Annotated in this window: 49 protein-coding genes and 1 riboswitch (2 of these 50 cut by a window edge); of the genes, 30 read left to right on the forward strand and 19 right to left on the reverse strand. The window is 57.7% G+C overall.

Annotated features, from left to right (window positions below):
• From N7578_RS20965 to N7578_RS20980, 4 genes are all read left to right on the forward strand, one after another.
• Nucleotides 1-503: the 3' portion of a TetR family transcriptional regulator gene (locus tag N7578_RS20965; RefSeq protein ID WP_311112145.1), read on the forward strand. It extends 157 nt beyond the left edge of the window; only the last 503 of its 660 coding nucleotides appear in the window; its start codon lies off the left edge, out of view; the stop codon is at nt 501-503.
• Between the two features lie 189 nt (nt 504-692).
• Complete coding sequence (locus N7578_RS20970) at nt 693-1,883, forward strand: efflux RND transporter periplasmic adaptor subunit (RefSeq protein ID WP_311112146.1); 1,191 nt, start codon at nt 693-695, stop codon at nt 1,881-1,883.
• Nucleotides 1,884-1,937: 54 nt separating this feature from the next.
• Nucleotides 1,938-5,027 (forward strand): efflux RND transporter permease subunit, encoded by a 3,090-nt coding sequence (locus N7578_RS20975; protein WP_311112147.1) that lies wholly within the window; start codon nt 1,938-1,940, stop codon nt 5,025-5,027.
• Nucleotides 5,028-5,177: 150 nt separating this feature from the next.
• Nucleotides 5,178-6,617, forward strand: a complete 1,440-nt coding sequence (locus tag N7578_RS20980) for an efflux transporter outer membrane subunit (protein ID WP_311112148.1) — start codon at nt 5,178-5,180, stop codon at nt 6,615-6,617.
• Between the two features lie 217 nt (nt 6,618-6,834).
• On the opposite strand, the gene efp is transcribed toward N7578_RS20980, so the two are convergent.
• Entirely contained in the window at nt 6,835-7,404 is a 570-nt protein-coding gene (gene efp / locus N7578_RS20985) for an elongation factor P (protein ID WP_311112149.1), read from the reverse strand.
• Between the two features lie 250 nt (nt 7,405-7,654).
• Here efp and epmA point away from each other — a divergent pair, with 250 nt between their 5' ends.
• The 3 genes from epmA to N7578_RS21000 all read left to right on the forward strand — a co-directional run bounded on the left by epmA (nt 7,655) and on the right by N7578_RS21000 (nt 10,353).
• The gene (epmA, locus tag N7578_RS20990) at nt 7,655-8,719 is read left to right on the forward strand and encodes an EF-P lysine aminoacylase EpmA (RefSeq protein ID WP_311112150.1); all 1,065 of its coding nucleotides are present in this window, start codon (nt 7,655-7,657) and stop codon (nt 8,717-8,719) included.
• On the forward strand, nt 8,716-9,780 hold the full coding sequence (locus N7578_RS20995; RefSeq protein WP_311112151.1) for a lysine-2,3-aminomutase-like protein: 1,065 nt from the start codon (nt 8,716-8,718) through the stop codon (nt 9,778-9,780). The genes epmA and N7578_RS20995 overlap by 4 nt, the downstream gene beginning before the upstream one ends.
• A gap of 381 nt (nt 9,781-10,161) precedes the next feature.
• Complete coding sequence (locus tag N7578_RS21000) at nt 10,162-10,353, forward strand: hypothetical protein (protein WP_311112152.1); 192 nt, start codon at nt 10,162-10,164, stop codon at nt 10,351-10,353.
• A gap of 102 nt (nt 10,354-10,455) precedes the next feature.
• Here N7578_RS21000 and N7578_RS21005 read toward each other — a convergent pair whose 3' ends face one another.
• Nucleotides 10,456-10,692: an Lrp/AsnC ligand binding domain-containing protein gene (locus tag N7578_RS21005; RefSeq protein ID WP_311112153.1), complete on the reverse strand. Its 237-nt coding sequence runs from the start codon at nt 10,690-10,692 to the stop codon at nt 10,456-10,458.
• A 105-nt stretch (nt 10,693-10,797) separates the two neighbouring features.
• Nucleotides 10,798-11,715, reverse strand: a complete 918-nt coding sequence (locus N7578_RS21010; RefSeq protein ID WP_311112154.1) for a LysR family transcriptional regulator — start codon at nt 11,713-11,715, stop codon at nt 10,798-10,800.
• A 130-nt stretch (nt 11,716-11,845) separates the two neighbouring features.
• Here N7578_RS21010 and N7578_RS21015 point away from each other — a divergent pair, with 130 nt between their 5' ends.
• The 4 genes from N7578_RS21015 to modC all read left to right on the forward strand — a co-directional run bounded on the left by N7578_RS21015 (nt 11,846) and on the right by modC (nt 15,891).
• Nucleotides 11,846-13,129: an FAD-binding oxidoreductase gene (locus tag N7578_RS21015; protein ID WP_311112155.1), complete on the forward strand. Its 1,284-nt coding sequence runs from the start codon at nt 11,846-11,848 to the stop codon at nt 13,127-13,129.
• A gap of 134 nt (nt 13,130-13,263) precedes the next feature.
• On the forward strand, nt 13,264-14,055 hold the full coding sequence (modA, locus tag N7578_RS21020; RefSeq protein WP_311112156.1) for a molybdate ABC transporter substrate-binding protein: 792 nt from the start codon (nt 13,264-13,266) through the stop codon (nt 14,053-14,055).
• A 61-nt stretch (nt 14,056-14,116) separates the two neighbouring features.
• On the forward strand, nt 14,117-14,818 hold the full coding sequence (gene modB / locus N7578_RS21025) for a molybdate ABC transporter permease subunit (RefSeq protein ID WP_311112157.1): 702 nt from the start codon (nt 14,117-14,119) through the stop codon (nt 14,816-14,818).
• Nucleotides 14,815-15,891, forward strand: coding sequence for a molybdenum ABC transporter ATP-binding protein (gene modC, locus N7578_RS21030; protein ID WP_311112158.1), 1,077 nt, complete (start codon nt 14,815-14,817; stop codon nt 15,889-15,891). Before modB ends, modC begins: the two co-directional genes overlap by 4 nt.
• Here the strand turns inward: modC and N7578_RS21035 are convergent.
• The 6 genes from N7578_RS21035 to thiC form a co-directional block, all read right to left on the reverse strand.
• Nucleotides 15,860-16,261: a winged helix-turn-helix domain-containing protein gene (locus N7578_RS21035; protein ID WP_311112159.1), complete on the reverse strand. Its 402-nt coding sequence runs from the start codon at nt 16,259-16,261 to the stop codon at nt 15,860-15,862. The genes modC and N7578_RS21035 overlap by 32 nt on opposite strands.
• Entirely contained in the window at nt 16,258-17,259 is a 1,002-nt protein-coding gene (locus N7578_RS21040) for a P1 family peptidase (RefSeq protein WP_311112160.1), read from the reverse strand. Before N7578_RS21040 ends, N7578_RS21035 begins: the two co-directional genes overlap by 4 nt.
• A gap of 86 nt (nt 17,260-17,345) precedes the next feature.
• Nucleotides 17,346-18,119: a thiazole synthase gene (locus N7578_RS21045; RefSeq protein WP_311112161.1), complete on the reverse strand. Its 774-nt coding sequence runs from the start codon at nt 18,117-18,119 to the stop codon at nt 17,346-17,348.
• A gap of 4 nt (nt 18,120-18,123) precedes the next feature.
• Nucleotides 18,124-18,321: a sulfur carrier protein ThiS gene (thiS, locus tag N7578_RS21050; protein ID WP_311112162.1), complete on the reverse strand. Its 198-nt coding sequence runs from the start codon at nt 18,319-18,321 to the stop codon at nt 18,124-18,126.
• Nucleotides 18,318-19,298: a glycine oxidase ThiO gene (gene thiO, locus N7578_RS21055; RefSeq protein WP_422646718.1), complete on the reverse strand. Its 981-nt coding sequence runs from the start codon at nt 19,296-19,298 to the stop codon at nt 18,318-18,320. The genes thiS and thiO overlap by 4 nt, the downstream gene beginning before the upstream one ends.
• 3 nt (nt 19,299-19,301) lie before the next feature.
• Nucleotides 19,302-21,122 carry a phosphomethylpyrimidine synthase ThiC gene (thiC, locus tag N7578_RS21060; protein ID WP_311112163.1) on the reverse strand — a complete coding sequence of 607 codons (1,821 nt, stop codon included), beginning with the start codon at nt 21,120-21,122 and terminating at the stop codon, nt 19,302-19,304.
• Nucleotides 21,123-21,216: 94 nt separating this feature from the next.
• Nucleotides 21,217-21,328, reverse strand: a riboswitch (TPP riboswitch).
• 181 nt (nt 21,329-21,509) lie between these two features.
• Here thiC and N7578_RS21065 point away from each other — a divergent pair.
• Genes N7578_RS21065 through N7578_RS21085 form a run of 5 tightly spaced genes read left to right on the forward strand, consistent with a single transcriptional unit; the run spans nt 21,510 to nt 27,299 of the window.
• Nucleotides 21,510-21,761 carry an acyl carrier protein gene (locus N7578_RS21065; RefSeq protein WP_311112164.1) on the forward strand — a complete coding sequence of 84 codons (252 nt, stop codon included), beginning with the start codon at nt 21,510-21,512 and terminating at the stop codon, nt 21,759-21,761.
• Nucleotides 21,761-22,942 carry an acyl-CoA dehydrogenase family protein gene (locus tag N7578_RS21070; RefSeq protein ID WP_311112165.1) on the forward strand — a complete coding sequence of 394 codons (1,182 nt, stop codon included), beginning with the start codon at nt 21,761-21,763 and terminating at the stop codon, nt 22,940-22,942. Before N7578_RS21065 ends, N7578_RS21070 begins: the two co-directional genes overlap by 1 nt.
• Nucleotides 22,943-22,946: 4 nt before the next feature.
• Complete coding sequence (locus tag N7578_RS21075; protein WP_311112166.1) at nt 22,947-23,855, forward strand: amino acid--[acyl-carrier-protein] ligase; 909 nt, start codon at nt 22,947-22,949, stop codon at nt 23,853-23,855.
• 7 nt (nt 23,856-23,862) lie between these two features.
• Nucleotides 23,863-24,846, forward strand: coding sequence for a DUF1839 family protein (locus N7578_RS21080; RefSeq protein ID WP_311112167.1), 984 nt, complete (start codon nt 23,863-23,865; stop codon nt 24,844-24,846).
• A complete protein-coding gene (locus N7578_RS21085) occupies nt 24,843-27,299 on the forward strand; it encodes a glycosyl hydrolase 2 galactose-binding domain-containing protein (RefSeq protein WP_311112168.1) in 2,457 nt (818 codons plus the stop codon). Before N7578_RS21080 ends, N7578_RS21085 begins: the two co-directional genes overlap by 4 nt.
• A gap of 23 nt (nt 27,300-27,322) precedes the next feature.
• Here N7578_RS21085 and N7578_RS21090 read toward each other — a convergent pair whose 3' ends face one another.
• Nucleotides 27,323-29,074 carry an alpha/beta hydrolase family protein gene (locus N7578_RS21090; RefSeq protein ID WP_311112169.1) on the reverse strand — a complete coding sequence of 584 codons (1,752 nt, stop codon included), beginning with the start codon at nt 29,072-29,074 and terminating at the stop codon, nt 27,323-27,325.
• A gap of 261 nt (nt 29,075-29,335) precedes the next feature.
• On the opposite strand from N7578_RS21090, the gene N7578_RS21095 reads away from it, so the two are divergent.
• The 4 genes from N7578_RS21095 to N7578_RS21110 all read left to right on the forward strand — a co-directional run bounded on the left by N7578_RS21095 (nt 29,336) and on the right by N7578_RS21110 (nt 35,536).
• Nucleotides 29,336-32,053, forward strand: coding sequence for an ABC transporter ATP-binding protein (locus tag N7578_RS21095; RefSeq protein WP_311112170.1), 2,718 nt, complete (start codon nt 29,336-29,338; stop codon nt 32,051-32,053).
• A gap of 44 nt (nt 32,054-32,097) precedes the next feature.
• On the forward strand, nt 32,098-32,553 hold the full coding sequence (locus tag N7578_RS21100; RefSeq protein WP_311112171.1) for a cyclic nucleotide-binding domain-containing protein: 456 nt from the start codon (nt 32,098-32,100) through the stop codon (nt 32,551-32,553).
• Between the two features lie 347 nt (nt 32,554-32,900).
• A complete protein-coding gene (locus tag N7578_RS21105) occupies nt 32,901-33,602 on the forward strand; it encodes an MBL fold metallo-hydrolase (RefSeq protein ID WP_311112578.1) in 702 nt (233 codons plus the stop codon).
• Nucleotides 33,603-33,841: 239 nt separating this feature from the next.
• A complete protein-coding gene (locus N7578_RS21110; protein WP_311112172.1) occupies nt 33,842-35,536 on the forward strand; it encodes an adenylate/guanylate cyclase domain-containing protein in 1,695 nt (564 codons plus the stop codon).
• Between the two features lie 16 nt (nt 35,537-35,552).
• Here the strand turns inward: N7578_RS21110 and N7578_RS21115 are convergent, their stop codons facing one another.
• Both N7578_RS21115 and N7578_RS21120 read right to left on the reverse strand, forming a co-directional pair.
• Complete coding sequence (locus N7578_RS21115) at nt 35,553-36,035, reverse strand: class I SAM-dependent methyltransferase (protein ID WP_311112173.1); 483 nt, start codon at nt 36,033-36,035, stop codon at nt 35,553-35,555.
• Nucleotides 36,036-36,070: 35 nt separating this feature from the next.
• Nucleotides 36,071-37,411 carry a nucleotide sugar dehydrogenase gene (locus N7578_RS21120; RefSeq protein WP_311112174.1) on the reverse strand — a complete coding sequence of 447 codons (1,341 nt, stop codon included), beginning with the start codon at nt 37,409-37,411 and terminating at the stop codon, nt 36,071-36,073.
• A 127-nt stretch (nt 37,412-37,538) separates the two neighbouring features.
• Between N7578_RS21120 and N7578_RS21125 the strand changes: the two genes are divergently transcribed.
• On the forward strand, nt 37,539-38,636 hold the full coding sequence (locus tag N7578_RS21125) for a glycosyltransferase family 4 protein (RefSeq protein ID WP_311112579.1): 1,098 nt from the start codon (nt 37,539-37,541) through the stop codon (nt 38,634-38,636).
• Nucleotides 38,633-39,376, forward strand: coding sequence for a polysaccharide deacetylase family protein (locus N7578_RS21130; protein ID WP_311112175.1), 744 nt, complete (start codon nt 38,633-38,635; stop codon nt 39,374-39,376). The genes N7578_RS21125 and N7578_RS21130 overlap by 4 nt, the downstream gene beginning before the upstream one ends.
• On the opposite strand, the gene N7578_RS21135 is transcribed toward N7578_RS21130, so the two are convergent.
• The gene (locus N7578_RS21135) at nt 39,368-40,330 is read right to left on the reverse strand and encodes a glycosyltransferase (RefSeq protein WP_311112176.1); all 963 of its coding nucleotides are present in this window, start codon (nt 40,328-40,330) and stop codon (nt 39,368-39,370) included. The genes N7578_RS21130 and N7578_RS21135 overlap by 9 nt on opposite strands.
• A 211-nt stretch (nt 40,331-40,541) precedes the next feature.
• Between N7578_RS21135 and N7578_RS21140 the strand changes: the two genes are divergently transcribed.
• The 7 genes from N7578_RS21140 to N7578_RS21170 all read left to right on the forward strand — a co-directional run bounded on the left by N7578_RS21140 (nt 40,542) and on the right by N7578_RS21170 (nt 50,232).
• Nucleotides 40,542-42,434 carry an ABC transporter ATP-binding protein gene (locus N7578_RS21140; RefSeq protein ID WP_311112177.1) on the forward strand — a complete coding sequence of 631 codons (1,893 nt, stop codon included), beginning with the start codon at nt 40,542-40,544 and terminating at the stop codon, nt 42,432-42,434.
• A complete protein-coding gene (locus N7578_RS21145) occupies nt 42,431-44,332 on the forward strand; it encodes an ABC transporter substrate-binding protein (protein WP_311112178.1) in 1,902 nt (633 codons plus the stop codon). Before N7578_RS21140 ends, N7578_RS21145 begins: the two co-directional genes overlap by 4 nt.
• A gap of 1 nt (nt 44,333) precedes the next feature.
• Entirely contained in the window at nt 44,334-45,332 is a 999-nt protein-coding gene (locus N7578_RS21150) for an ABC transporter permease (RefSeq protein ID WP_311112179.1), read from the forward strand.
• Complete coding sequence (locus N7578_RS21155; protein WP_311112180.1) at nt 45,329-46,516, forward strand: ABC transporter permease; 1,188 nt, start codon at nt 45,329-45,331, stop codon at nt 46,514-46,516. Before N7578_RS21150 ends, N7578_RS21155 begins: the two co-directional genes overlap by 4 nt.
• Before the next feature lie 72 nt (nt 46,517-46,588).
• Nucleotides 46,589-47,797 (forward strand): glycosyltransferase family protein, encoded by a 1,209-nt coding sequence (locus N7578_RS21160; protein ID WP_311112181.1) that lies wholly within the window; start codon nt 46,589-46,591, stop codon nt 47,795-47,797.
• A gap of 42 nt (nt 47,798-47,839) precedes the next feature.
• Entirely contained in the window at nt 47,840-49,087 is a 1,248-nt protein-coding gene (locus N7578_RS21165) for a glycosyltransferase (RefSeq protein ID WP_311112182.1), read from the forward strand.
• The gene (locus N7578_RS21170; RefSeq protein ID WP_311112183.1) at nt 49,084-50,232 is read left to right on the forward strand and encodes a glycosyltransferase; all 1,149 of its coding nucleotides are present in this window, start codon (nt 49,084-49,086) and stop codon (nt 50,230-50,232) included. Before N7578_RS21165 ends, N7578_RS21170 begins: the two co-directional genes overlap by 4 nt.
• On the opposite strand, the gene N7578_RS21175 is transcribed toward N7578_RS21170, so the two are convergent.
• The 6 genes from N7578_RS21175 to N7578_RS21200 all read right to left on the reverse strand — a co-directional run bounded on the left by N7578_RS21175 (nt 50,198) and on the right by N7578_RS21200 (nt 57,323).
• Nucleotides 50,198-50,938, reverse strand: a complete 741-nt coding sequence (locus tag N7578_RS21175; RefSeq protein WP_311112580.1) for a copper homeostasis protein CutC — start codon at nt 50,936-50,938, stop codon at nt 50,198-50,200. The two genes, N7578_RS21170 and N7578_RS21175, sit on opposite strands and share 35 nt — an antisense overlap.
• Before the next feature lie 26 nt (nt 50,939-50,964).
• Nucleotides 50,965-52,170: an MFS transporter gene (locus N7578_RS21180; RefSeq protein ID WP_311112184.1), complete on the reverse strand. Its 1,206-nt coding sequence runs from the start codon at nt 52,168-52,170 to the stop codon at nt 50,965-50,967.
• 64 nt (nt 52,171-52,234) lie between these two features.
• The gene (locus N7578_RS21185) at nt 52,235-53,668 is read right to left on the reverse strand and encodes a M81 family metallopeptidase (RefSeq protein WP_311112185.1); all 1,434 of its coding nucleotides are present in this window, start codon (nt 53,666-53,668) and stop codon (nt 52,235-52,237) included.
• A gap of 12 nt (nt 53,669-53,680) precedes the next feature.
• Nucleotides 53,681-55,600 (reverse strand): beta-N-acetylhexosaminidase, encoded by a 1,920-nt coding sequence (locus N7578_RS21190; RefSeq protein ID WP_311112186.1) that lies wholly within the window; start codon nt 55,598-55,600, stop codon nt 53,681-53,683.
• Nucleotides 55,601-55,644: 44 nt separating this feature from the next.
• Nucleotides 55,645-56,427, reverse strand: a complete 783-nt coding sequence (locus tag N7578_RS21195; RefSeq protein WP_311112187.1) for an SDR family oxidoreductase — start codon at nt 56,425-56,427, stop codon at nt 55,645-55,647.
• 32 nt (nt 56,428-56,459) lie between these two features.
• Nucleotides 56,460-57,323, reverse strand: coding sequence for a MurR/RpiR family transcriptional regulator (locus N7578_RS21200; RefSeq protein WP_311112188.1), 864 nt, complete (start codon nt 57,321-57,323; stop codon nt 56,460-56,462).
• A gap of 242 nt (nt 57,324-57,565) precedes the next feature.
• On the opposite strand from N7578_RS21200, the gene N7578_RS21205 reads away from it, so the two are divergent.
• A protein-coding gene (locus N7578_RS21205; RefSeq protein WP_311112189.1) for a hypothetical protein crosses the window boundary here: on the forward strand, nt 57,566-57,671 show its 5' end (the start). It continues 380 nt past the right edge of the window; only the first 106 of its 486 coding nucleotides appear in the window; the start codon lies at nt 57,566-57,568; its stop codon lies off the right edge, out of view.

A 57,671-nucleotide genomic window follows, 5' to 3' on the forward strand; every position in this document is an offset into this window, starting at 1 on the left:
CCGATATTGCCGCCGCCCTCTGCATGTCGCCCGCCAATGTCTTCAAGCATTTCAGCTCCAGGAATGCGCTGGTCGATGCGATAGCGCTGGAACAGATCGGCCTTTTCGAGCGGGAAATTCATCTGCTCGACAAGAGCTATCCGCCTGTTGAGAGGCTTCGGCACCTTGCACGGACACTGATGTCGAAACACCATCAGGATCTGAATGACAATCCCTACATACTCGAAATGATCCTGCTGACAGCCAAGCAGGATCTGAAGTGCGGCGACTACTACAAAACTGTGATTACCAGCAGGCTCGCTGAAATCATTCAAGATGGCGTGGCCGACGGCATCTACCCCATCGCAGAACTCTCGATGCAACCAGAAACGGTTCTTCACGCTCTCACGAGCGTCATCCATCCCGTGCTTATTGCGCGGGAAGATATCGACAATTTGGCAACACGTTGCGATGAACTCGTCAGATTGATTGATGCGGGTTTGCGTAATCCGCTTGCTAAGTGACGATTCTCAATTTACGTCACCTTCATCGCAATCGCTTGCGAAGCCACCAAGCCTGCGCTTCTATAAGCAAGGCGCATCGGGCGGAAACACAATAAGGTCAAGCAGCTGGTGAACCTGTTTCGTTTCCCTATCCGTATGATGGCGATGCAAGGCAGGAAATCGAGTTCGACCGACACTCGGGGAAGAAACATGAGCCGACGTACTTTACCGATTTTTGCTTCTCTGTGCATGACCGCAGTTCTTGCCGGATGCAGCGACAGCAGCCAGAGCGATCAGGCCGCAGCCACCGAACGCCCGCCGTCTCCCGTCAGCGTGGTTCCGATGAAAGTCAGCGAATACCCGCTGACGACAGTCTTGCCCGGCCGCGCCAGCGCCTTCCAGACTGCCGATATCCGTCCGCGTGTTACAGGCATCATTCGCGAAATTCCTTTCAAGGAAGGCAGCGAGGTCAAACAGGGTGATATCCTATACCAGATTGATGATGACACGTATCTGGCAGAAGTCGCGCAGGCCAAGGCAACCGTTGCAAAGGCGGAAGCCGGCGTTCCGAGCGCGCAGGCAAACCTGACGCGTTACGAGCGTCTGGTAAACAGCGGTGCGACACAGATCGAATACGAAAACGCCAAGGTAACGCTGCTTCAGGCCGAGGCGGATGTGGCGCAGGCAAAAGCTGCCCTGGAAACCGCAGAAATCAATCTCGATCTGACCAAGGTCCGCGCACCCTTCGATGGCATAACGACAGCCACGGCCTTCAGCATCGGTAATGTCGTCACGGCCAACCAGACGAGCGCACTTACCACCTTGCGCCGGATCGATCCGATCTACATCGATCTGATGGAGTCGAGCGCCAATCTTCTGCGCCTGAAAAACGCGGTCGCATCCGGCCAGTTGGGCGGCGATACAGGTGCAACCGGCATTCATCTCACGCTTGAGGACGGTACCGAGTACAAACATGGCGGCAAGATCGACATGTCCGACATGGCCGTCAGTGAAACAACGGGAACATTCTCGATTCGCGCACTTTTCGATAATCCGGACGATCTGATCCTTCCGGGCACATATGTCAGGGCAACGCTGACCATTGGCAAGGAAAAGGGTTACCTGATCCCGCAGCGCGCCGCGAACCGCAATGCCAGCGGTGAACTGACGGCAAAGTTCGTGAGCGCTGACAACAAGGTGGAAACGCGTACTTTCCCATCCAGCAGACAATCCGGCAACGCCTGGCTCGTTACGGAAAACATCAAGGACGGCGACAAGCTGATCGTCGATGGATTCCAATGGATCGCGGACGGCGCATCGGTGGCACCGGTTGAAGTAACAATCGACGACAGGGGCATTGTCGTACCGCCGGCACAGCCGGCTGCCGCTCCCTCGAAATAAGCATGAGCAGGAAACCTCTGTTCGAAGCTCGAAAAAGATAAGGCAAGGACTGCCATGGCCCACTTCTTTATCCGGCGCCCTGTTTTCGCATGGGTTATCGCCATCGTCATCATGCTTGGTGGCGTCTTGGCGATCGCGACGCTTTCGATTTCGCAATATCCCGATATTGCACCGACAACCGTTCGTGTCAGCGCCACCTATAACGGCGCGAGCGCGGAAACCGTCGAGAAATCTGTGACGACGATCATCGAGGACGGCATGACCGGGCTTGATGATCTCACCTATATGACATCGTCCTCCTCCACGGGCAGTGCGGAAGTCACGCTGACGTTTGGTAACAGCATCCTGCCGGATATCGCCCAGGTTCAGGTGCAGAACAAGCTGCAGCTCGTCCAGTCGCAATTGCCAGACACCGTACAGCAGCAGGGCATTCAGGTCAGCCGCTCCACATCGAGCATTCTGATGGTGGGTGCGCTTATCTCTACCGATGGCAAGAGAAATTCGGCCGACCTCGGCGACGTCTTTTCCTCACGCATCGAAGACCAGATCAAGCGGCTCGAAGGTGTCGGCAGCATCAATGTGTTCGGCTCAGAATATGCCATGCGCATCTGGCTGGATCCGTTCAAGCTCAACAAGTACCAGCTTACCACCGCAGACGTGACAAGCGCGATCGAGAGCCAGAACACGCAGGTTTCGGTGGGTTCGCTCGGCGCGCTGCCCGCGACCCAAGGCCAGCAGCTGAACGTTACCGTCACGGCACAGAGTCAGCTGACGACTGTGGCAGATTTCGAATCCGTCATCCTCAAAGTTGAGAAAGACGGCGCCACCGTCCGCCTCAGTGATGTGGCGCGCATCGAGATCGGCCAGGAAAGCTATGGTGGCGACTCCCGCTCCAATAGCCGTCCCGCAGCAGGTTTCGCGGTCAATCTCGCGACGGGAGCGAATGCGCTCGATACGGCAGCCCGCGTCAAGGATGCTCTGACAAGGGTCGAAGGCTCTCTTCCGGAGGGTGTCGCCATTGAATATCCCTACGACACGACGCCCTTCGTGAAGCTATCGATTGAGAAGGTGGTACACACACTGATCGAAGCGATCATTCTCGTATTCGTCGTTCTTCTCGTCTTCCTTCAGAACCTCAGGGCGACCTTTATCCCGATGATCGCGGTGCCTGTCGTTCTGCTTGGAACTTTTGGCGTCCTTGCGCTGACGGGGTATTCGATCAACACGCTCACCATGTTCGCCATGGTGCTGGCCATCGGCCTCCTCGTGGACGACGCCATCGTCGTTGTCGAGAACGTCGAACGCATCATGTCGGAAGAAGGTCTTTCACCGGTTGAGGCGACGGAAAAGTCGATGGGTGAAATTACCGGCGCCATCGTCGGTATCGCACTCGTACTGACCGCCGTCTTCATTCCGATGGCGTTTTTCGGTGGCTCGACAGGTATCATCTATCGTCAGTTTTCGGTCACCATTGTATCCGCGATGCTTCTTTCGGCCGTAGTCGCCATCGTTCTGACACCGGCGCTTTGCGCCACCATGCTGAAGCCGATCGATCATCACAAAAAGCAGCGTGGTCCCGGTGCCTGGTTCAACCGCGGCTTTGGAAAAACCACCGATGGTTACGTCTCGTCCATCGGCTACCTCCTGAAACGTCCGCTACGTGTCACGATTCTCTTCCTCGTGGTCATCGGCGGCTGCGCCTGGTTCTTCACCCGCCTGCCAAGCTCCTTCCTGCCGCAGGAAGACCAGGGCGTTCTGCTGACAATCGTGCAGACACCGACGGGTTCGAATATCGAGCGGACCAACGAGGTGGTTAAGCAGGTGGAAGCCTACTTCCGTGAAAAGGAAGGCAACAACGTCGAATCCGTTTTCGGCGTGCTGGGCTTCAGCTTCACGGGCTCCGGCCAGAACAACGCCATGGTCTTCACCAAGCTCAAGGACTTCTCGGAGCGTACGGCACCTGACCAGCATGCCGCCGCGATCGTTCAGCGGGCGATGGGAACGTTCTTCACGTTCCGCGACGCGCAGGTGTTCCCGCTTCTGCCCCCTGCCATTCAGGGCATGGGCACATCCAGCGGCTTTTCGATGTATCTCGTCGATAGCGGACGCAACGGAACCGATGCCCTTACGGCAGCCTCGAAGGAACTTATTCAGCTGACAAACGGCAATCCCAACGTCAGTTCGCTTCGAAGCAACAGCCGTGACAACGAATCGCAGATGAAGATCATTCTCGATCAGGAAAAAATGGGAGCCATGGGCGTCGATCTTGCGTCTGTGAACCTCATGCTGTCGACGATCTTCGCCGGACGCGACGTCAACGATTTCACGCTGAACGGGGAGTTGAAGCCTGTCTACGTCCAGGGCGACGCACCCTATCGCATGCAACCGGACGACCTGAAATACTGGTATGCCCGCAACACGAACGGCGAGATGGTACCGTTCTCCTCCTTCAGCGAAGTCACCTGGATCAATGCGCCGCCCACACTCGCGCGTTTCAACGGCACGGGCGCCATCTCTCTCGAAGGTACGGCCGGTCCCGGCGTCGCCTCCGGTGACGCGATGAACGAAATGGAGCGTCTCACGGCAAGTCTGCCGGGTGGATACACCGTCGCATGGCAGGGCATCTCCTATCAGGAACGCCTTTCAGGCTCGCAGGCTCCGATGCTATACGCGCTGTCGGTCTTGATCGTCTTCCTTTGCCTTGCAGCTCTTTATGAAAGCTGGTCGATTCCGTTCTCGGTCATCATGGCTGTGCCGGTCGGCGTGCTGGGCGCATTGGCAGCCGCACATTTCTTCGCGCAATCGAACGACGTTTACTTCAAGGTCGGTCTGCTGACGACGATCGGTCTCGCGGCGAAAAACGCGATCCTGATCGTGGAGTTTGCGAAGGAGAGGCAGGAGCACGGGCTCAGTCTGCTGGAAGCAACTCTGGAGGCCGCAAAGCTTCGCCTGCGTCCGATTATCATGACCTCACTGGCATTCATCCTCGGAGTTGTGCCCCTTGCGATTGCAACCGGAGCGGGATCATCCGCACAAAATGCAATCGGTATCGGGGTTCTGGGTGGTATGCTTTCTGCAACACTCCTCGGAATTTTCTTCGTCCCGTCGTTTTTCGTCATCATTCGTCGCCTTTCAAGGCGTTAACAAACCAAAAATGGGCTGTGCCAATCGTAAATACGCTGCTAGAAATGTTGCTGATTTGGCAGATGCGCATTTCTGCGGCATTTCGGCGGCCTGGTCCGCCTGGTCGTGAAGTTGCGTTCGGTGGGCCAACCGGAGAATTGGGAAAATTATATGCTGTCTATTCGTGCTACCATTCCTCTGACAATGCTCTTGCTGTCTGGCTGCGTTGTCGGCCCAGACCACAAGACCCCGGAAATTCAGCTTCCCGGCAAATATGCGGAAGGCGGAAAAACAAGTAACGGCGATATCAGCAGCGTAGCCTGGTGGACAGCTTTCAATGACAGCCGTCTGAATGGTTACGTTTCAACCGGCCTCGCACAGAACCTCACCGTCCTTCAGGCGCTCGAACGCATCAACCAGGCAGAGGCGAATGTCGTTGCTGCCGGAGCGGGTTCGCTTCCGAGCCTGACGGCAAGCGGTCAGCACACGACGAGCCAGACAAAGGGCAGCTATCGGGATGTACCTGTCACGAACGCATCTTCGGGCGGCCTGAGCGTTTCCTGGCTGCTCGACCTCTTCGGTCAGTACCGCCGCGCCAAGGAAAGCGCCAACGCCTCGCTCGACGCCGCCTATTCCAACGTCGATACGCAGCGCCTGACGCTGATTTCTGCCGTCGCAGCAGCCTATATCGATGCGCGCTACTATCAGGAGCGTATCGCAATCGCCAAGCAGAACCTCGGTTCTCGCCGTGAAACGCTTGACCTCACCAAGCTGCAGCTCGAAGCAGGCGCCGCGTCGCGCCTCGACGTCGTGCAGTCCGAAGGTCTCGTCAACTCGACGCTGTCCGAAATTCCGGGACTTGAGACGAACTTCCGTCGCTCGGCTCACCGCATCGCCACCCTGCTAGGCCTGCCTGCCTCGTCGCTGCTGTCTGAACTTCAGAAGGGTTCCCGCCAGCCGGTCGCTCGTAGCATTCCGCGCACTGGCATTCCGGCCGACCTCATTCGTAACCGTCCGGACATCCGTGCGGCCGAACGCGAACTCGCTGCTGCGGTTGCCACCATCGGCGTTGCTGAATCCCGCCTTTACCCGAGCATCGAGCTCGGCGGCGCGATCACCCCAAGCTATAACTTCATCAGCGGCGGCGGCAGGGGATCGGCAAACAGCTGGTCGTTCGGCCCGAGCATCGTTCTGCCGATTCTCGATGGCGGAACAATTCGCTCCAACATCGACCTCGCGAATTCCCAGGCACGCGAACAGTACCTCGTCTGGAAGGCGACGGTTCTGAACGCTGTCGAAGAAGTGGAAAACGCACTGGCTGCCATCAACCGCGACCAGCGGACGGCGGATGCGCTGCGCAAGACGGTTGCCTCCTATCAGGAGGCCCTGCAGCTCTCCACCGCAAGCTATCGTGACGGTGCATCTTCGCTGCTCGACGTTCTCGACGCTCAGCGTCAGGTTTCCACTGCGCAGGCAAGCCTTGCACAGGCCGTTCAGCAGACCGCGCAGGACTACGTGTCCCTCAGCGTTGCTCTCGGCGGTGGCTATGCCTACGGCCAGACGGCACCAAAGAAGGCGACCGAAACGCAGACTGTTGCGAAGGGCATGTAACAGCCCTTGAGCATGAAATGATAAAGCCCGCGCTGAGCGCGGGCTTTTTTTATGCCGTGGCGTAAATCCAGTCAAAGCGCGCTGCGAGACTACCCGCGAAAATGCAGTAGACCGCCTGATGGTCCCGGAGGAGCCGGACGCGGTGCGAGACCGCAAACACAGCCATAAAAAAGCACCGGTCACCCGGTGCTTTTTGCTTTTCGGATCATCGATCCGATCAGTTCTTGGCGCGCTCGACGTAGGAATTGTCTTCCGTCGCGATCACGACGCGGATGCCGGCATCGATATGCGGCGGGACCATCGTACGGATGCCGTTCGAAAGAATGGCCGGCTTGTACGAGGAAGAAGCCGTCTGGCCCTTAACGACCGGCTCGGTTTCCATGATTTCGAGCGTGACGTGGCGCGGCAGTTCGACAGCCAGCGGAATGCCTTCATGGATGGAAAGCACGCAGGTCATACCTTCCTGAAGGTAGGCCTTCTGGTCGCCCATCGTGTCTACGTCCACAACCACCTGATCGTAGTTTTCCGGGTTCATGAAGTGGAAGCCTTCGCCGTCTTCATAAAGGAACTGGAAGTTCAGGTCTTCAACGAAGGCGCGCTCGACCTGCTCGGTGGTGCGCCAGCGCTCGGAAACCTTCACGCCGTCAACGATGCGGCGCATGTCGACCTGCGTAACAGGCGTGCCCTTGCCGGGGTGGAAGTTATTGGCAGTGAGAACGACGTAGAGCTTGCCCTCCACTTCAAGAACATTGCCCTTGCGGACGGATGAGGCGATAACCTTGACCATATGACTTCCTTGTAACTCGATGAAATGCGTCGTAAAGGACTGCGCGGCTGCACCGACCCGGTAGACGTTTTGTCTTTTTTCTGGGGCGCAACTACCTTAAATCCGTGCGAATTGCCAGCCTTCTACAGCAATTCCGGGAAGAGTGCCTAGCGCTTTTCCGTCCGGACCTGTTTTAAATGGCAAGATTGGATGCTTTCCGGAGGTAAACTCCGTAACACCGCCGCTGGAAAGACGGAAAGAAGACGAAACCATGGGTTCAAGCAACGAGAAAGTATCGTCCTGGTGGAGGCCCGATGTGCATGCGGACCGCCGCCCTTTCCTTATAGGGCGAAACGCGATCCAGTCTGCATTCCGTAGTTATTTTTCCAGCCACGACTTCCTCGAGGTCGACACCGCAACCCTGCAGATTTCACCGGGCAACGAAGCACATCTTCATGCCTTCGCAACCCGCGGCATCACAACGGCTGGCGATGAGGCGACGCTTTATCTGCACACCTCGCCGGAATTTGCCTGCAAGAAACTGCTGGCAGCTGGCGAAAAACGCATCTCCTGCTTTGCACATGTTTATCGAAACCGCGAACGCGGCCCGCTCCACCACCCGGAATTCACCATGCTGGAGTGGTATCGGTCCGGAGAGACATATGAAACGCTGATGAAGGACAGTGCAGAGCTTCTGGCGATCGCCGCAGAGACTGCAAAGACGAAAACCTTCACCTATCGCGGCCGCAGCGTCGATCCGTTCCTTGCGCCGGAACGTCTGAGTGTGGCCGAAGCCTTCGGACGATATGCGGGCATCGACTTGCTTTCGACCATCAGCAGGAATGGCGAAACCGACGCCCGGCATCTGTCGGCAAGCCTCACCAACGCCGGAATCCGCGTCGCTGACGATGACACATGGGCGGATATGTTCAGCCGGGTGATTGTCGAACGGGTGGAGCCGGAACTCGGCTTCGGTCGCGCCACTATTCTGGATGAATATCCGACGAGCGAAGCGGCTCTGGCACGCAAGTCGCCAGCCGATACCCGCGTTGCAGAACGCTTCGAGCTTTATGCCTGCGGTGTTGAACTTGCCAACGCCTTCGGGGAACTGACGGATGCGGATGAGCAGCGACGCCGGTTCGAGACGGAGATGAAGGAAAAGCAGCGGGTGTATGGTGAAACCTATCCACTGGACGAGGATTTTCTGGCCGCACTGGAAATCATGCCACCAGCAAGCGGCATAGCGCTCGGCTTCGACCGGCTCGTCATGCTGGCGACGGGGGCTCCTCGTATCGATCTCGTCATGTGGGCACCCGTTGCGGAATACGGGCGATGACCAGGGCCGAAACGATAAAGACACCCGAAGCCCTTCTCGAAGCTGGACTGATCGACGCCGGCGCGCTTGAACGCCTGCGTGCCGTTACCGAGCGTTATGCGCTGGCGATCACACCGACTATCGCGCAACTTGCGAACCCGCATGATCCGGCCGATCCGATTGCCCTGCAGTTTGTCCCAACCGAAGCCGAGCTTTTGCAGCTGCCGGAAGAACGGAACGATCCGATTGGTGACAGGACCCACAGCCCTGTCCACGGTATCGTCCATCGATATCCTGATCGGGTGTTGCTGAAGGCCGTCCACGTCTGCCCCGTCTATTGCCGCTTCTGCTTCCGCCGCGAAGCCGTTGGTCCACAGGGCGAAGGAACGATGAGCGCGGACGAACTAGATGCCGCGTTCGACTACATCAAATCGCATCCGGAAATATGGGAAGTCATCCTGACGGGCGGTGATCCGCTCGTCTTATCGCCACGCAGGCTCGCCAGCCTAATGCAGCGGCTGCGTGAAATTCCGCATGTCAAAATCGTCCGCTTCCACACACGCGTACCCGTGGTCGACCCGGATCGCATTGATGCCGCACTGATCGATGCGCTGAAAGCCAGTAGCAAAACCACCTATGTCGCCCTTCACGCCAACCACTCGCGTGAATTGACGGATACGGCCCGCGCAGCCTGCGCTCGTCTAATCGATGCCGGAATAGCCATGGTGAGCCAGACGGTATTGCTGCGGGGCATCAACGACGATCCTGCCGTACTCGCAGACCTTATGCGCGCCTTTGTCGAAAACCGCATCAAGCCCTATTATCTCCACCATCCGGATCTCGCACCCGGCACAAGCCACTTCCGGCTGGAGATCGACGAAGGACAGCGAATCGTTTCGGCGCTGCGCGGACGAATCTCCGGGCTCTGCCAGCCGACCTATGTTCTGGATATCCCAGGGGGATACGGCAAAGCCGTTATCGGCGAGAATGCGGCACGGAAAACGTCCGAGGGTTGCTACTCCGTTTCAGATTTCAACGGAAACGTTCATATTTACCCGCCCCGGGATATACAGAACGATTAAAAAGCCTGTCAAAAGCCCATAATCCGGGGCTTTTGAAACAGCGCACATGCGGAAACAAAAATTTCACATTTCCGCCCCCATCCTGTCATCATACAGAAAAATATTCTACCTATAACAATATGTATTGATTCTAACGCTGATCCGGACTATTTGTCTTTTGAACTGGAGAACGAGTCTCCTGATATTCCGGGTCAACACCAACACAGGGAGTGTGTCATGTCGAAATATCCGCGCATCGTCGCAATCCTTGGTCTTGAATCCCGGGATGGTGGATTTAAATCCACATGTTCCCGCTGCTGTCGAATGTGACGTAACCGTCTCAATTATCTGAAATTCAGTTCGACAACATGCTGTGAGTCATAGCCACAGCGGGAGTGTATTATGGAGAAGCAAGTTATTGAATTCGCTGGCGAACCCGTCGGCATCGTTATTCCGGACAACAACCGGCTGAAGTTTATCGCGGTCAAGTTCCACGTCCACGATCTGGACGAGCAGAAGTTCGACAGCGCCGACGACGTGCGGATTGCAATCCGTAATCTCGTCCGTGACCGGAACCTCGCCGCAGTCGCTTGATGGGAAGCATTTTCCCGGAACCTGAAAGCGATCACGAAAACAAAAGCGCGCCCGATAGTGATATCGAAGGCGCGCTTTTCAATTCATGAGTGTGGCTCAACTTCAGAACGCGGTAAACGTCAGGGTGGTCAAGGAGCGCACGATACCCGGAATATTGATGATGTTCTGGTTGATGAACTTGCCGACATCCTCTTCCGGACCCAGATAGATTTTCAGCAACAGATCGTACTCGCCGCTCGTCGAATAGAGCTCGGACACGAGTTCCGTTTTGTAGATGGCATCGGCGACATCATAGGTCTTGCCGGGTTCACATTGAAGCTGAACGAAAATGGGCTTCACGAACGTCTCCCGCGGTTGGATTCGCAATAATATGGCTTGGCACCATAGGCATGCCGCACTATTGGCGCACCCGCATTCGTCTTGCAAGACCCATTACCTTTCGGGCTACCCGGTGGCGTTGCCTCGCCTGCCCTTGCCTGCCTCCGTCACAATCCACTGGCGGAAACTTTCCAGCGGCGGATAACCCGCACGCTCCGACATACAGGCGAGATAATAGGCTTCGTCGCTCTCCAGCGCGCCCGAAACCGCGCTGACGAGTTTTCCCGTTCTTAGCTCCTCCTCGATCATGAACGAAGGAATGAGCGCTGCGCCGACGCCGACGCAGGCCGCCTCCGCAATCGTCGTAAACTGATCGAAAAGCATGCCGTGCAGATTATCAAACATAACCGCACGGCTTCGGAACCATTTTTCCCATGCATCCGGCCGGGTGGTCATATGCAGCAGCGGTACGTTCAAAACGTCGGCGGGATGCACAAGCTGATGCCTTGCCTTGAAATCGGGACTGCACACCGGGACGACCGTTTCGTGCATGAGCAACACCAGTTCCGCGCCCGGCCAATGCGGCAGGCCGAAATGAATGGCTGCATCGACCGTTTCGGTCCGGAAGTCGAAGAGGGAGGATCGCGTCAGCAGATTGACCGATATGCCGGGATAGGCTGCAATGAAATCGGGAAGACGCGGCACCAGCCAGCGCGTGCCGAAACTGGGCAGAACCGCCAGATTAAGCGTACCGCCATCCGGATTGGCACGCAGATTGAGCGATGCGGTGGAAACACGGCGCAACGCTTCGCGGATTTCGCGCGCATATCCCTCGCCTGCCCGTGTCAGCCGGATCGTCTGCCGTTCCCGCACAAAAAGCGCGACGCCCAGCTGCTCTTCCAGCGCCAGGATCTGACGGCTGACGGCGCCCTGGGTCAATCCAAGCTCCCGCGCCGCAGCCGAAACGCTGCCGATGCGCGATGCGGCTTCAAATGCCGCCAGAAGCGACAGGGATGGTAAGAATCGGCGCGGCGGAAGAACCATATTCCCTCAAGGAATGAACTCTTGACGATATGTTGATATTCACCATGCAGAGGCGACTGTAAAGTCTGCGTAACAAGGGCTTATCACTCATATGCAATAAACATGAACAGCCCGGAAAAATGGTGGAACGATGTATGATGACCCACGCTCGCACGGTCTATGGGAAAAGACCGCGCCGCAGCCTCCGGCAACCACAGCCCTGACGGACGAGATACAGGCCGATGTTGTGATCGTCGGCGGTGGCTTTACGGGCCAATCGGCAGCGCTTCACCTGGCCGAAAAAGGCGTGAACGTCGTTCTTCTCGAAGCCAGACAGATCGGCTTTGGCGGGGCTGGCCGAAATGTCGGCCTGATAAACGGCGGCATGTGGGTGATGCCAAAGGAATTACCGGTCGTGCTGGGATCTGTTTACGGGGAACGCCTCCTCAACCTGCTGGGAGATGCGCCACTGGTCGTTCGCGACCTTATTGAAAAACACGGCATCCCCTGCGAAATGGAGAAGAACGGTACATTGCACTGCGCGGTCGGTGAAAAAGGGCTGGCTGAAATTCAGGCACGATGCGAACAATGGGCTGCACGCGGCGCGCCCGTCAGAGTTCTGGATGCTGCGGAAACAGCGAAACGGATCGGCAGCACCGCCTATTCCGGCGCACTTCTCGACACTCGCGCCGGTACGCTCCAGCCGCTGGCCTATGTTCGCGGTCTGGCAGATGCCGCCACGAAGGCGGGCGCGAGGCTCTTCACCGATAGCCCGGTTGTTGCGGCCGATCGGAATGGAAGCGGATGGACGGTGAAAACACCGCAAGGCTCTGTATCCGCCGAGTGGATCATCGTCGCGACCGAAGCATACAGCATCGGGCCATGGAAGATCGTTCGTGAAGAGCAGGTCTATCTGCCATACTTCAACTTCGCCACCAGACCGCTGAGCGACAATCTGCAAAAGAGCATCCTGCCGAACAGGCAAGGCTGCTGGGATACGAAAGAAATTCTATCGTCATTCCGCATGGACAAGGCTGGCAGGCTGGTGTTCGGCAGTGTCGGCGCCTTGCGCGGCACCGGCGCGACCGTTCACAGGAACTGGGCGAGACGATCGCTGAAACGGCTTTTCCCGCAACTCGGTGACGTCGAATTCGAATGCGAGTGGTACGGGCAGATCGGCATGACGGACGATGCGCTACCGCGCTTCCACAAGTTCGCGGAAAAGGTCGTCGGTTTTTCGGGCTATAACGGCAGGGGTATCGCGCCCGGCACAGTCTTCGGTAAGACCATCGCCCGCCACGTTCTGGGTGAAGTTTCCGAAGACCAACTGCCGCTTCCGGTAACCGACCCCAAAGCCCAATCATTCCGTACGCTGAAGGAAAGCTATTACGAAGCAGGCGCGCAACTCGCCCATTTCGCGGGCGAGCGTTTCTGAAAAGCTTCCTGCGACAAGCTGCCGCCTTTACGGCGGCTTTTTCTCGACGCATCGATATATTCTTGAAAATATAATGATGGCGATGTACCGCTAGCGTTATATTCGCAAAAACATCTCGATACCGGGGAATGATCATGAAGCTTCCGCGCCGTAATTTCTTGAGAAGCGTTGCTGCTGCCACATCCATATTCGTGGCTGCATCTTTTGCGGCTCTGCCTGTCCATGCCTCGGAAAAAGTCACGGTTTTTGCCGCTGCGAGCATGAAAAACGCCCTCGACGCCATCAATGCCGAATGGGCGAAGGAAAGCGGCAACGAGGCGACCGTTTCCTATGCGGCAAGCTCCGCACTTGCCAAGCAGATCGAGACAGGCGCGCCTGCCGATGTCTTCATTTCCGCCGACCTGGCATGGATGGATTACGTTGCCGACAAGAAGCTGATCGACACCGCGACCCGCTCCAATCTTCTCGGCAACCGCATCGTGCTGGTCGCCCCGGCAGACAAGGCCAAGCCGGTTGAAATCGGTCAGGGCTTCGATCTCGCCGGTCTGGTGGGCGATGGCCGTCTGGCCATGGGCGCCGTCGATTCCGTTCCCGCCGGCAAATACGGCAAGGCCGCGCTGGAAAAACTCGGCATCTGGGCCTCGGTGGAAAATAAGGTCGCGGGGGCAGAGAGCGTACGCGCCGCGTTGCTGCTCGTTTCGCGTGGTGAAGCGCCCTATGGCATCGTCTATGCAACCGACGCCGCAGCCGATCCGGGTGTTGAGATCGTCGGCACCTTCCCGGAAGACAGCCATCCCCCGATCATCTACCCGGTCGCCATCCTGTCGGAAGCAAGGTCACCGGCAGCGAAATCCTATCTGGAATTCCTGAAGTCCGCCAAAGCCACGCCCTTCTTCGAAAAGCAAGGCTTTACCGTTCTGAAGTAAGATTCATCATCGTGGCCTTCGGCAGGGAGGCCACAGACATGCATGATGACAGGATACGCATTTGAATTGGTGGACGCTCAGCCCGGAAGAATGGACCGCGATCAGGCTCAGCCTGAAGGTGTCGGTCGTTGCCATGTTCGCCAGCCTGCCGCCTGGAATTCTGATCGCGTTGGCCCTTGCGCGCGGACGCTTCTGGGGAAAGTCCATCCTGAACGGCATCGTCCACCTGCCACTTATTCTTCCTCCCGTTGTTACCGGCTTTCTGCTTCTCATCCTCTTCGGTCGCAGGGGAGCAATCGGCCAGTTTCTCGATGAGTACTTCGGGATCGTTTTTTCGTTTCGCTGGACTGGGGCAGCACTTGCTTGCGCCGTCATGGGGTTTCCCCTGCTGGTACGCTCCATCAGACTGTCCATCGAGGCGGTGGACGGAAAACTGGAAGAAGCGGCTGCGACACTTGGCGCCAGCCCGTTACGCGTGTTTCTGACAGTCACCTTGCCGCTTATTCTGCCCGGCATTATCGCAGGCATGATCCTCGCCTTTGCCAAGGCGATGGGTGAATTCGGTGCAACGATCACCTTCGTTTCGAACATTCCCGGAGAAACACAAACGCTCTCCGCCGCCATCTATACGTTCACGCAGGTACCGGGTGGAGATACCGGTGCGTTGCGGCTCACCATCGTCTCTGTCGTCATTTCCATGCTGGCATTGCTCGTTTCCGAGTTTCTGGCCCGCATCATTGGAAAAAAGGTGAGCGTGGAATGACACTCGCTGTTTCGGTTCGCCACCGCCTCGGCACCTTCGCACTCGATGCATCCTTCACATCACAGAGCCGCGTCACCGCCCTTTTCGGACGCTCCGGCTCCGGAAAAACCTCGATGATCCGTATTATCGCGGGCCTTATGCGACCAGAGGAAGGACAGGTTTCGCTGGATGGCGAAGTACTGACAAACAGTGAAAAAGGGGTGTTCGTGCCGGTCCACAAGCGCCGGTTCGGATATGTGTTTCAGGAGGCCCGGCTGTTCCCTCACCTGAGCGTCTCGCAGAACCTGAATTATGGAAAGCGGTTATCAACCGACAGCCTGACAGGAAAGGATGATAACCACATCCTCGAGATGCTCGGCATCGGCCACCTTTTAAAGCGCCAGCCGAACAAACTTTCCGGTGGCGAGAAACAAAGGGTCGCCATCGGACGCGCACTTCTGTCTTCGCCGCGCCTGCTGCTGATGGATGAGCCGCTGGCCTCGCTGGACGAAGCCCGCAAAGCAGAGATCATTCCCTACCTCGAGAGACTGCGCGACGAGATGAAAATCCCGATCGTCTATGTCAGCCATTCCATTCAGGAAGTCGCGCGCCTCTCAGACACCATCGTGGTGATAAAGGACGGGAAAGTCGAAACGCAGGGCAAAGCCGCTGACGTCCTCTCGCGCCCCGCACTCAGCGTTCACCTTGAAAAACGAGAAGCGGGGAGCATCGTCTCCGGCCACCTGGAGAGCTTTGACGAACGCCACAGCCTCGCCGCCGTGCGCCTGTCCGGCTTACTGATTCACGTCCCGGCAAGAAGGGTGACGGCAGGAACGCCTGTACGCGTTCTGATTCCGGCACGTGACGTCATGCTGGCAACCGTGAAACCGGAAGGCCTGAGTGCGCTTAACATTCTGGAAGGCACGGTCGCGGAGATATCGCCGTCGGCAGATGGCATGGTAACGGTTCAGGTGGATTGTGGTGGTAACATCATCCAGTCACGCATCACCGACCTGTCCCGTGAGCGACTGCATCTTGAACCGGGAAAACCGGTCCACGCCATCATAAAGTCGGCGGCTCTCGATCCTTATTGACGGCATGCCACACTTCCGGGCTTCGGTTTGCTTCCAGCCAGTCGAGATCAACACGCAAGGCGTCGTTCATGCGTGCCTCCATCCTGCGATATCGTTCCAGCAACTCGACACCGAAGGGTGTCAGCGCCGCGCCACCGCCCTGCTTGCCGCCGCGCTGCGATTCGATCACGGGTTCGCGGAACATATGGTTGAGGGCATCCACCAGAAGCCAGGCACGGCGGTAGGACATATCCATCGCCCGCCCGGCAGCAGAGATCGAACCCGTCTCGACGATCAGTTCCATCAGCTCGATCCGTCCATGCCCAAGCCGCTCGCCGGGCGGAAAATCTATACGAAGAACTGGCTTTAATGGTTCTGCCGGACCGGTCATCGAACGCCACTCCCAACATGAGTGTCGCGGAACGCTCTCTGGGCACCCTCCACGGGCAAGGCAGTCGCTTCGTAAACACCCCGCGCCACAGCACGCGCCATGGTTATCGTCGCAAGATGGCAGAGTTCAGCAAAATGAACACCGGCTTCCAGCGGTTTTTCGCCTGTTGCCGCAGCAAACATCGTATCCCCATCGCTCGGCAGATGAGCCGGCAGAACCGCCCTGGCCAGACCGTCATGCGCCATGATCGACAGGCGATGCGCCTGCGCCTTCGTCAGCACCGCATCTGTCACAACGGCACCGATCGTCGTTGCTGTCAGGTTCACGCCCTTCAAACGCAGCGCGGTATCTTGAGCGGTGAATTGCGAAGGATATCCGAAATCCCCGAATTCACCTGCCGTCTCGAATGGTGCAGACCAGAAATGACGGCTCTCGCCAACAGTCACCGAACCGAGCGCATTGACCACAACGATGGCCGCGACCCTGTAACCGCCGGAACTGATGGCACTGGCCGAGCCCAGACCACCCTTGAACGTCGCGGTCGTCGCACCTGTACCGGCACCCACCGTTCCAAGCTCGAAAGGTCCGGCCGCCGCCGCCTTGAAAGCTGCATAGCCCATGTCACGATAGGGCGAATGCAGCCCCCAGTCCTTGTTCCCGCCATTCAACAGGTCCATGAGGATCGCCTGCGGCACGATCGGCACCAGCGTCGTTCCAACCTGCAGGCCGCGCCCGATTTCGCGTAGGCCCGCCTGAACGCCACCTGCCGCATCCAGTCCGAACGCAGAGCCGCCGGAAAGCACCAACGCATCGACGGTTTCCACCGTCATGGCGGGATCGAGCAAGGCCGTGTCCCGGCCACCGGGCGCACCACCCAGAACGCTTCCCGACGCAACGACAGCTTTGTTGAAAACGATGGCGGTAACGCCGGAGCCGAGTTGAAGATCCGTGACGTTTCCAACCGAAACTCCACCGATGTCCGTCAGAAGATTGTGCATACCGCCTCGTTGCCCCTCTTTTCTGTCGGTATCCCGCCGCATCGATACGGTGTCAACGCTAAACGCGGCGACACAGGAGAGCAACTTCAGGAAAAGACCGCCGTACCGATCACAGGCGTCGAAGGCACCGCCATATCCCGTGGTTCGAGCGGCCCGGCGCGAAAGGCGTCATGACCGGCGGCAATGCCGTTTGCAAAGGCCCGCGCCATGAGTACCGGGTCGCCCGCACACGCCACCGCCGTATTCAGTAGCACGGCGTCATAACCAAGTTCCATCACGGTCATTGCATGCGATGGACGCCCTATGCCAGCATCGACGATCAGCGGAACATCGGGAAAGCGTGCCCGCATCGATTTTAGTGCCGTGATATTGAGTGGCCCCATGGCGCTACCGATCGGCGCGCACCATGGCATCAAGACCTTGCAGCCAGCATCCAGCAGTTTTTCGGCCACAACCAGATCATCGGTCGTATAGGGAAAAACCTCAAAACCTTCATCGCTGAGAAGCCTCGCAGCCTCCACCAGCCCAAATACGTCTGGCTGCAAGGTGTCGTGATGGCCGATGACCTCCAGCTTGATCCAGTTGGTTCGGAACACCTCACGCGCCATCTTCGCGGTCAGAACCGCCTCTTTGGCGCTATGGCAACCAGCCGTATTGGGCAGAATGTGACAGCCGAGGCCATGCAGCAGCTCGAAAAACTGGCCACCTTTTTTCCCACCTGCCGTTTCCCGGCGCAACGAAACCGTCAGTATTTCCGTGCCGCTTGCCCGCATGGCGTCTTCCAGCACGGCGGGAGACGGATATCGTGCCGTACCGAGCAACAGGCGGGAACTGACCGCGCGATCATAAAGCGTCAGCATGTTATCAACCTCCCTGCATAGGGGAAAGAATTTCGATACGATCGGAATCCTTCAATTGAAAACCGGCGCGATCCTCCACATGCACCAGATCGCCATTGACCGCCGTTGCGAGCCATTCCCCCTCATAATCGAGGCTGGCAAGCAGTGCGGCCAGCGTATCAGCAACGAAATCAAGCTCGTCGCCATTCACTAGAAGTTTCATGATCCATGTCCTTTTTCAGATGCGTTGTTGAAGACGATCCGCGCTGCTTCCTGCGCCATCGCCGGTGAGAGAAGAAAGCCGTGCCGATGCGCGCCATTCATGAAGACGGTCCTACTGTCCTCGATCACTCTTGGCAGATTGTCTGGAAACGCAGGGCGAACGCCTGTTCCTATTTCAAGGATCTGCGCCTCTCCAAAGGCCGGATGGATGGAATATGCGGCGTTCAGGAACTCCATCATCGAGCGCGCCGAGATCGGCCCGGCATCGTCCGATTCGATCATCGTCGCACCGAGCATGAAGCGGCCCGGTTCCCGCGGCACGATGTAGAGCGGTATGCGCGGATGCAGCAGACGAACCGGCCGGGAAAGTGAAACCTCGGGCATTGAAAGATAAAGCATCTCACCACGCACGCCGCGCAGCCGGGAAAGCGCCCCGATCCTGGCATGACCGGCGCAATCGATCACCCGGTCGAACACGTTTTCATCCACCGCAAGACCATCATGATGAAAAACAACGCCGATTGCCTGAAGACGCGCGTAAAGCGCCTTCAATGCACGCCGGGGATCGAGATGACCTTCATCCGGGAAATAAAGCCCGGAACGGAATCGTCCCGCGAGATCGGGTTCAAGAGCCGCGATCCCATCCTCGTCCACCCACCTGTAACCGCTCGTTCTCGATGCAAAACGCGAAAGCTCGGCCCTGTCGCGGCCAGGTGCGACGACCAGAGTACCTTGCCTGACGACAAGCCCCGGCGTCGCCTGTTCCCACCAGTCGAGTGCGGATTGGCCGAGCGTCAGCACGGCTTCCTCCGCGCTCTCGCGTTCGCACCAGGGTGCCAGCATTCCGCCCGCAAACCAGGAAGCACCGCGAAACGGTTCGGCGGCGAGGTCCACAACCTCCACCACCGCACCGCCGCGGCAAAATTCGAGCGCCACCGTCAAACCAACGACGCCCGTTCCTCTGACCAGAACACGCATCCCCTATTCTCCGGCTGGTTGGCTGAGAGGCAGATACAGTTCGCCACCCTCCTGAAACTTGGCGGCCATGGCCTCCAACCCCTCTTTCTGCGCCTCGGAGCGGATATCGTGTGAAATCCGCATCGAGCAGAATTTCGGCCCGCACATCGAGCAGAAATGCGCGACCTTGTGCGCCTCCTTCGGCAATGTCTGGTCATGAAACGAACGGGCCGTATCGGGATCGAGCGAGAGATTGAACTGATCTTCCCATCGGAATTCGAAGCGGGCGCGGGACAGCGCATCATCCCGTACCTGTGCCGCCGGATGTCCCTTTGCGAGATCCGCAGCATGGGCGGCGATCTTATAGGTGATGACGCCGGTTTTCACGTCATCGCGATCCGGCAGGCCAAGATGCTCCTTCGGCGTGACGTAGCAGAGCATTGCCGTGCCAAACCAGCCGATCATGGCCGCACCGATGCCGGAGGTAATGTGATCGTAACCTGGCGCGATATCCGTGGTCAGCGGCCCGAGCGTATAGAATGGCGCCTCACCGCAGACGGCAAGCTGCTTGTCCATGTTTTCCTTGATCTTGTGCATCGGCACATGCCCCGGGCCTTCGATCATGACCTGGCAATCCTTGGCCCAGGCGATCTGCGTCAGCTCACCCAGCGTTTCCAGCTCCGCGAACTGCGCCGCGTCATTGGCATCGGCTATCGAGCCGGGACGCAGGCCATCCCCCAGCGAAAACGAAACGTCATAGGCCCGGCAGATATCGCAGATCTCCTCGAAATGCTCGTAGAGGAAGCTCTCCTTGTGATGATGCAGACACCACTTGGCCATGATCGAACCACCGCGCGAGACGATACCCGTCACGCGGTTGACGGTGAGTGGTATGTAGTGAAGCCGCACGCCAGCGTGGATTGTGAAATAATCGACACCCTGCTCCGCCTGCTCGATCAACGTATCGCGGAAAACTTCCCAGGTGAGATCCTCGGCAATGCCGTTGACCTTCTCGAGTGCCTGATAGAGCGGCACAGTACCGATCGGCACCGGCGAATTACGGATGATCCACTCGCGGATATTATGAATGTTGCGCCCGGTCGAAAGGTCCATGACGGTATCGGCGCCCCAGCGGATCGCCCATACCATCTTCTCGACCTCCTCGGCCATGGACGACGTTACCGCCGAGTTGCCGATATTGGCATTGATCTTCACCAGAAAATTCCGGCCGATGATCATCGGCTCCAGTTCCGGATGATTGATGTTGGCGGGAATGATCGCCCTGCCAGCCGCAACTTCCTGACGAACGAACTCGGCCGTAACGTGATCGGGAATATGCGCGCCAAAACTTTCGCCATCACGGACGAGCTTTTCCTTCGCCGCCTCGCGCCCGAGATTTTCGCGAATGGCGATGAACTCCATTTCCGGCGTGATGATGCCGGCGCGTGCATAGGCAAGTTGCGTCACCGCCTTGCCTTGCTTTGCACGAAGCGGTTGGTGACGCACCGGAAACTCGGGAGTCAGGCGCTCGCCGGTCGCAAAGCCGTTATCTTCCGGCCTGACGTGACGGCCTTCGTAAACATCGGCATCGCCACGCACCAGAATCCAGTCGCGCCGCTGGCGCGGAAGTCCGAGTTCTATTCCGACTACATGTGCGGGATCGGTGTAGAGTCCGGAAGAATCGTAGACCGTCACCGGCGGCTCGCCCGCGGTTGGATGAACGGCGATGTCCCGCATCGGAACGCGGATATCCGGGTGCAATATGCCGTGCCTGTAGATTTTCGTGGAGGCTGGCAACGGTCCTGTTGTGACGGTCGGGGGAATTGTCTTGGCAACGATATTCATCATGAGGCTCCAAAGTTTGACAGTGGAGACCCAGTTCGAGCCGGAATGATGGAAAATACCGCAGGGCAATGCATGAACGTCAGACGTCAGCATACCTGCGGTCTTTGCACCGTCCCTACGCCAGTATGAACTGGATCAGGTTCAACGGGTCACTGCGCGTTACAGCAGAATCTCAGCCCCTTGACGGGACACCCCTGGTGAATGGTCGAAGGAAAAGGCACATCCCTCCTTTTGTCAAGGAGCGATATCAGCGCTTGGCAGCATCGATGGATTGTCGCATGCTGCTGTTAGTTGCAGTTAACCTAACGGTTTAGTTGAATGTTATCGTTTGGAATGTAACCATAACATTCAAAGCCTCTAATATGACCTCATGGGAGACACGTCCAGATGAACGCGACTATTCGTGAAATACTGGCCAAGTTTGGCCAGCTGCCCACCCCTGTCGACACGATTGCCGATGACGCGGATCTTTATGCGGCAGGGCTATCATCCTTCGCATCGGTGCAGCTGATGCTCGGCATTGAAGAAGCCTTCGACATCGAGTTTCCGGACAACCTGCTGAACCGCAAATCTTTCGCCAGCATCAGGGCGATCGAAGATACTGTGAAACTCATTCTCGACGGGAAAGAGGCCGCCTGATGAACGTGACCGTCGCGCCGATAGATGAAGCTCTGTCCGCGCGTGCGGGCCGGGTGGCGGCAATTGCCGCAAAACATGCCGATGACGTGGACAACGCCGGGCGGTTTCCCCATGAGGCCGTCGGCGCACTGCGGCAGGAGCGACTTTTAGGGGTTCAGGTGCCTGAACCCCTCGGCGGCGAAAGCGCCTCCCTTCTGGAGATCGCCGATATCTGCGTTCGTCTTGGTCAGGCCTGCTCCGCAACGGCGATGATTTTCGCCATGCATCACATCAAGCTGTCCAGCCTCGTGGAGCATGGTGAGGAAAGCGCCTGGCACGCGGCTTTCATGCGCCGCGTCGCGGGTGAACAGCTTCTTCTCGGATCTGCAACGACAGAAGGTGGCATTGGCGGCAATCTCCGCAACTCCATCTGCGCCATCGATATCCAGGGCGATATCTGCCAGCTGGAAAAGGATGCAACCGTAATTTCCTACGGTAGCGACGCCGACGCCATTCTCATTACCTCGCGGTCGCATGCGGACGCAGTTCCCACCGATCAGGTCATGACGGTGTTCCTGAAAGACCAGTACACGCTTGAGAAAACCCATGTCTGGGATACGCTCGGCATGCGCGGCACCTGCTCGGATGGTTTCCTTTTCCGCGGCAAGGCGCCATCGGCCCAGGTGTTTCCGAAACCCTTCGCCGAGATCGCGGCACAGTCCATGCTGGCAACATCGCATCTGCTGTGGAGCGCGGTTTGGTACGGGATTGCTTCGGACGCGGTTCTGCGCGCCCAGTCCTTCGTTCGCGCCGCAGCTCGCAAATCACCGGGTACCGCCCCGCCCGGCGCAATCCGCCTTGCAGAAGTCTCCACCAAACTGCAGGTGGTGAAATCCAACATCATCGCCGGCATCAAGGCCTACAACGACACGAAGAGCGATCCGGAGAAGCTTATGTCCATGGCCTTTGCCGTCGCCATGAACAATGTGAAGATCTGCTCATCGGAATCAATTCTCGAAATCATCGATCATGCGATGCTGATCTGCGGCATCATGGGTTACAAGAACGGTACGCCCTATAGCCTCGGGCGGCACCTGCGTGACGCGCATTCCGCACGCCTGATGATTTCCAACGACCGAATTCTCGGCAATTCCGCCAATCTCCTGCTGGTTCACAGGCAGGACACCAGCCTCTTGGGATAACATCATGGATATGCAGACATCCTTTATTGATCGACTGTTCGAAGAGGGCTTGCTGATCGAAACGGGCGTGGACGGCCTCTATGGGCGTAGCGGCCAGTTCGAGGATGTCATTGCGGCATTCGAGCGGTTGATCGATCGCACCGGCGGCCCCGATGGCGCCGAAGCCATCCGCTTCCCGCCCGGCATCAACCGCGCATATTTCGAAAAAAGCGCTTACATGAAGAGCTTTCCGCAGCTTGCAGGCACGGTTCACTCCTTCTGCGGCTGTGAACTTGATCATGTCAGCCTGCTGAAGACCATGGATGAAGGCGGCGACTGGACGACCGAGCAGAGGGCGACCGATATCGTGCTAACGCCTGCGGCCTGCTATCCGCTTTACCCGACGATTGCGAAGCGTGGCAACCTGCCGCCGGGCGGCGGTCTTTACGATATTCAGTCCTACTGCTTCCGCCATGAACCATCGAAGGATCCGGCCCGCCAGCAGCTGTTCCGCATGCGGGAATATGTTTGCATGGGCACCGAGACGAACGTGACCGAGTTCCGACAGACATGGATGGATCGCGGCGTGAAGATGATGGAAGCCGTCGGCCTTGATGTGACCATCGACGTGGCAAACGATCCGTTCTTTGGCCGTGCGGGCAAGATGCTTGCCAACAATCAGCGCGACCAGAACCTGAAATTCGAGCTTCTGATCCCGGTGACATCCAGCACCAATCCGACGGCGTGCATGAGCTTCAACTATCACCAAGACGCCTTCGGCCAGAAATGGGGTCTGAACCTCGACAATGGCGATGTGGCCCATACGGCATGCGTCGGCTTCGGCCTTGAGCGTATTGCACTTGCGTTGTTCGCACACCACGGCCTCGACGTGAAGAAATGGCCTGAAAAGGTCGTCAAAACACTTTGGGGCTGACCTGTCCATGACGCAGATTTTTCCGGGCCTCGACCCACGTAATCATACGCAGCACCCGCTGCATTCTTCCGAGAGAATGTGGCCGGAAACCAACTGCTACGTCGATCTGTGGATCGAGGTTCTGGCCGCCCGAGGCCTGCCGCCGGAAGCCATGCTTGGCTTCACGCTGAGCCAGGATTTCGAGGGCGATCAGTTCACCTTTTTCAAAGTGCCTCTGGAAGACCTGGAAACGCTTTACGATATCCGCGTCACGGAACTGGCGATCTTCGATCAGGTGGAAAACCACATCGAGGTGCAACTCGAACGTGGACGTATCTGCCTCATCGAGATGGACAGTTTCTACATGCCTGATACCCACGGCGTGGGCTATCGCAAGGAGCATGGCAAGACGACCGTTGCAGTGAACAGGCTGGACAGGGAAAAGCGCGAGCTGGACTATTTCCACAATGCCGGCTTTTTCCATCTCGAAGGCGAGGATTTCGATGGGTTGTTCCAGCACCATCTGCAAGAAACGGACACGCCTTTCCTGCCCTATACAGAGTTCGCGAAGTTTCCGGATGGCAACAATTCCGAAGCGCATCTTCGCAAGACGGCAGGGCGCCTGCTGAAGCAGCATTTCTCTCGCCGGCCATCTGCAAATCCCATCCGTGCGTTTTCAGCCGTCTTTCCGGCGCAGGTGGAGAAAGTCGCCGACCGGCCATTTGGCTTCTTTCACAAATACGCCTTCAACACGCTGCGCCAGCTCGGCGCCAATTTCGAACTGGCAGCAAGTCACCTCGACTGGCTCGACAAAAGCGGTTTTCACGAGGCTTCCCAACACGCGTTGCGTATTTCGGAAGTCGCCAAAACCGTTCAGTTCCAGCTTGCAAGGGCAGTCACACGCCGCAAGTTCGATACGCTCGCAACCGTCCTAGATCCGGCCGCAGGTGCGTGGGATCAGTTGATGGACGCGCTGGGCAGAAAACTGTCTGACGCCAGCGAGGCCGCGTGAGAGTGAACATCCTGGGCGAGACGGCGGACCTGCTGAGCGAAGGCTGGACGCTTACGCTGACACCGGCCGATGCCTGCGACCTGCCCTCGGATATTCCCGCAAATCTCGAAACCGTCCCGGCCGACGTGCCCGGCACTGTGGCACAGGCTCTTGAAACGGTGGGCCAGTTCGATCGTTTTGCGCCTCATGCCCTGAACGACAGGGATGCATGGTATCGCCTGACCCTGATTTCAGACACGAAAGGACGCGCGACGCTGCACTTCGGCGGCCTGGCGACAATAGCCGAGATTTTCCTGAACGGTGAACTGGTTGCCGCATCACAAAGCATGTTCGAAACACTCGACATTCCGGTAGAACTCACCGGTGCGGACGAGCTGGCGATATGCTTCCGAGCGCTTGCGCCGAGGTTGGAAAAAACCGGCCCTCGGGCCCGTTGGCGACCGCAGATGATGAACACGCAAGGTCTTCGGCTGATCCGAACCACCGCATTGGGATACATGCCGGGCTGGTGCCCGGAAATACATGCAACGGGACCATGGCGTCCCATCAGCATCGTCCGGCACACTGAGGGCCGCGGCTCCCTCCGGTGTTCGCTGGACGACAGAGGAACAGGAACGATTGCCATCGCACTGGAAAGCGATAGCCACGTTGAAACTGCGCGACTGATATGTGGCGAACATGCCACCGACCTCACGGTCTACGAGGCTGGCAGTCTTTCAGGAGAACTGGCACTCCCGGACGTTGCGCCATGGTGGCCGCATACTCACGGTAAGCCGGTCCTTCATGAAGTTTTTCTGGAGCTGGACGGCAAGCGGCTCAACCTTGGGAAGACGGGCTTCCGCAGGATCGACATCGACCGGGGCGCGGATGGAAACGGCTTCGGGCTGCGGGTCAACGGCGAAACCATCTTCTGTCGTGGAGCAGCCTGGACGACAGCCGATATCGTTCGGTTGCCGGGCACGCGAGCCGAGTATGAACCCTGGCTGAGACAGGCGGCCGATGCAGGCATGAACATGATTCGTGTCGGCGGCACGATGGCCTATGAAACGCCCGAGTTCTTCACCCTCTGCGACGAGCTCGGCATCATGGTCTGGCAGGACGCCATGCTTGCGAATTTCGATTACCCGGCAAAGGACGAAGCGTTTCGCGAACATCTGACGACCGAGATATCGCAGTTTCTCGAGGCCAATGCGCTCTCTCCTTCGCTTGCCGTATTTTGCGGCGGCAGCGAGATGTATCAGCAAGGTGCCATGCTGGGTCTGCCCGAACAGATATGGAAAGGACCGCTGACGGAGGAAATTCTTCCGGAACTGGTGAAGACCAAGCGACCCGATGTTGCCTATGTGGCAAACTCGCCATCGGGCGGGGCATTGCCATTTTTCCCGAATGCGGGTGTCGGACACTACTACGGCGTGGGCGCCTATTGCCGACCTCTTGAGGATGCCCGCCGGGCAGACGTACGCTTCGCTGCTGAATGTCTGGCTTTTGCAAACATTCCCGAACAGGAAACGCTGGATCATCATCTGTCTGTGCAGCCGGTCCATGATCCGCGATGGAAAACCCGAACCCCACGTGACCGCGGTGCTTCGTGGGATTTCGAAGACGTACGCGATCATTATCTCAAGCTTCTCTATGAGGTCGAACCCGATGTTTTGCGGCGCGAAGACGGCGGTCGTTATCTGGACATGTCGCGCGCGGCCGTAGCGGAAGTCATGGAAGCAACCTTCGCGGAATGGCGCCGCCATGGCTCGTCCTGCCAGGGAGCGCTTGTCTGGACCTTGCAGGATATCGTACCCGGTGCAGGCTGGGGCGTGATCGACGCCACCGGCAGACCGAAATCCGTCTGGCATGCACTGAAACGGGCTTTCCGCCCCGTTCAGGTGACCCTTTCCGATGAAGGCACGAACGGTCTTGATGTGCATGTCATCAACGAAACTGCCAAACCCCAAAATGTCGTCCTGGAACTGACATGCCTGCGTGACGGTCTGCAACCGGTCGTTCATGCCAAACGTGCAGTCGATTTGATACCCCGCCAAAGTCTCGTCATTGCGGCAACCGACCTGTTTGGCGCGTTTTTCGATACGACCTATGCCTATCGTTTCGGGCCGCCTTCGCATGACGCAACGATTGCCCGGATCCGCGATGCCGCGACCGGAGCTGTAATCGCAGATGCCTTCCATTTCCCGGTCGGACGCAAAAAAGCGTTGCACGCGGCTTCGTTGCGGATCGTCAAAAACCATGAGGATGGCCTCTGGTTTCTGGAAATCGAGACGGATCGTCTGGCGCAGTCAGTGCATGTTGAAGCCGATGGCTATCGTGTTTCAGAAAACTGGTTTCACCTCGCCGCCGGCGAAGCGAAAAAGATTCAGCTATTGCCGGAAACCGACGCCCCCGCAAACGAACCATCCGGCGAGGTTATGTCGCTCGGCTCGAACCGCCGCTTTTCGTTCTAGAGAGTCTCCGGCAAGACAGCCGTTCAAGGTTGTGAAGCGAGACGCCTGACAGTGTCCAGATAGACCGCACGGGCTTGTGGCGTCGACAGATTGTGATCGGCATCGGGAATGATCGTCACGGACGCATTGGGATAGGACGACAGCCCGCGGCCATCGGAATCGAAATAATATCTGAAGTGTTCGAGACCGTCGTCGTTGTCGCTGTAGAGAAGACTGACGACCGTACCGCTGGCCCGAAGCCTGTCAAAAGCAGAGTAGACGGCGCGTCCCTCTTCGCTGTTCCTGCGGAAAAGCCGTGCCGTCTTCGTGGACACCTTCTTTGCTGTCGCCTTGATGATGTTCAGTACCGCGCTAAACACATCCACATCGCCGCTGAACAGGCGCTTGAACGTCGATCCTTGCAGAAAGCGCTGTCTGTACTCGCCGAAGGAGCGTGGCCGCTTGTGCAGTGCCTCATCGACAGAGCGACCTTTCAGCCAATGAAAAACGACCGGGTTGACCGCGACAACGGAGCGGATGCGATCGTCGGCAATTGCGCCGTTGAAAGCGAGATAGGCTCCACTGCAACGTCCAGCCGCCACAATCGCTCCACCTGCTTGCGCAGACAGGAAGTCGACGGCTGCAACGACATCATCGTTCTGGGCAACATCGTAAAGCACCTGTTCGGGAACACCAGCCACCGGTGGACTATCCGCAACATTCGCTACATCGAAGCGCAGGGATGCAATTCCGCCTCTGGCAAGTTCGCGTGCCATCTTTACCGAAAGCCTGCCCCATCCGGCATGCCTGTCGTAGGCGGCACCGAGAAAGAGGACGGAAGAAGATGCAGCGTCATCGGAAGGCTGGCATAGAACGCCGAACAGGCGACCGTTATCGCCGAATTGAACGGGCTGCTCGAAGAAACCGCGACCAGCCTGCCCAACGCTGATAATGCGATCATCCACCGGTTCTGCGCCATCGGAGACGTTTGCCTGAGATGTCGCCCAATCCACGATATGGCTCACGACGTGTTCAGGCATCTTCGACAACGTCGGGCTGGAAACCAGATCGTCGTAACCAGAAAATGCAGCCACGTCGACATCACCGCCAAGCGATTGCAGATGGCGTGCAAAATCATCCTCCGCCACACGTCCTGGCCTGGTCAGCACAAGCAGCCGTTCAGCCGGAAGAACAGACGGGTTCGAGAGGTTGGCCTTCTTGATTTTTTCTGCAATGCCAGCGGGCATTTCCATGCCGGCGATTGAGCCGGATGTCGACAATCTTTGCTCTGCACGAAGACCCAGACCGTCATCGATCATCGATGACCACATTGCCAGCTCGCGCAGATAGCCGCGACCAGAGACAACGGGAGCCAGTAAAGCCATTCCGCTGATGGTGGCCTCGCCCGCAAAAGCCTGCAAGGCAATCAGACAGCCAAGACCTTGCGCCACGACGACGATTCGTGACGCACCCGAAAGCCGGTGAAGAGATCTCAGAGCGGATTGAGCACTCCAGGACCAGTCAGCATCCTCGCCCGTGTCATCCGGATCGAGTGCATCTCCTGTCCCGTGATAATCGAAACGCAGGCTTGCTATGCCCGCAGCCCCCAGACGCTCGGCAACGAGCCTGTAGAACTTGCGGCTGCACAGTTCCTCCATACCCCATGGGCTCATGAAAAGAACTGCCGTGTCCTGTCGGGTGTCACCCTGTGCAGGATGAAAAATGCCGACACAACCATCAAAGGAAACCGGCTGTGCTCTCTTGCCGCCTGTTTGTCCTGCAATATTTATCGTCATCGTCCCTGCCGTTATTTACGCGGGTGCTTTGGCTCAATCATACCTGTTTGTAGATACATCAAACGTCTTAACGCCAGTTCTACGACAATAATATGCCTCACAGAGAGAGGGGCGCTATTTTGCTCGAAACGTCCTGAAGATGCTGATAAATAGCAAGCAGCGCACTATCTGTAGGAGGGATCTGCGTTATCCGGCGCCCCACGCCGGAACATTGCAGGAATCAAACGACGGGTATTGCCCGAAAAATCATAGAAGTCTTTTATGGAACAAAGCCTTACGCGTTACATCTGGACGCATACCAAGCGGCATCAGCTCTTTATTCTGATGATCGTCGCTCTGTCGATGATTCCCTATTTCCTTGCCTTTGACCTTCCCAAACAGATCGTCAACGGACCAATTCAGGGCGATGGCTTTGAGGGCGCGAATGCGACACAGCCGTTCATGCACCTCACCCTGGACATTCCATATTGGGGAACCGTGGAGCTGTTCCCGGGGCTTGAGCTCGACCGCATGTCGATGCTGATGGCGTTGAGCCTGACGTTTCTTGCACTCGTCGTCATCAACGGCCTCTTCAAATATTACATCAATACCTACAAGGGCCGCCTCGGCGAGCGCCTTCTGCGCCGTATCCGCTTTGAACTGATCGACAAGATACTGCGTTTTCCGCCCAGCCATTTCAAACGTGTGAAGGGCGCTGAAATCTCCAGCATGGTGAAGGATGAAGTGGAGCCGCTGGGCGGCTTCACAGGCGATGCCTTCGTCCAGCCTGCCCTGCTTGGCGGTCAGGCGCTTTCGGCGCTTTTCTTCATTCTTGTCCAGAATTTCTGGCTCGGCCTGATCGCCGCCTTCATGGCCGCCATTCAGGTTGGCATCATTCCGAAGATGCGGCGCAGGCTTATCGAACTGGGACGCCAGCGCCAGCTCAGCGCCCGCCAGCTTGCCGGACGCATCGGCGAAATGGTCGACGGCATCGGCACGATCCACGCTTATGATACATCCAACTACGAAAGAGCCGACGCATCGCATCGGCTTGGCGATATTTTCAAGATCCGTTACGACCTCTACCAGTGGAAGTTTCTGGTCAAATTCATCAATAATTTCCTCGCACAACTCACACCCTTCTTCTTTTATGCCTTGGGCGGATATCTGACCCTCAAGGGCAGCCTCGACGTCGGCCAGCTCGTCGCCGTCATCAACGCCTACAAGGAACTGCCCGGCCCGCTGAAGGAACTCATCGACTGGGATCAGTCACGGCAGGACGTTCAGGTCAAATACGAACAGGTATTCGAACAGTTCAACGCGCCGAACATGATTGATAAAAAGGTGCAGGAACTCTCCGCAGCGTCGAGCACAGCAATCACAGCCCCGATCGTCATCAGCAATCTTACGCTTGAAGATGACAGCGGCAGCAGACTGCTCGAACAGGCATCCTTGAAAATTGAACCCGGCGAAGTGATCGCAATTGTAGGCGGCTCCGGTGCAGAAGCGCTTGCCGATGCGGTGGGACGAACCCTGTGGCCTGCAAGCGGCAAGATCACGATCAACGACGTCGACATTCTGGAATTGCCGGAATCCGTGACAGGAAGACGTATTTCCTATGTTTCTTCCGATAGTTACTTCTTCCACGCCAGCCTTGAAGACAACCTTCTCTATGGTTTGAAGCATGCGTTGCTTGCGGAAAAGCTGTATCAGGGCACAGAACTGGAGCACAGAAAATGGGAAGTCCGGGAAGCCAGGATGGCCGGCAATCCGGAAGTCGACATTAACGGAAACTGGATCGATTACGCATCCAGCCCGGCTGGTGACGAAAAGCCGGAAAATATCGCAAAGGCGGTTCTAGCCGTCCTTGATACGGTCGACCTGTCGCAGGATGTTCTCGAATTTGCCTTGCGCTCGTCCATCGACCCGTTGAGCGACCTTCATCTGGCAGCCCGCATCGTCGAGTTGCGCAATGTCCTACGCTCGGAGCTGGAAAAGGAAAATCTGAGCGGCCTTATCGCTCCCTTCGAACTCAACAGCTACAACAGCGAGGCGACGGTCGGCGAAAACCTCCTGTTCGGCACGATGCGGGATCAGACGCAAACCATCAAGACAATCATTGAAAGCGATTATTTCCGCTCCCTGATGCATGAGACGGGACTTGTCGAAACCCTGTTCGACATGGGTCACACGATTGCTGAAAACATCGTTGAAATCTTCGCCGATCTGCCGGGCGACCACCCGTTCTTCCAGCAGCTTACCTTCATGACGCCGGATGATATCCCGGTCTATCAGCAGATGTTGCAACGCCTTCAGGGCAAACATTACGCGGACGCCAACGAGGCGGAGAAACGCGCGATGCTGCGCCTGAGTTTCTTCTACATCGAACCCAGACAGCGCTTCGGCCTGCTGACGCAGGACATCATGGATCGGATCATCGAGGTCAGGCACATGTTCCATGCCAACCTGCCCGATAACCTGAAAAACATGATCGAGATCTACGATCCAACCAAGTACATGAGCGCCACCAGCCTTCTGGACAACATTCTGTTCGGCAAGATCAGTTATCGATATACTGACGCATCACGGCGCATCACAAAGATCGTGGCCGATGTCATGCGCAAGCGTGGCGTGTACGAACGGGTTCTGGCAGTCGGTCTGGATTTCAATCTCGGTGCCGGCGGTAAGCGGCTGGGACCGCTGCAGAGACAGAAGCTCAACCTTGCGCGCGCGCTGATGCGCAAGTCGGACTATTATATTTTCAATCGCCCGCTCCCGGGTCTGGACCACCGGCTTCAGGAGGAAATCGTTGAAAGAGTCATTACATTCCTGAAACAGAACAACAGTAACCCCTCCATCGTCTGGGTGTTGTCTAACGCGACACTGTCGCGAATGTTCGATCGCGTCATCGTTGTGCATCAGGGTTCGATAACCGCCGATGGAAGTTACGAGACTCTTGCGCAAGAAAACGGTACATTCCAGGAAATGGTCGCAACATAATGTCAATAGACGTGACCGAGGTGGAACGAGATCAGGGTAAAACGATGCTGTTTAAAGACGAAATACAAATGCTGAAACGAGTGCCCTTCTTTTCGGAGATGGAACCGGCCAAGCTTAAACTTCTTGCTTTTGCATCCGATCGCGTATCCTACCACAGTGGCGACGTGCTTTTCAGACAGGGCGATGTCGGAGACGCCGCCTATGTACTTCTCACAGGAAAAGTCGATGTTCTCATCGATTCACCGGCAGGCCAGATCAAGCTCACGGAAATGACCGGCAACGCCATCGTCGGCGAGATTGCCATTCTCTGTGACAGCGTGAGAACGGCCACCGTGCGTGCTTCGACGAATGTAGAGGCACTTCGTATCGGCAAGGAACAGTTCTTTAAGCTGATGTCAGATTTCCCGGATGTCACCATCAAGGTCATGCGTGTTCTTGCCGAACGGCTCACGCAGACAACGGCCGAACTCAGCAAGGCGCGCACGGCCGTAAAATCATAATTAGCAATTCCTTGCTACCAGGGCGCGTGAACTTGAAAAAACAGACGTGGCGCCATTGCAATATAAATGAAATGCTGAATGAATAATCAGGTCAGGTGTCTGTCGAGGGGGACAGACACGGGAATGCGTTTACGACGGCCCTCATGGGAGGAAAGGCTTGCAAGGGTCGTTGTGGTTTGGGGTGTGTCATGGTGTTGGGTTCCGACTTAGCGGGTCGGGAAAGTGATGAAAATTTTCGGATAAAGATCTGGGGAGCGCGAGGAACACTCCCCGTCTCAGGTGAAAACTTCCGGAAATATGGAGGAAATACCATCTGCATCGAAGTCCGATGCGGAAATCATGTCCTTTTGTTCGACGCAGGCTCCGGGTTGTTACCGGCTGGCGTTGCGCTACGCGCGGAAGGCATAACGGACGTCGACTTGTTTTTCTCTCACTGTCACTATGACCACATCGTCGGCTTTCCCTACTTCAAGCCATTCTACAACAATTCAAATGATGTAAAGATCTGGTCCGGTCATCTGGTCGGCGTAAAAACCACGCGCGAGATGCTCAAGGAATTCATGAGCCCGCCGTGGTTTCCGGTTCCTCTCGAAATCTGTTGCGCGAGAATAGCGACGCGGGACTTTCTTCCGGGTGATACGCTGTATGTACGCCCCGGACTTTCCATCCGCACCGGAATGCTCAACCATCCCGGAAACGCGGTGGGTTATCGCATCGATTGGGCCGGAAAATCTTTTGCCATCATAACTGACACGGAGCACGAACCGGGGGTTAACGACGAGACGGTTCTCGATCTGATCAAGGACGTCGATCTGTTTCTTTACGACGCCATGTTCACTGACGACGAGATGAGCCTTTACAAAGGTTATGGCCACTCCTCGTGGCAACAGGCAATCCGCCTTGCCAAGCTTGCCAATGCCAAAAGCGTGGGATTTATCCATCATTCTCCGAACCGCACTGACGCAGAACTCGATGATATCGAAAAGCAGGCAAAAGAGCTGTTTGGTGGTGCTTTCGCGGCGATGGATCATCAGATCATCGATCTGTGATGGCCAACGATGCGGCCGCCGGTGCTTTGGCCGCGAAGCGCGATAAACACGTACAAGTGACAATAAGTTTATGTTGTATTCCACGATGTTGCCACGGGACATTGCGCAATAGGGCGCAACAAAGGTGAGGCATCCCGGCTTGTCGGGAGGTTGGAAGCGGGCGGTGACGCGGTGAATGACAGGAACGGCAAGATCGGAACAGGCGGCGTTGCCTCGGTCTGTGGCATGAAGGCATCAATATGATCCGCCTGATGTCCGATACCGCGCTAAGACGTGCCCGGATCATCTCCGGCCTCGTGATGTTTGCCTTTGTCTGCAGCCATTTCTCCAACCATGCCCTTGCACTGATTTCACTCGAAACCGCTGAAAAAGGCCGCAAATGGTTTAGCCTCATATGGCTCAATCCTGTCAGCAGCACTCTGGTTTACGGCTCTGTTTTCGTCCATTTTCTACTTGCCCTCCGCTCAATATACCAACGCCGCACACTGCGCATGCCTGTGCGCGAGGCTCTTCAAACCACGCTCGGACTGCTGATACCGTTCCTTATCATCGGCCATGCCGTGAATATCCGCTTTTCACGCATGCTGTACGAGGTCGACCTCGGCTACCCGGATATCATTCGCAGACTGTGGGTCGACAATCCCGGCGCCGGCGCGTGGCAGAGTTTTGCGCTGGTGGTGATCTGGACACATGGTTGTATCGGTGTGTTTTTCTGGTTGCGCTACCGGGATTGGTATCCGCGTTTTTCCAGCATCTTCCTGACATTTGCCGTCATGCTTCCCATCTTGGCTCTTCTGGGTTTCGCAGATGCAGGGAGGCTGCTTGAAGAGGAAAGCGCCAGACAGGCCTTGCCGCCGGGGCTTGAGGAGTACAGCAGACATCCAGAATACCAGCGTGCGCCGAGCCAGATGGAAACCAATATCAAAGCCATCACAACAACGGTACAGACGCTGTTTCTATCCGCGATCGGACTTGTCATCGCAATGCGCGGTGTGCGCAACTGGCGGCAGCGATCCAGCGCCATCGCAATTCGTTACGAACATGGCACCGAGGTCCGTGTCCCGGCTGGGCTGAGCGTTCTGGAAGCAAGCCGGATAGACGGCATCCAGCATTATTCGGTTTGCGGAGGCAAGGGACGCTGCTCCACCTGCCGTGTCAGGATCCTCAACAGTAAGGGGCCTCTGCCGCCCCCGGGCGACATCGAGCAGACGACCCTTCGGCGCATTCACGCCGATTCCGATGTAAGATTGGGCTGCCAGCTGCGCCCGATGCATGATCTGACCGTGGCACTTCTCGTCTCGTCCACCCAGCAGAGCGATCTTCCACCCGATGCACAACCCACCCGACCCGGCCGGGAAGAGGAAATCGCGGTCCTCTTTTGCGATATCCGCAACTTCACCTCTCTGTCGGAAGCAAAACTGCCTTACGATGTGGTGTTCCTGCTCAACCGCTATTTCACGATTGTCGGCCAGGCCGTCGAGCAGGCGGGCGGACGTCTGGACAAGTTCATCGGTGACGGCGCCATGGCGCTGTTCGGGGTCGAAGGCGATCCCGAAAACGCCTGTCGCAATGCCATGAAGGCCGCAGCCACCATCCTCCGCGAACTATCGCTTCTGAATGAAGGGCTTGAGCGGCAGTTTGCTGTCCGGCTGGAAGTCGTGATCGGAATACATTCCGGCCCGACAATCGTCGGTGTCATGGGTTATGGTCCGGCTAAAACACTGACCGCCATCGGCGATACCGTGAATGTGGCAAGCAGACTGGAAACGATAGCCAAGGAACTCGGTGCAGCTATTGTCGTTTCCGAACCGACAATCGTCCAGGCAGGGCAGGATATCGCCGATCTGCGCAATGAAAAGATCGCCATTCGCGGTAGGAATTCAAAGCTTAAAGTCTTTCTTCTGTCCAAGGAAGAAAGCGAACGGTTCCTGTGACGCAGACAGTTCCGCCTCAAACTTTCCGGTAGAGAAAATAGCGGTCGGTCGGTACGGTATCCGGCACCGACAGCGGCTCAAGGGCTGCATGTTCAAGCGGAAGACCGCTGATCGCGATACCGCCCGCACCCAGCATGCCCGCCGTCAGCTGCGGCAACCAGGTCAACGTCAGCGCATCTTTTTCAGGATATCCGGTGCCGATATCGGCATGCACCAGCGCTGCCTCGAAGCCGACATAAGCAGGAGCGGTTTCCGATATTTCACCGATGACCAGATCCTCGGCGGCAGGAACAGACGAGGCATGCGCACCCATTGCCCTGTCGAAGGCGATGATCCGCCGCTCGGGAAAAAGCTCGCGCAGATGATTGAACGTCCGTCCATTGCCAAGACCGACCTCCATGATCGCACCGTCTGAAGGCAATTCGAGATCACGGTGCACGTGGTTGAGGATATCCCGCTGCGCGGTCAATCGGCGAATGAAACTGTCGAGTCTGCTCATGGGAAATCCGATCCAAACGAAAAAGGCAAGGGCGATCAGGCCTTGAGGATATGTTTTTCAGCAATGCCCCGACGCGCAAAGACGTTTCTGGTATCGATGATGAGCGGCGACCACTCCGCAAGCGTCGCGTAATCGACGTTGTCGTGATCCGTGGCGATGAGGACGGCATCGAAGGCACCGATGGCTTCCCTGCTCCACTCGACGGATTTCATGCCCATCAGGCCGCTGTACTCACGCGTTCTGGGAATCTCGGCAACATAAGGATCGTGGTAGAATGGCTCACCGCCACGTTCGTGGATCAGTTCGATGAGCTTCAAAGATGGGCTTTCCCGAATGTCCGGCACATTCTTCTTGTAGGCCAGTCCCAGCACCAGCACTTTCGACCGGCTCAGTGCCTTGCCTGCATGGATATCGAGTGCCTCGGCAAGTCGTCCGATCACATGACGCGGCATGCCGGTATTGATCTCCCCAGCCAGTTCGATGAACCGTGTTGGCAATTCATACTCACGTGACTTCCAGGTGAGATAGAAGGGATCGATGGGAATGCAGTGACCGCCCAGACCGGGGCCAGGATAAAACGGCATGTAACCGAAAGGCTTGGTCTTGGCCGCATCGATCACCTCCCATATGTCGATACCCATCGCCTCGTAAACGACCTTCAATTCGTTGACGAGCGCGATATTGACCGCCCGGAAGACGTTCTCGGTGATTTTTACCGCTTCGGCGGTCGCCGTGGTCGACACCGGAACCACCGTCTTCACAACGGCGCCGTAGAAAGCCGTCATCAGCGTTCCAGCCGGCTCGCCGTCACCGGCCACGACCTTCGGGATGGTCGAGGTTTCGAAATCGCGATTGCCGGGATCTTCGCGTTCAGGCGAGAATCCGATGAAGAAATCGGCACCGGCCTTCAACCCCGATCCTTCCAGTATCGTCTTGACCACGCCATCGGTCGTACCGGGATAGGTGGTCGACTCCAGAACGATGAGCTGGCCCTCACGAAGATGCGCCGCGATATCCCGACAGGTCTTTTCGACATAGGAAAGATCCGGCTCGCGATATTTCGTCAGCGGCGTCGGCACGCAGATTGCAATGACATCGCACGTGGCCAGCTGCGAAAAATCGGACGTCGCGACAAACGTGCCGTCTCGCCGCACGCTTCCCAGAACCTCGTCGGACACCGCCTCTATGTAGCTGCGGCCCGCATCGATCGAGACGATCTTACCGGGATCGATATCGAAACCCGTAACGTTGAAACCCGACTTGGCTATCGTCATAGCCAATGGCAGACCGACGTAACCCAGCCCGATAACACCCGCTCGGACGGTCTTGTTTTCGATACTGGCGAGCAAGTTCTGGAAGGAGACTGATGAAGTCAAAGCGTGTCACGCTCCGCGCATTACAAAAAGATGCCTTTCAGTTGGGCAAGAATGAAGAAGCTGTCAAGGCTCGGCATCCTCAAATTACGGTTGACGCGACAACCGCGCCCGAAGCAAAACCATGCGGATGAAGATTGCTTTTTATTCGCCGCTGAAATCGCCCAATCACCCCGTCCCCTCCGGCGACAGGCTGATGGCGCGCCTGTTGATGAAGGCCATGGCGATGGGCGGCCACGATGTCTCAGTGGTTTCGGAGCTACGCAGCTTCACGAAACAACCCGACGATCCGAACCAGGACGCAATCGTCGAGGCGGCGCGGCAGGAATCGGAAGCCCTTGCAACACAATGGTGCCGGGACGGAAAACCCGATTTGTGGTTTTGTTATCATCCATATTACAAAGCCCCGGACCTTCTGGGACCGAAACTGTGTGAAGAATTCGGCATCCCCTACGTAACAGTGGAGGCCTCCTACGCTCCCAAACGCAACGCGATGGGCTGGCAGGCCGTGCAGGACGAGCTTCTGACGACGTTGGAAATGGCTGTCGTCAACATATGCTTTACGGAACGGGACCGGGACGGGTTGGCGGACGCCTCGTCCAGCATCCACACGACAATGTTGCCCCCTTTCATCGAGGCTGATCCCTTTCTGGAAAACGCGCCTGCACCCACGACAGGCAAGATGATTACCGTGGCGATGATGCGGGCGGGTGACAAGCTCGGCAGCTACCAGGCATTGGCCAACGCGCTGGCTCTGTTGCCGAACAATCTGCACTGGACACTGGATATCGTTGGAGACGGCCCCGAACGCGCGACAGTCGAGGCGATGTTCAGCCGTTTCGACAGGGGGCGGCTTGTGTGGCACGGCCAAAAGACCGCCTCAGAGATAGCCCTACTCCACTCGAGAGCCGCCCTCTATGTCTGGCCCGGTCATGGAGAGGCTTACGGCCTCGCCTATCTGGAAGCACAGGCAGCCGGTCTTCCCGTTGTGGCGGAACGGATAGCCGGTGTGCCTGAGGTCGTGAAATCCGGTTCCACCGGCATATTGACCCCGGCAGGCGCTACGACCGCTTATGCGCAAGCCATCGAGTCATTGCTCACCGACGAAAGCCAACGTCGCCAACTGTCGGCATCCGCTCGCCGCTTCGTCATGGAGGAACGCACTCTGGCGACGGCGGCAGAAAGGCTGAACCATATTCTTTTGCAGGTGAAGGCACCGGAATCATGAGCGTCGAGAAACTTGTTGCTGCACTGGATGAATGTACGCGGCGTGGTTTCACGGCCGATCTCTGGCTTCGCGACGATGACGCGGTGGAGCCAACGGAAGCACTCGACAGATTGCTCGACCTCTCCAGTCGATTTTCCGTTCCCCTGACCCTTGCCGTCATCCCTTCAACCACGACACAGAAACTGGCAAGCCATCTCCACGAAGCGCCCCTTGTCACGGTCGCGGTCCACGGATGGTCGCACGCCAACCACGCCGGCGAAGGTGAGAAGAAACAGGAACTTGGCCGTCACCGCCACCCCTCCATCGTGGTTGGCGAACTGCATGAAGGTCTGGAGAAGCTGCGCGATCTGCATGGGGCGCGGTTTGTTCCCATGCTCGTGCCGCCGTGGAACCGCATAGACGCCAGCATCGTGCAGTTGTTGCCGGAACTGGGGTTTCATGCGCTTTCCGTGTTCGGGCCGGAGAAAACCACGACACCACCTTCCCTGAACACACATGTCGACGTGATGGACTGGCATGGCAGCCGTGGAGGACGTGACCACGATATCCTGTTTGCCGAAACGGCTGATCGCATAGCACGAACGATGGCGAGCGGCGGCACGACGGGCATTCTCACCCACCACCTTGTCCATGATGAAAGCGTCTGGCAGTTTCTGACGAAGCTTTTCGAGATTACGGCAAACCACCCGGCCTGCCGCTGGCGTTCCTCCGACGAACTTGTCGAAGCGCCATCACCATGATTTCCAGGCAATCAGCAGACCGCCCGTTTCGGCGCGAAGGCCGTTCCGGATAGCTTCCACCTCCTCAAAGGGAGCGCGATCAGCAAGGGATGCCGCTACGAAATCAGCGGGTGCAAGGCTGACGCTGCCCGACCGCGCAATCACGGTAAAGATCAACGGTCCCGTCGCCCACCATGCGGGTGCACGCGGCATTTCCCTGATGATCGTCGGAAAGCAATCCAGCATCCTACGAAAAACCGGATGACCGGCAGGGGCAGCGATAAACGAGTTGGCCAGCAGCACGCTGCCCTTTCCAGTCTCGCGCGGTGTATTTTCATCGAAGACAGTTAAACCGGCCATCGGCAGCAAAGCATCGAAACTCATATCGTCCCTGGCCGGATACCAGTCACAGTCGAGATAGATGCCACCGAAGCGTTCCAGCAGCACATAGCGGGCGACATCGACGGCACCGGGATAATCCTTTTTGTCCAGCATGGTTCTGAAGGTCGGGTCTGCAAACACGCCCTCCCGCTCCAGCCCGTCTTCCCGCCAGAGCCGATACTCATAACCATTGGCATGCGCGTGCGCGGCCCACGCATCGGTGGAAACCGGCGGCGGTTTGTCGCCGATCCATATCTGATGAATGATTTTCGGCACCTGCTGACGGCTTTTTTCTGCAATCTCGCGACGCTCCTCGACGGAAAACTCCGCATATTTTGCGAAAGCAGCGGGCGGTGGGACAAGCGTATACTGATAACCGATCTTCGCGATGACATCTCCCTCGGACTTGGCAAGGCGCAACCGGGCGGCATGCAACCGGCGCGGCAGACCAAGCACCGTTGGCTCGCCCATAAGGTGGCTATCGCCCACTGCAACCAGAGAGGACAGGATGGCATGCGCTTCGACATATTTTCCGTCGTTTTGCAACTGTCGGGCTTTATCCAGTAGCGCGTCGTAATATTTCTTGTCAGACATGAAACCTCATCCAGAAACGCTTCCCAACATATCCCCGACCAGAAGCCTGCGGGCAAGCCGCGAGTTTATGAAGCCGGCTGTGAATTCGCAGCATATACAGGCGTTTCAAGAGCATAGACAGACACAATGCCCTACGATAACGTGAGCCAAAGCCTAGGACGAGTTTTGTTACAGGGCCACACTCACGACGACGGCAGGGAACCTTTTTGGCATGAGCGCAGGCGCGGATTTGCTCCGCATCGAAAACTTGCAGGTCTCGTTTTCCCTTATGGGAGGGACCATCGATGCGGTGAGAGGTGCCAGCCTCCGCATTTTGCCCGGCAAGGTGACGGCGCTGGTGGGAGAATCCGGCTCCGGAAAATCCGTCATCGGCCAGACCATCATGGGTATTCAGGCCAAAACGGCGCGCGTTCAGGGCCGCGTCCTGTTCTCGGATCCGGCACTGCCTGCACAGGCTCCCGTCGATCTTCTCCAGCTTCCGAAGGACGGCAAGGAAATCCGCGCCATACGCGGAAACCGTGTCGGCCTGATCTTTCAGGAACCGATGACGTCGTTCTCGGCGCTGCATACGATCGGCAACCAGATCGATGAAGCCCTGCGCATCCACAGTGTGCTGACGCCGACGCATCGTCTGGAAAAAATGCATGAGACGCTTGATCTCGTGGGGTTCTCCAACCCTGCGAAGATCTGCAACATGTATCCGTTCGAACTTTCAGGCGGCATGCGCCAGCGCGCCATGATTGCGATGGCGCTGATCTGCCGTCCCTCGTTGCTCATTGCCGACGAACCGACCACCGCACTGGACGTCACCATTCAGGCACAGATTCTGAAGCTGCTGCGCGACCTCCAGAGCCGTCTGAACATGGGCATGCTGCTCATCACCCATGATCTCGGCGTCGTGGCGAACATCGCTGACGAGGTTGCCGTGATCTACCAGGGCGAGATCATGGAAGCGGGGCCCGTCGATGAAATCTTCAGGGCTCCCAGCCACCCTTACCTGAAAGGACTGATGGCTGCCGTCCCGCACTTTGATATGAAACCCGGTCAAAGGCTGAAGGCGCTGCGCGAAATCAATGTCGACCATGAAAGCCTCGTCGGCAAGAAGCCTGTGCAGACAGGTAAGGCGCCGGAAAAAATCCTGATCGTCGACAACATCAGCAAGACCTTCACGACACGCAAATCGAGCTGGTTCAGCAGCGGCAAGGCAAACGCAACAAAGGCCGTCAACAGCGTCAGTTTCGACATACGCCGGGGAGAGTGTCTGGGACTTGTCGGGGAAAGCGGTAGCGGCAAAACCACAGTCAGCAAAATCCTCATGCGTGCCGTCCGCCCCGACGAAGGCGCGGTCACATTCCGCAGCCGGGATGGAGATATCGACGTCCTGAACGCCAAGGACGACGATCTCAAGCAGTTGCGCGCCAAGATCCAGATGGTGTTTCAGGATCCGATCTCCTCGCTTTCGCCACGCATGACGGTGGGGAATATCCTCAGCGAGCCCATGGAAATTCACGGGCGCGGCGATGCAAAATACCGTGCGGAAAAGGTTCGCAATCTGCTGAAGGCCATTGGCCTTGGAGAGAGCGCGCTCAACCGCTATCCGCACAGCTTCTCGGGCGGGCAAAGACAACGCATCGGCATTGCCAGAGCTTTGACGCTTGGCCCGGAACTGCTCATCTGCGACGAACCCGTTTCCGCGCTGGATGTTTCGGTACAGGCACAGATTCTCAATCTGCTGAAGGATCTGCAGAAGGATCTCGGCCTGACCTACCTCTTCATCTCGCATAATCTGGCGGTGGTGGATTATATGGCTGACCGGGTTGCCGTCATGTGCGAAGGCCGTATCGTCGAACTTGCACCGCGTGAAATCCTGATGCGGTCGCCGGTTCATCCCTACACGAAATCCCTGCTGGCCGCAGTTCCCTTCCCGGATCTGGATCGACCACTGGACTTTAGTACGATCGGCAAAATCAGCGCGACGGGTAAGATTGACTGGGGCAAACAATTCCGTGACGAGGGTGAAGGGAATATGATCTCGGCAGATCTCGGCGAAGGGCATTTCGTTCTCGCAAACGGCAGCACCGATATCCGGGAGCTGCGCCCTTGATTACCCGCCGCACGACACTGGGCCTGCTCGCCTCCGTTTTCCTGCCGTTCGCCGCACAGGCAGCTTACGTCGACCCTTCTTTCTTCAAGGATAAAAAGGAAAAGGGCGAACTGCCGGATGTTTCGGCGCGTCTGCCGAAAAATCCCCGTGTGATCAACATGAAGGCGCTGGGGCGGGAACCGGGCAAACATGGTGGATCGGCACGCATGCTGATCGGCGGTCAGCGCGATATTCGCCTGATGCCCATCAACAGCTACGCCCGCCTCGTCGGTTACGACGAGAACTTCAAATTCCAGCCGGATATTCTGGAAAGCTACGACATTCAGGAAGAGCGTATCTTTACCCTAAAACTGCGCGAGGGTCACAAATGGTCCGATGGCAGCGATTTCACGACCGAAGATTTTCGCTATTTCTGGGAGGACGTCGCCCTCAACCGCGAGATCCACAAGGGCGGCCCGCCGATCGAGCTTCTTGTCCATGAAAAGCCACCGATCATCGAAATCATCGACCACCTGACGGTGCGTTATACATGGGAAGGGCCGAATCCCGATTTTCTGGCAAAACTTGCCGCAGCTTCGCCTGCACGGCTGTTTCTGCCGGCTGCCTATATGAAGCAGTTCCACGTCAAATATCAGACGGCAGAAAACCTCGCCAAACTCATGAAGAAAAACAAGGCGGATGACTGGAGCGGGCTGCACATCAAGATGTCGCGGCAGGTCCGCCCGGAAAACCCGGATCTTCCGACACTGGACGCGTGGCGAAACATAACCGCTCCGCCCGCCGAGCAGTTCATTTTCGAACGCAACCCGTATTATCACCGCGTCGATGAAAACGGCCTGCAACTGCCTTATCTCGACCGCTTCCTTCTGAACGTCACATCATCCGATATCATCGCGGCAAAAACCGCATCTGGTGACAGTGACATTCAGTTCCTCGGCCTGGATTTTTCCGATTATACGTTTCTGAAAGACGCGGAGAAACGCTTCCCCCTGAAAGTCGATCTCTACAAGCGGTCACAGGGCTCGCGTATGGCGCTGTTGCCGAATCTCACCTGCGCCGATGCCGTGTGGCGAGAAGCCTTCCGGGACGTGCGCGTACGCCGCGCCCTATCGCTGGCCATCAACCGGCATGAAATCAATATGGTCTGCTTTTACGGCCTGGCGACCGAGAGCGCCGATACAGTTCTGCCGGAAAGCCCGCTCTATCGCCCGGAATTTGCGAAAGCCTGGAGCGAGTTCGATCCGGCACTCGCAAACAGCCTGCTCGACGAAGCCGGGCTGGACAAGCGCGACAGCAAAAACATGCGCCTGCTTCCCGATGGTCGTCCCGCTCACCTCATCATCGAAACCGCCGGTGAAAGCACACTCGAAACCGATGTGATGGAACTTGTTACCGACCATTGGAGACAGATAGGCCTTTCGCTTTCGGTTCGACCCACGCAGCGAGATGTCTTCCGCAAGCGCGCCATGGGCGGCGAAGTCATGATGTCAGTCTGGATGGGGATGGACAACGGCGTGCCGAATGCGGACATGTTGCCCTCCGGGCTTGCGCCGACCGGCGACGACCAGCTGCAATGGCCAGTCTGGGGTGTGCATTATCTGTCTGGCGGACGCGAGGGCAAGGCGCCTGACCTACCGGCGGCAGCAGAGTTGCTGGCCTTGCTGAAGGAATGGCGACGATCGATATCCGAGGAGGACCGCACGCGCATATGGCTTGAAATGCTGGAGCTGTATTCGCAGCAGGTGTTTTCGATCGGCATCGTCAACGGCGCACTTCAGCCGGTCGTTCGCGCCGCGCGCATGCGCAACGTGCCAGAGAAGGCGCTTTTCGGCTACGAACCCACCGCCTATCTCGGTGTCTATATGCCGGATGCCTTCTGGTACGACGGAGAAGCCTGATATGCTGCGGTATATTCTGAAGCGCATTCTCGTCATGATACCCACGCTGATCCTGATCTCGATGCTGGTCTTCACCATCATCGAACTGCCGCCGGGGGACTACTTCGAGAGCTATGTCGCCGAAATGCGCGCCATGGGCGAGACGGCGAATATGGCGGAAATCGAGGAACTGCGCGTGCGCTACGGCTTCGACCTGCCCGCGCCGATCCGCTATTTCCGTTGGGTCAGCGGTATGCTGGTCGGCGATTTCGGTTACTCCTTCGAGTATCAGCTCCCCGTCAACGAAGTTGTGGGCGACCGTCTTTGGCTGACGGTGCTCGTATCCTTCGTGACCATCATCGTCACCTGGCTGATTGCTTTTCCGATCGGCATCTATTCCGCCACCCACAAATACAGCTGGGGTGATTACGGGCTGACATTCGTCGGACTGCTGGGTATCGCCATTCCCAATTTCATGCTCGCCCTCATCCTGATGTATTTCGCCAACATCTGGTTCGGTATTTCCATCGGTCACCTGATGGATCGCGAATATCTCAATCAGGCGATGAGCTGGGCGAAATTCAAATCGATCCTCGAGCATCTCTGGATACCGGTCCTCATCATCGGAACGGCCGGGACTGCGGGCATGATCCGACGTCTGCGCGCCAACCTGTTGGACGAGTTACAGAAACAATATGTCGTCACGGCCCGCGCCAAGGGGCTCCATCCTTTCAAGGTACTGATGAAGTACCCTCTTCGCATGGCGCTGAATTTCTTCATCTCCGACATCGGCTCGATCCTGCCCGCGATCATTTCCGGCGCGGAAATCACCGCCGTTGTCCTTTCGCTGGAAACCACCGGCCCGATGCTCATCAGAGCCCTGCAGAGCCAGGACATGTATCTTGCCGGCTCGTTCCTGATGTTCCTCGCGTTCCTGACGGTGATCGGCGTCCTCGTTTCCGACATCGCACTTGCCATACTCGATCCGAGAATCCGCTTCGGAGGCGATAACGTCAAATGACTTCACCCGCTCCGACGTCCATTCCAGCCCCCGGCGAACCGCTACCGCATTATGTATCGACGGCGCCTTTCGATCCTTATCGCATCGAACCCAACACCACGGGTCTGGCAGCCTTCGAAAGGGCATCGCAACTGCGCCTGATGTGGTGGCAATTCCGCCAGCACAAGATCGCCGTCTGGTCAGGCGCGTTTCTCGCTGTCCTTTACCTGTCGATCCTGATCTGCGAGTTTCTGGCGCCCTACAACCTGCATTCGCGCAACATCGACAATATCTACGCCCCGCCGCAACGCATCCATTTATTCGATGATGGCAAGTTCGTCGGCCCGTTCGTTTATGGTCGGAAGATGACGCTGGACATGGAGAACCTGCGCCGCGTCTATCGCGACGTACCGACGGATGTTCAACCGCTCCGTTTCTTCTGCAAGGGCGACAGCTATCGTTTCTGGGGCCTGTTCGACGGCAATACCCACCTGGTCTGCCCGGCTGAAGGCGGGGAGATGTTCCTGCTCGGCACGGACCGTCTGGGCCGCGACGTGCTGTCCCGCATCATTTACGGCGCGCGAATTTCGCTGACAATCGGCCTGCTGGGCGTCGCAATGAGCTTCGTTCTCGGTATTGTGATCGGCGGGCTGGCCGGTTATCGCGGCGGCACCTTCGATCTCATCGTGCAGCGTATCATCGAAGTGCTGCAATCGATCCCCAGCATTCCGCTATGGCTGGCATTGGCAGCGATCATGCCCGTGACCTGGAGCCCCATTCTCGTCTACCTCGGCATCACCATCATTCTCGGCATGCTGGACTGGACAGGACTGGCGCGCGCCGTGCGTTCCAAACTGCTGGCGCTTCGCGAAGAAGACTATGTTCTTGCAGCACAATTGATGGGTGCCGGAACCACGCGCATCATCGGGCGGCACCTCATTCCGGGCTTCATGTCTCACCTCATTGCATCGGCGACATTGACGATACCCGGCATGATCCTTGGCGAAACCGCACTCAGCTTCCTTGGACTTGGCCTGCGCCCACCGATCACAAGTTGGGGAATTCTTCTCACGGAGGCGCGCAGTGTCAGCGTCATTGCGCTATATCCATGGCTTCTCATTCCGACGATCCCGGTCGTTCTCGTCATTCTGGCCTTTAATTTCTTCGGCGACGGATTACGTGATGCTGCGGACCCTTTCAGATAAAATGGAACACACCTTGATACACTGCACTTCCTTCATTGCCTTTTCCGTGAAAGGGACCAAGAGGTGTGGCCCATGACCTCCCGGCTGAACGATGCCCGCATCCTCATGTACAGCCACGATTCCTTTGGTTTGGGGCACCTGCGGCGCTGCCGGACGATTGCGCATGCGCTGGTGGAAGACTATCGCGGCCTCAATGTTCTCATCATTTCGGGTGCGACGATCGCAGGCGCCTTCGATTATCGCACCCGCGTCGACTTCGTGAAAATCCCAAGCGTCATAAAGCTGCGCAACGGCGAATATACATCCATGGATCGCCACATCGATCTTCAGGAAACCCTGAAGATGCGCCGCTCGATCATCTATCACACCGCCGAAAGCTTTAAGCCGGATATCTTCATCGTCGACAAAGAGCCTATGGGCCTTCGCGGAGAGGTGGAGGAAACGCTGTCCTATCTAAAAACGCAGGGAACCAAGCTCGTCATCGGCCTGCGTGACGTTATGGATGCCCCGCAACTTCTCGAAGCTGAGTGGAAGCGCAACGACGTGATGAACAAGATCGGCCGTTTGTACGATCACGTCTGGATTTACGGTCCGCCCGATTTTCACGATCCGCTTACGGGGCTGGACGTTCCACAGACCGTACGCAGCAAGATGGACTTCATCGGGTTCCTGCAGCGCTCCAGAAGTCATGCAGAAACTGCCCCACACAAACCGGATGGCGATTATCTTCTCGTCACAACCGGCGGCGGTGGTGATGGCAGTGAACTGATCGATGACGTGATCAACGCCTATCGCCATGATAGCAGCCTGACACACAAGGCGCTCGTGGTGCTTGGACCCTATATGCCTGCAGATGATCGACAGCGCTTCGTCAGTCTCGTCGCGGACATTCCCCACATCGAGATCATCGAGTTCGACAACCGCATGGAAGATCTGGTTGCGGGCGCGCAGGCGGTCGTGTCGATGGGCGGCTACAACACCGTATGTGAAATTCTGTCTTTCGACAAACCCGCGCTTGTCGTGCCGCGTACCATACCGCGCGAGGAACAGCTGATCCGCGCCAGCCGCGCTTCCGAACTCGGCCTTTTCGACATGCTGTTGCCGGAAGACGCCGAAAACCCGGAAAAAATGGCCGCGGCGTTGAAAGCACTCCCCCGTCGCGCTCCGCCCTCTGTCAACTCCCGGGATCTCAAACTCGACGGTCTTGAAAACATTTCGAGGCGCATTGCCGAATGGCTGCAACCCGAAAATGACAGGACCCCTGTTACGCTTACTGCCTGACCTATCGGCAAAGCGCGTCGACTTGAAAGAGACACGATCAACGTGACCAGAAAAGAAAAAATTGTCGTGCTGCTCAAGGGTTACCCGCGGCTGTCCGAGACATTTATTGCGCAGGAGCTTCTAGGCCTGGAAAAGGCCGGGCTTGAGCTGGAACTCGTTTCCATGCGCCGCCCGACCGACAAGAAGCGCCATCCGGTGCATGATGAGATCCGCGCACCCGTTACCTACCTGCCGGAATATCTGCACGAAGAACCCCTGCGTGTTCTTAAAGCGCTCTTGGCGTGCCGCAGGAAAGACGGTTTCGGCGAGGCACTTCGCCGGTTCTGGCAAGACCTGCGCCATGACGTCAGCCGCAACCGGTTCCGGCGCTTCGGACAGGCAGCGGTGCTGGCGCACGAATGGCCTGCCGATGCCGGATGGCTGCACGTGCATTTCATTCATACCCCCGCATCGGTTGCCGCTTACACTCACCTCATCACCGGCACGCCGTGGACCATCTCCGCCCACGCCAAGGACATCTGGACGTCGACGGACCGCGACCTGTCCATCAAGCTCGGCAGCGCCCGTTGGTGTGTCACCTGCACCGCCAGCGGCCATCAGCACCTTCTTGGCCTTTCAGGACCGAAGCAGAACGTATATCTGAGCTATCACGGGCTTGATCTCACCCGCTTTCCGCATTTCGACACACCACGCCCGCCAAGGGACGGATCGGACGGAAACGACCCGGTTCGTATCCTGAGCGTCGGGCGCGCTGTGCCCAAAAAGGGCATCGATGTGCTGCTGCGGGCGCTTGCCTCACTGCCGCCAGGCCTCCACTGGCATTTCACCCATATCGGTGGCGGCGATGAACTTGCCAAACTCAAGGCACTGGCGGACGAACTGCGCCTGTCAGACCGGATCGTCTGGACGGGTGCCATGGACCAGAAACAGGTACTGGAAAACTATCGGCAGGCCGACATTTTCGCGCTTGCATGCCGCATCACCAGCGACGGCGACCGCGACGGACTTCCCAATGTTCTGGTCGAGGCGGCCAGCCAGTCGTTGACCTGCATTTCCACCAACATCTCCGGCATTCCGGAATTCTTCGTTGATGGCGAAAATGGCCTGCTGACAGAGCCGGAAAACTCCGCCGCTTTTGCGGAAGCTCTGAAGGCAGCAATTACCGAGCCGCAGCTGCGTCAGAGGCTGGGAGAAGCGGCAGAAGACCGGGTTCGTACCGCTTTTGACCACCGCACCAGCATCACTGACCTGAAAAACCTGTTCGAGACGGAATGGGAGAAGACACCATGACAGAACGACAGGCTCCCCGCGTCTTTTTTTACGTCCAGCATCTTCTCGGCATCGGCCACATCGCACGGGCCAGCCGCGTCGCCAATGCCCTTCAGGCAGACGGCTTCGATGTCACCCTGATCACCGGTGGAATGCCGGTTCCGGGCTTTCCAGGCGAAGGCATACGCCATGTCGAACTGCCCTCGATCGCCGTCAGCGATGGCAGCTTTTCGGGGCTTGTCGACGCAAATGGAAAGCCGGTGGACGACATCTTCAAGAAAAACCGTACGGATATGCTGATCGGCGCATATCACGGTGCGAAGCCGGATATCGTCATTATCGAGGCATTTCCTTTTGGTCGCCGTCAGGTTCGTTTCGAGCTTCTGCCGCTGCTGGACGAAATCGAGGACAGTGAACCCCGCCCGCTTGTGATGACGTCGCTACGCGATATCCTTCAGGAGCGAGCCAAACCCGGCAGGGACGAAGAAACCGTATCTCTGCTGAAGAAACATTTCGACGCCGTTCTTGTACATGGCGACCCGCGGTTTGTCCGGCTAGAAGACACCTTTCCGCTTGCGGACCAGATCAGTCAGCGTGTGGCCTATACCGGCCTAGTCGCACCCGTCCCGCCCTCCCCGCCATCGGAGCAGTTCGATATCGTCGTTTCGGCGGGCGGTGGTGCCGTCGGCGCAGCACTCATCCATGCGGCTCTCGAAGCCGCTCCCATGGTGGATGAAGTTCGAAACTGGTGCCTCATTACCGGTCCGAATATGCCCCAGGCCGATTTCGAAGCCATCAGTGCAAAGGCAGGTGATACCGTTTCCGTTTTCCGGTTCCGCAAGGACTTCGCGAACCTGCTTTCCGGTGCCCGGCTTTCCATCTCGCAGGCGGGTTACAACACGGTCTGCGACGTGCTTCAGGCAAAATGCCGCTCCCTGCTCATCCCGTTCGCCGCCAGTGGAGAGACGGAACAGGGCGCACGCGCGGAACGTCTGGAAAAACTTGGTCTTGCCCACGTCTTGCAAGAAGCAGAGATATCCGGGCAATCGATGGCCGACGCCATAAACAAGGCGCTTGCCCTGCCCGCACCCGACCAGATCGCGCTCGATCTCGATGGCGCAGCCGGAACCGCTAAGGTGTTACGTCGTCTCTATGATGAGCGTTGAGGATATCCCTCAACGCGCGAACGGTTGCCTCGTCGGTTTGCTTGCGTTCCGGCCCAGTAAAGCCAAGCCTCGCGACCGGGCTATCGGGATCGAAATCCAAGGCCGCCGAGCAGGACGCATGAATGTCGGTCACCGGCAGCCGGTCCAGCAATGCCTGAGCGGTCTGCGGACGCACACCCGCACCCGGCATGATACCGATCCGGCCATCGGCCCGCTCGCATAGCTGCGCCAGCCTGTCGATACCTTCCAGCGCCGATCTTGCGCCGCCGGATGTCAGTATTCTCGAAAATCCCAGGGCAACAGCGACCTCAAGCGCCTCGTTCACATCGGGTACGACATCGAACGCCCGATGAAGCGTCAGGTCCAGCCCCTCTGCATGGCGGCACAGGTCTTCGATCAGGGGAATATCGAGCGCACCGCTTCCAAGCGATGCGCCGAGAACGACACCGGAAAGACCGGCACGTCGCACCGCATCGATATCGTCCTTCATCTGGTCGGCTTCTTCGACGGAAAAAACGAAATCTCCCGCACGCGGCCGTATCATCACACTGACCGGCAGATCGTATCGGGCAGCACACCGCATGAAACCCCATGACGGCGTGACACCACCGCCCGAAAGGGCAGCGCATAGTTCGATACGGTCAGCGCCTCCCCTGACGGCGGCAGCCAGACCATCGGCATCGTCGACGCAAATCTCGAGAATCATCGTAACCTCTTTCATTCGCACCGCCGTTACCGGCGGCGGCCCCTCCCATCAAGCCCGTAGAGCATGTAAATGCCACCCAGACCGAAGACCGCACCAAGAATGGATGTCCCTGCATAGCTGGAAAGCGACGTGCCAATCGCAAAAATCAGCGCCCCCACACCGGCGCCTAGGAAGATGTTGACGGCAATCAGCGAGCTTCCCAATCCCGGCCGGTCGGCGATCAACTCCTGAAGGTAGGTGATCGGTATGCTGATGATGGCCGCTGCCCCGAACGCGCTGATCAGGGTCTGCGCATAGATATGCCAGGGTGCCGTGGCCAGTCCCTGCAGAACGAGATAGACGGCGTAAAGACTGGCTCCCGTGGCAAGGGCAACGGTCTGTGGCACCTTTTTCTCGATCCATCCCCAGAACAGGATGAAGACGATTTCCAGTGCGGCGACGATGCCCGCGACGATGCCGATATCGGCAACCGTTCCCCCCGCCTGGCCCGTTATGATGAGTGACCGGATGGAATCGTTCAGATGCAGCATCGAGCAGATCAGTGCGATGGCAATGACGCGCAATAACACCCGGCGTGAGCCAATCTCCGCAAGCGAAGCGCCAAGCCCCAACCGCGCTTCATCCGTCACCACAGCGGGCGTGGAGGTGCGCGGCAGATAAAACGCCACAAGCATGAAGCAGATGCTGGCGCATATGCCGGAAAACAGAAACGCCGACAGCATGTTCCCGGTGTTGATGAGAAAGATGCCGACGATGCCGGGAACAAGCACCCACGAGAGCGAGATCGTCGCACGCATGATGGAATTGACGGCGATCATGTCATTCATCGAAAGATCGCGTGCATCGGCCCGCACATGTGCAAATATCAACGAGTTCATCGCACCGAAAATCGGTAGAAGAACGAGCTTGGCCGCCACGAATGCCGAGGCATTGGCGGCAAGGTAGACAAGAAAATAACCGCTGACGCCAAACAGCGCAATGAACAGCATCGGCTTGCGGTATTCACCAAGCCTGTCTGCCAATATCCCCATAAGGACACTGGCGCTGACATTGATGATGGCGGCAAACAGCATCAGCAGCGAATAGACGGTATTGCTGAGCCCGATTTCACGAATGCCGATGACGGCCTGATAAGGCGCGGTGGCGGCATTCGAAAAACCGAAGAACAGAATGGCAAGCGCCCCGATCCGGATCGACGGATTGTTGATGACGATGGAAAGAGCGGAGCGCATGGATATTTACCAAAGATGATCCGGAACAACCGGATCGGGACGGGGAACTGCTTTCAGGCGGCTGTCATCGCCAGCGCGCCGAAAGAACCGGCTCCGGGCTATAATCGAAATGTATCGACCATGGGAAGATGGCACCCTGCCTGCGCCGGTTGGGAAGACCTCCGATATCCTGATTGATGACGCCATCGGTCAGCGCCATCAGGTTCGGGTTGGCGATCGGCGCAAGCTCGGGCGAAAGATAGCCGGACTTCACCACAAGCAGCCTTTCCTCTTTCGGATCAAAGCCAAGGCGGGTGAAATCCGAAGTCAGATGATACGGCCTGCGTCGCGCGGCGAGAATGACGGTGATGCCGCCAATGGCGACAACCGCCTGCCGCTGATCGGCACCGGCCGGATCGTCGAGCTTCAGAACCTTCGCATCGACAGTCACGGACGGGCTTTGCGGATCGAGGCTGCCGCCGATCCTGAGCGCCAGGGTCGCCCCCTCACCAGCGGCAAAACACGCTTCGACAGCCGGTCTGTCGGTAATGCCGCCCATCAACGCGCCCTGCCAGTTGCGGGCAATCAGCGCCGCCAGCACGTCGGCACGATCGCCCACGCCTCCACCGGTCGGATTATCGCCGGAATCGGCAAGAATGATCGGCGTTGTCGTGGTGTTTTCGGCGATATCCAGAATCGCGTCCAGAGGTTCGGTCACGGGCCCGAACCGGAAATCCTGTCGCGCGTCCCAATAGGCCTGGGCAATCTCGCTGGCGACGGCCTGCGCCTCCTGCCTGTCCGTGCCGGTCACGACGGCACAGGCCGTTGCTCGCGGTTCATCGGCCCAGACATAACCGATCATGAAATTCGCATCCCAGATTCCGGGCCGCGCATCATGCCTCGGCAGGGCTGCGTAAAGACTTTTTGCGGGTTCATCCTCGGTCGAGGTCTTTTCGCCGGGCAGCAGAACCGGAATTTTCGCCCATGCCACACCGGGCCGCTCACCAGTATCAAGGGCTTTGAGCAGCATCGACCATGCGCGCACCATCGTTTCGCGCACATCGATATGCGGCGCGGTTCGGTAGCCGGCAAAAATGTCGAGCTGATCGATGATCCTCTGGCTGACATTGCCGTGCAGATCGTAACTCGCGGAGATGACAACATGCGGACCGACGACGGCACGGGCGCTGGAAATCCAGTCGCCCTCGGCATCGTCCATTCCCTCGACATTCATCGCACCATGCATGGCAAGATAAAGCCCGTCCAGAGGCAGAGACGCTTGAAGCCCTTCGAGAAACTCTTGCTTGAAAGCCTCATAGGCCGCTCGCGACACAGGACCACCCGGCACCGCACGCGCATGGAGAAGCGGCAGAACCTCTGCCCCGCCATCGGCGAGAAAATTGAAGTACTCAGCCTCGATCAGTTCCCGACCACGGAAGACCCGAAAATCCTCTTGGGCCATCAGCACCGGCGAATAGGTGCTGCATTCGGTATGGATACCGCCAACGGCAATACGCATGGCGCTCCCTCCTTAATAGACCGGGCTGAGCGGAGCGATGGCGGCGAAGCGCAACCAGTCCTTCTGCGCCTTGGGTGTCCACGCCGCCTCAGCAATCGCTGGCAGGCGCGGGAAAACCAGATGGTTGAAATAGGCGCGGTTGAGGAAATGCTCGGACCAGATGCAGGCCTGCACACCCTTCATGCGGTCTTTCAACTCATCGGGAAAATCTCCGACCGCCTCATAGGCGTAGGTATGCGACGGCGGAACGGTTCCGGCCCAGCTCGCACCCGGCTCCTGCCACGCCGTATCCTGAACCATGTCGAGATAATAGGCTTGCCCCGGCGTCATCACCACGTCGTAGCCCTGGCGCGCAAGCTCAAGGCCGACCTCCGGTTTCTGCCAGGCCATCAGCAGCGTGCCTTGCGGATCGACGCCACCACCGTGGGAAACTTCGTCCCACCCTGCAAGCTGACGGCCACGCTCGTGGAGCATGCCCTGAATGCGCTTCATGAAGTAGGACTGGATGCCGAAAGTACCATCAAGCCCTTCTTTCTCCATCAGCGACCTCGCAAGCGGAGAGGCAAGCCATGAACCGTTCGCCACCTCATCGCCACCGATATGGATGAGACGCGACGGGAACAGCTCGACCATCTCGTCGAAAATCTTGCCAAGGAATTCATAGGTCAGCTCGATGGCCGGGTTCAGCGCATTGTTGGGATATCCCTGCACGGAACGATAGCTGTCCGGCGCTTCCTGCCCGTCCGTCAATTCCGGATAAGCCACGAGCGCCGCCGTGCTGTGACCGGGTATATCGACTTCCGGGATGACCTCGATGTTCAGTCTCCCGGCGTGCGCAACAACTTGCCGTACATCATCCTGGGTATAGAAGCCTGAAACCGGCTCCGCGCTGTTGCCGAGCTGCGGCAGAAGCGGCTCATCCGGCCCGCGCGTCGCCCCCACCGTCGTCAAAAGCGGATAGGCCTTGATTTCGAGCCGCCAGGCTTCGTCATCCGTCAGGTGCCAATGGAACCTGTTCATGCGCAGCCACGCGAGGATATCGATCAGCCGCAGCACATCGTCCGTCGGATAGAACTGCCGCGACACATCCAGATGGCACCCACGCCAGCTGTAACGCGGCGCATCGCTGATGGTACCGGAAGCGGGAAAACGGAACTTGGCATCGCTGCGTGCGCCATGCAGCAATTGCGCCAGCACCGTCAGCGCGTATTGCAGACCGGCAGCGGCCGAATATTCGACCGTAACGCCATCATCTGCAAAGGAAAGCCGATAGCCTTCCGCCTCAAGGCCGCTGTGCTGCCTGAAATGCAGCGGCTTGCCCTCATATACGGGCGCAAGACTGAAAGGCACATGGCCCACGGCAAAAAGCCGGCGATACAGGGAAAGTACACTTTCGACGGCAAGTACTTCTTCAGCCTTGGCATCGTCTGCAGGAAAAAGCGCGACGGGGAAAGCCTCGCCAGGTTCCACCTCGATGTCAGCCGGCCACGGCTGTATGGAAAACGGAAGATCGAGTTTTCCTTCAGGCAGCAGCGCAGGCGCCGGTTCGCTGTGGCGGCCATCCAGCATCAGGTCGGCAACCTCGACGGCGCGGTGTGTCCCGTCTACAAGGCTGACATAAGCGGACTTTGCCCCATCCGAGCGATGCTGCGCCGGACGCAACAGACCGTCGACGGTAAATTTCCATGATTTTCCCGGTTCGAGAACGAAGCCGGCGGGCGGTGCGAACTCATGGAAATTCGCGACCCGGCGCAGGAAGACGGCGTTATCGCAGACGGGGTTGTCTTTCGTCCGCATCAGAGCCGTGTAGACAATCCGGAAGTCGCTCAACGGCTCGGACGAGAAATTGAACAGAGTGAAAGTGAAACCACCGGAAGCGTCATCCTTCAGCGGATGCCAGGAATTTTCGAGACGGTAACGTGCGAGCGTCATGAGGCTCCCCTTATTATTGCACAATGGCCGGTGTCAGGCCCGGATCAGTAATGTTCGGATTGCGAGAAGGTGCGGGCGAGCGGTGCCTGTCCTGCGGTGAGGCCGCAATCGACCGGCAGGCAGACGCCGCTGATGGCCGCCGCCTGCGGACTGGCCAGAAAGGCAACCGCATTGGCCACGTCCTCCGGCTTGACGATACGGCGCAGGGGATACCAGTGCTTCGCTTCCTCGAAGACCTGCGGATTGGCGCTCGCACGCGCTTCCCACGCCTGCGTACGGACAGTGCCCGGCGCCACGGCATTCGAACGGATGCCGAATTTGCCGTATTCCACGGCGATCAGCTTTGTCAGGTGGATCAGTCCAGCCTTCGCAGCGCTATAGGCAGGGTGCCCGAAAACGGACATGCCGTTCACCGAAGCGACGTTGACGACCGACCCTTGCGTTCGTTTCAGAGGCTCCTCGAAAGCCCTGAAGCATAAAAACGGCGCTTCAAGATTGAGCGTATTGTCCTTGCGCCAGATTTCCGCCGTCGTGTCATGCAGGCTGACCGCCCGCGCCGCGCCGGCATTGTTGACGAGGGTTGCTACGTCCCCCAAACCGGCAAGCGCCGCGGCAAGACGAGCAAGATCTTCAGGATCGGTTACATCGCAGGTTCTGGCGATGAAACCGGGGCCGGAGAGCGTTGAGAGCGCCTTTTCCAGTGCGCCGCCATCGATATCAACCAGCACGACCTTGGCGTGGCTTGCTGCCAGTTGCGTGGCGATTGCGCGGCCGATATCACCCGCGGCGCCGGTCACCACGGCAATATGATCGTTCCTGTCTGCCATTTCCTGAACTCCTCTGGCGTTTACCGCCCCTCTCAGTCGCCGAGCAATTGCCGGTCGTCCTTGTCACGATGTTCCACAAGCTGCTGCTTGATATGACGCAGCGTCACCATCGACCGTTGTTGGTTGTGATAGGCCGCAAGCGTTGCAAGCACGTCGACGGCAGCCAGATAGGCGTAACGCGACGACGTGGGACGGAAGATGTTGTTTCCTTCCGGCACATTGACCGCCACAACGAGATCGGCAGCCTCGGCGACGGGACTGTCGCTCTGCGTCAGAGCAATGGTGGCAACGCCCATCTCACGCGCCAGCCTGAAACACTTCACCAGCTCCATGTTCCGGCCGGAAAACGATGAGCCGATGATGACATCATCCTTGCGTGCGGCGGCTGTCATCATCAGCTGCATGCCATGGTCGGTACTGGTCGCGACACGAAATCCGAGGCGAAACAGACGGTTCTGAATCTCGCTCGAAATCATCGACGAATTGCCGCCCGAACCGAAGGCGTAAATCATACCGCTGTTGGCGATTTTCGCGGCAGCCTGGTCGGCGACCGCAGGATCAAGCGTTTTATGCAGCAGAAAGAGCGCGTCCTGAGCTTTCGCAAGAACCTCTTCCGTTACCTCGGACGGGCCGGTGCTGGTTGCCTCCGATGTCAGATAACGGATGCCGACATAGGCAGTCTTGGCGAGGCTGACCTTGAAGTCGGAAAAACTCTGACACCCCAGACGACGGCAGAATCGCGTCACAGTGGGCGGAGAAACCTCTGCGCGTGCGGCAAGCTCGATGATCGAGGCGTTGACCGCGAATTCGAAATCAGAAATCAGAATATCGGCAATGCGCCGTTCCGATTGCGAGAACTGCGCTTTGTCTTCCTGAATCTTCGCGAAAATATCCATGTTCATCGGTCCCCGTTGTGCCAAAATCAGGCTTTGGCCTCGTTTCCGATGCAGCGCAAATCGGCCCGCCAGTCAACCGGGCATCCATCAGATGCAAAAACCGCGCGACCAACTGACAGCACGACTCGACCTCCCGTAACGCAAATTATTTTCTTTATTGATTGCAAAAAGAGCATATGCGAACAATATTCACCAGGTAAATCTACCAAGAATGAAAATAATTTAAACAACGGACCCCTACCATGCGCGATCCCTTCAAAAATCCATTCCCTGAAACAGATATCGCCCGTTACTCGATCTGGGAGATGCTGGTCACGCGGGATATCGACGCTTTTCTTGCTGCCGACT

The organism is Agrobacterium tumefaciens (assembly GCF_031801495.1).
In the GTDB taxonomy this organism is placed as follows: Bacteria; Pseudomonadota; Alphaproteobacteria; order Rhizobiales; family Rhizobiaceae; genus Agrobacterium; species Agrobacterium tumefaciens_K.

Excerpts from the sequence above, each read along its gene's own strand:
- N7578_RS20970 (WP_311112146.1), top strand. The coding sequence starts at position 693 with ATGAGCCGACGTACTTTACCGATTTTTGCTTCTCTGTGCATGACCGCA.
- N7578_RS20975 (WP_311112147.1), top strand. The coding sequence starts at position 1,938 with ATGGCCCACTTCTTTATCCGGCGCCCTGTTTTCGCATGGGTTATCGCC.
- N7578_RS20980 (WP_311112148.1), top strand. The coding sequence starts at position 5,178 with ATGCTGTCTATTCGTGCTACCATTCCTCTGACAATGCTCTTGCTGTCT.
- efp (WP_311112149.1), bottom strand. The coding sequence starts at position 7,404 with ATGGTCAAGGTTATCGCCTCATCCGTCCGCAAGGGCAATGTTCTTGAA.
- epmA (WP_311112150.1), top strand. The coding sequence starts at position 7,655 with ATGGGTTCAAGCAACGAGAAAGTATCGTCCTGGTGGAGGCCCGATGTG.
- N7578_RS20995 (WP_311112151.1), top strand. The coding sequence starts at position 8,716 with ATGACCAGGGCCGAAACGATAAAGACACCCGAAGCCCTTCTCGAAGCT.
- N7578_RS21000 (WP_311112152.1), top strand. The coding sequence starts at position 10,162 with ATGGAGAAGCAAGTTATTGAATTCGCTGGCGAACCCGTCGGCATCGTT.
- N7578_RS21010 (WP_311112154.1), bottom strand. The coding sequence starts at position 11,715 with ATGGTTCTTCCGCCGCGCCGATTCTTACCATCCCTGTCGCTTCTGGCG.
- N7578_RS21015 (WP_311112155.1), top strand. The coding sequence starts at position 11,846 with ATGTATGATGACCCACGCTCGCACGGTCTATGGGAAAAGACCGCGCCG.
- modA (WP_311112156.1), top strand. The coding sequence starts at position 13,264 with ATGAAGCTTCCGCGCCGTAATTTCTTGAGAAGCGTTGCTGCTGCCACA.
- modC (WP_311112158.1), top strand. The coding sequence starts at position 14,815 with ATGACACTCGCTGTTTCGGTTCGCCACCGCCTCGGCACCTTCGCACTC.
- N7578_RS21035 (WP_311112159.1), bottom strand. The coding sequence starts at position 16,261 with ATGACCGGTCCGGCAGAACCATTAAAGCCAGTTCTTCGTATAGATTTT.
- N7578_RS21040 (WP_311112160.1), bottom strand. The coding sequence starts at position 17,259 with ATGCACAATCTTCTGACGGACATCGGTGGAGTTTCGGTTGGAAACGTC.
- N7578_RS21045 (WP_311112161.1), bottom strand. The coding sequence starts at position 18,119 with ATGCTGACGCTTTATGATCGCGCGGTCAGTTCCCGCCTGTTGCTCGGT.
- thiS (WP_311112162.1), bottom strand. The coding sequence starts at position 18,321 with ATGAAACTTCTAGTGAATGGCGACGAGCTTGATTTCGTTGCTGATACG.
- thiO (WP_422646718.1), bottom strand. The coding sequence starts at position 19,298 with ATGCGTGTTCTGGTCAGAGGAACGGGCGTCGTTGGTTTGACGGTGGCG.
- thiC (WP_311112163.1), bottom strand. The coding sequence starts at position 21,122 with ATGAATATCGTTGCCAAGACAATTCCCCCGACCGTCACAACAGGACCG.
- N7578_RS21065 (WP_311112164.1), top strand. The coding sequence starts at position 21,510 with ATGAACGCGACTATTCGTGAAATACTGGCCAAGTTTGGCCAGCTGCCC.
- N7578_RS21070 (WP_311112165.1), top strand. The coding sequence starts at position 21,761 with ATGAACGTGACCGTCGCGCCGATAGATGAAGCTCTGTCCGCGCGTGCG.
- N7578_RS21075 (WP_311112166.1), top strand. The coding sequence starts at position 22,947 with ATGGATATGCAGACATCCTTTATTGATCGACTGTTCGAAGAGGGCTTG.
- N7578_RS21080 (WP_311112167.1), top strand. The coding sequence starts at position 23,863 with ATGACGCAGATTTTTCCGGGCCTCGACCCACGTAATCATACGCAGCAC.
- N7578_RS21090 (WP_311112169.1), bottom strand. The coding sequence starts at position 29,074 with ATGACGATAAATATTGCAGGACAAACAGGCGGCAAGAGAGCACAGCCG.
- N7578_RS21095 (WP_311112170.1), top strand. The coding sequence starts at position 29,336 with ATGGAACAAAGCCTTACGCGTTACATCTGGACGCATACCAAGCGGCAT.
- N7578_RS21100 (WP_311112171.1), top strand. The coding sequence starts at position 32,098 with ATGCTGTTTAAAGACGAAATACAAATGCTGAAACGAGTGCCCTTCTTT.
- N7578_RS21110 (WP_311112172.1), top strand. The coding sequence starts at position 33,842 with ATGATCCGCCTGATGTCCGATACCGCGCTAAGACGTGCCCGGATCATC.
- N7578_RS21115 (WP_311112173.1), bottom strand. The coding sequence starts at position 36,035 with ATGAGCAGACTCGACAGTTTCATTCGCCGATTGACCGCGCAGCGGGAT.
- N7578_RS21125 (WP_311112579.1), top strand. The coding sequence starts at position 37,539 with ATGAAGATTGCTTTTTATTCGCCGCTGAAATCGCCCAATCACCCCGTC.
- N7578_RS21130 (WP_311112175.1), top strand. The coding sequence starts at position 38,633 with ATGAGCGTCGAGAAACTTGTTGCTGCACTGGATGAATGTACGCGGCGT.
- N7578_RS21135 (WP_311112176.1), bottom strand. The coding sequence starts at position 40,330 with ATGTCTGACAAGAAATATTACGACGCGCTACTGGATAAAGCCCGACAG.
- N7578_RS21140 (WP_311112177.1), top strand. The coding sequence starts at position 40,542 with ATGAGCGCAGGCGCGGATTTGCTCCGCATCGAAAACTTGCAGGTCTCG.
- N7578_RS21150 (WP_311112179.1), top strand. The coding sequence starts at position 44,334 with ATGCTGCGGTATATTCTGAAGCGCATTCTCGTCATGATACCCACGCTG.
- N7578_RS21155 (WP_311112180.1), top strand. The coding sequence starts at position 45,329 with ATGACTTCACCCGCTCCGACGTCCATTCCAGCCCCCGGCGAACCGCTA.
- N7578_RS21160 (WP_311112181.1), top strand. The coding sequence starts at position 46,589 with ATGACCTCCCGGCTGAACGATGCCCGCATCCTCATGTACAGCCACGAT.
- N7578_RS21170 (WP_311112183.1), top strand. The coding sequence starts at position 49,084 with ATGACAGAACGACAGGCTCCCCGCGTCTTTTTTTACGTCCAGCATCTT.
- N7578_RS21175 (WP_311112580.1), bottom strand. The coding sequence starts at position 50,938 with ATGATTCTCGAGATTTGCGTCGACGATGCCGATGGTCTGGCTGCCGCC.
- N7578_RS21180 (WP_311112184.1), bottom strand. The coding sequence starts at position 52,170 with ATGCGCTCCGCTCTTTCCATCGTCATCAACAATCCGTCGATCCGGATC.
- N7578_RS21185 (WP_311112185.1), bottom strand. The coding sequence starts at position 53,668 with ATGCGTATTGCCGTTGGCGGTATCCATACCGAATGCAGCACCTATTCG.
- N7578_RS21190 (WP_311112186.1), bottom strand. The coding sequence starts at position 55,600 with ATGACGCTCGCACGTTACCGTCTCGAAAATTCCTGGCATCCGCTGAAG.
- N7578_RS21195 (WP_311112187.1), bottom strand. The coding sequence starts at position 56,427 with ATGGCAGACAGGAACGATCATATTGCCGTGGTGACCGGCGCCGCGGGT.
- N7578_RS21200 (WP_311112188.1), bottom strand. The coding sequence starts at position 57,323 with ATGGATATTTTCGCGAAGATTCAGGAAGACAAAGCGCAGTTCTCGCAA.